Annotated in this window: 52 protein-coding genes and 2 tRNA genes (1 of these 54 cut by a window edge); 29 read left to right on the top strand and 25 right to left on the bottom strand. The window is 71.6% G+C overall.

Features of this window, described 5'->3' with window-relative positions; all coding sequences use genetic code 11:
* From trpS to ACWEEU_RS22665, 4 genes are all read right to left on the bottom strand, one after another.
* Positions 1-559, bottom strand: the 5' portion of a protein-coding gene (gene trpS, locus ACWEEU_RS22680) for a tryptophan--tRNA ligase (RefSeq protein ID WP_451734588.1). The gene continues 485 nt to the left of window position 1, outside the view; the window shows 559 of its 1,044 coding nt (coding positions 1-559); it begins with the start codon at positions 557-559; its stop codon lies off the left edge, out of view.
* A gap of 213 nt (positions 560-772) precedes the next feature.
* Positions 773-1,285, bottom strand: coding sequence for a hypothetical protein (locus ACWEEU_RS22675; protein WP_385749006.1), 513 nt, complete (start codon positions 1,283-1,285; stop codon positions 773-775).
* 77 nt (positions 1,286-1,362) lie between these two features.
* Entirely contained in the window at positions 1,363-2,001 is a 639-nt protein-coding gene (locus ACWEEU_RS22670; protein WP_385749027.1) for a LuxR C-terminal-related transcriptional regulator, read from the bottom strand.
* Positions 2,002-2,009: 8 nt separating this feature from the next.
* The gene (locus ACWEEU_RS22665) at positions 2,010-3,224 is read right to left on the bottom strand and encodes a sensor histidine kinase (RefSeq protein WP_451734586.1); all 1,215 of its coding nucleotides are present in this window, start codon (positions 3,222-3,224) and stop codon (positions 2,010-2,012) included.
* A gap of 176 nt (positions 3,225-3,400) precedes the next feature.
* Between ACWEEU_RS22665 and ACWEEU_RS22660 the strand changes: the two genes are divergently transcribed.
* Positions 3,401-3,829, top strand: a complete 429-nt coding sequence (locus ACWEEU_RS22660; protein WP_451734584.1) for a hypothetical protein — start codon at positions 3,401-3,403, stop codon at positions 3,827-3,829.
* Positions 3,830-3,863: 34 nt separating this feature from the next.
* Here the strand turns inward: ACWEEU_RS22660 and ACWEEU_RS22655 are convergent.
* A tRNA-Ser gene (locus ACWEEU_RS22655) sits at positions 3,864-3,950 on the bottom strand.
* A gap of 70 nt (positions 3,951-4,020) precedes the next feature.
* Positions 4,021-5,496 carry a S1C family serine protease gene (locus tag ACWEEU_RS22650; RefSeq protein WP_385748997.1) on the bottom strand — a complete coding sequence of 492 codons (1,476 nt, stop codon included), beginning with the start codon at positions 5,494-5,496 and terminating at the stop codon, positions 4,021-4,023.
* A 250-nt stretch (positions 5,497-5,746) separates the two neighbouring features.
* Here ACWEEU_RS22650 and ACWEEU_RS22645 point away from each other — a divergent pair, with 250 nt between their 5' ends.
* The 3 genes from ACWEEU_RS22645 to ACWEEU_RS22635 all read left to right on the top strand — a co-directional run bounded on the left by ACWEEU_RS22645 (position 5,747) and on the right by ACWEEU_RS22635 (position 8,548).
* A complete protein-coding gene (locus ACWEEU_RS22645; protein WP_451734582.1) occupies positions 5,747-6,580 on the top strand; it encodes a glycerophosphodiester phosphodiesterase in 834 nt (277 codons plus the stop codon).
* A 223-nt stretch (positions 6,581-6,803) separates the two neighbouring features.
* Complete coding sequence (locus ACWEEU_RS22640) at positions 6,804-7,445, top strand: ATP-binding protein (protein ID WP_385748991.1); 642 nt, start codon at positions 6,804-6,806, stop codon at positions 7,443-7,445.
* Between the two features lie 122 nt (positions 7,446-7,567).
* Complete coding sequence (locus tag ACWEEU_RS22635) at positions 7,568-8,548, top strand: DUF5926 family protein (protein ID WP_385748988.1); 981 nt, start codon at positions 7,568-7,570, stop codon at positions 8,546-8,548.
* 222 nt (positions 8,549-8,770) lie between these two features.
* On the opposite strand, the gene ACWEEU_RS22630 is transcribed toward ACWEEU_RS22635, so the two are convergent.
* Both ACWEEU_RS22630 and ACWEEU_RS22625 read right to left on the bottom strand, forming a co-directional pair.
* Positions 8,771-9,475 (bottom strand): hypothetical protein, encoded by a 705-nt coding sequence (locus tag ACWEEU_RS22630; protein WP_451734579.1) that lies wholly within the window; start codon positions 9,473-9,475, stop codon positions 8,771-8,773.
* Positions 9,476-9,530: 55 nt separating this feature from the next.
* Positions 9,531-10,196, bottom strand: coding sequence for a bifunctional DNA primase/polymerase (locus ACWEEU_RS22625; RefSeq protein WP_451734577.1), 666 nt, complete (start codon positions 10,194-10,196; stop codon positions 9,531-9,533).
* A gap of 507 nt (positions 10,197-10,703) precedes the next feature.
* Between ACWEEU_RS22625 and ACWEEU_RS22620 the strand changes: the two genes are divergently transcribed.
* Together ACWEEU_RS22620 and ACWEEU_RS22615 are read left to right on the top strand one after the other, a co-directional pair.
* Positions 10,704-12,236: a PP2C family protein-serine/threonine phosphatase gene (locus ACWEEU_RS22620; RefSeq protein ID WP_451734684.1), complete on the top strand. Its 1,533-nt coding sequence runs from the start codon at positions 10,704-10,706 to the stop codon at positions 12,234-12,236.
* Positions 12,237-12,394: 158 nt separating this feature from the next.
* Complete coding sequence (locus ACWEEU_RS22615) at positions 12,395-13,855, top strand: aminopeptidase P family protein (protein ID WP_385748979.1); 1,461 nt, start codon at positions 12,395-12,397, stop codon at positions 13,853-13,855.
* A gap of 94 nt (positions 13,856-13,949) precedes the next feature.
* On the opposite strand, the gene ACWEEU_RS22610 is transcribed toward ACWEEU_RS22615, so the two are convergent.
* Together ACWEEU_RS22610 and ACWEEU_RS22605 are read right to left on the bottom strand one after the other, a co-directional pair.
* Positions 13,950-14,525, bottom strand: coding sequence for a GNAT family N-acetyltransferase (locus ACWEEU_RS22610; protein ID WP_451734574.1), 576 nt, complete (start codon positions 14,523-14,525; stop codon positions 13,950-13,952).
* Between the two features lie 38 nt (positions 14,526-14,563).
* A complete protein-coding gene (locus tag ACWEEU_RS22605) occupies positions 14,564-15,010 on the bottom strand; it encodes an ATP-binding protein (protein WP_385751465.1) in 447 nt (148 codons plus the stop codon).
* 236 nt (positions 15,011-15,246) lie between these two features.
* Here ACWEEU_RS22605 and ACWEEU_RS22600 point away from each other — a divergent pair, with 236 nt between their 5' ends.
* The 9 genes from ACWEEU_RS22600 (at position 15,247) to ACWEEU_RS22560 (ending at position 25,152) form a co-directional block, all read left to right on the top strand.
* Positions 15,247-16,116 (top strand): hypothetical protein, encoded by an 870-nt coding sequence (locus ACWEEU_RS22600; RefSeq protein ID WP_451734572.1) that lies wholly within the window; start codon positions 15,247-15,249, stop codon positions 16,114-16,116.
* Positions 16,117-16,268: 152 nt separating this feature from the next.
* Positions 16,269-17,027 carry a YcnI family copper-binding membrane protein gene (locus tag ACWEEU_RS22595; protein ID WP_451734570.1) on the top strand — a complete coding sequence of 253 codons (759 nt, stop codon included), beginning with the start codon at positions 16,269-16,271 and terminating at the stop codon, positions 17,025-17,027.
* A gap of 90 nt (positions 17,028-17,117) precedes the next feature.
* On the top strand, positions 17,118-17,804 hold the full coding sequence (locus ACWEEU_RS22590) for an SCO family protein (protein WP_451734568.1): 687 nt from the start codon (positions 17,118-17,120) through the stop codon (positions 17,802-17,804).
* Positions 17,801-18,259 (top strand): copper chaperone PCu(A)C, encoded by a 459-nt coding sequence (locus ACWEEU_RS22585; RefSeq protein ID WP_451734566.1) that lies wholly within the window; start codon positions 17,801-17,803, stop codon positions 18,257-18,259. The genes ACWEEU_RS22590 and ACWEEU_RS22585 overlap by 4 nt, the downstream gene beginning before the upstream one ends.
* Positions 18,260-18,271: 12 nt before the next feature.
* Positions 18,272-20,251 carry a copper resistance CopC/CopD family protein gene (locus ACWEEU_RS22580; protein WP_451734565.1) on the top strand — a complete coding sequence of 660 codons (1,980 nt, stop codon included), beginning with the start codon at positions 18,272-18,274 and terminating at the stop codon, positions 20,249-20,251.
* Positions 20,252-20,259: 8 nt separating this feature from the next.
* Positions 20,260-21,540, top strand: a complete 1,281-nt coding sequence (gene efeB, locus ACWEEU_RS22575; RefSeq protein WP_451734563.1) for an iron uptake transporter deferrochelatase/peroxidase subunit — start codon at positions 20,260-20,262, stop codon at positions 21,538-21,540.
* Between the two features lie 142 nt (positions 21,541-21,682).
* Complete coding sequence (gene pheA, locus ACWEEU_RS22570; RefSeq protein WP_385750986.1) at positions 21,683-22,615, top strand: prephenate dehydratase; 933 nt, start codon at positions 21,683-21,685, stop codon at positions 22,613-22,615.
* A 450-nt stretch (positions 22,616-23,065) separates the two neighbouring features.
* The gene (gene serS / locus ACWEEU_RS22565) at positions 23,066-24,343 is read left to right on the top strand and encodes a serine--tRNA ligase (protein ID WP_385750984.1); all 1,278 of its coding nucleotides are present in this window, start codon (positions 23,066-23,068) and stop codon (positions 24,341-24,343) included.
* Positions 24,340-25,152, top strand: a complete 813-nt coding sequence (locus ACWEEU_RS22560; RefSeq protein ID WP_451734560.1) for an HAD family hydrolase — start codon at positions 24,340-24,342, stop codon at positions 25,150-25,152. Before serS ends, ACWEEU_RS22560 begins: the two co-directional genes overlap by 4 nt.
* 46 nt (positions 25,153-25,198) lie before the next feature.
* Here the strand turns inward: ACWEEU_RS22560 and ACWEEU_RS22555 are convergent.
* The 6 genes from ACWEEU_RS22555 to ACWEEU_RS22530 form a co-directional block, all read right to left on the bottom strand.
* Positions 25,199-25,285, bottom strand: a tRNA-Ser gene (locus ACWEEU_RS22555).
* A gap of 257 nt (positions 25,286-25,542) precedes the next feature.
* The gene (locus ACWEEU_RS22550; protein ID WP_385747683.1) at positions 25,543-25,785 is read right to left on the bottom strand and encodes an SGM_3592 family protein; all 243 of its coding nucleotides are present in this window, start codon (positions 25,783-25,785) and stop codon (positions 25,543-25,545) included.
* A gap of 87 nt (positions 25,786-25,872) precedes the next feature.
* Positions 25,873-26,592, bottom strand: coding sequence for an ABC transporter permease subunit (locus ACWEEU_RS22545; protein WP_451734558.1), 720 nt, complete (start codon positions 26,590-26,592; stop codon positions 25,873-25,875).
* Between the two features lie 10 nt (positions 26,593-26,602).
* Entirely contained in the window at positions 26,603-27,514 is a 912-nt protein-coding gene (locus ACWEEU_RS22540; protein ID WP_385747680.1) for an ABC transporter ATP-binding protein, read from the bottom strand.
* Between the two features lie 49 nt (positions 27,515-27,563).
* Positions 27,564-28,484, bottom strand: coding sequence for an ABC transporter permease (locus ACWEEU_RS22535; protein WP_385747678.1), 921 nt, complete (start codon positions 28,482-28,484; stop codon positions 27,564-27,566).
* Entirely contained in the window at positions 28,474-29,439 is a 966-nt protein-coding gene (locus ACWEEU_RS22530; protein ID WP_385747685.1) for an ABC transporter ATP-binding protein, read from the bottom strand. Before ACWEEU_RS22530 ends, ACWEEU_RS22535 begins: the two co-directional genes overlap by 11 nt.
* 276 nt (positions 29,440-29,715) lie before the next feature.
* Between ACWEEU_RS22530 and ACWEEU_RS22525 the strand changes: the two genes are divergently transcribed.
* From ACWEEU_RS22525 to ACWEEU_RS22505, 5 genes are all read left to right on the top strand, one after another.
* On the top strand, positions 29,716-30,555 hold the full coding sequence (locus ACWEEU_RS22525) for a M24 family metallopeptidase (RefSeq protein WP_451734556.1): 840 nt from the start codon (positions 29,716-29,718) through the stop codon (positions 30,553-30,555).
* Positions 30,555-32,120, top strand: a complete 1,566-nt coding sequence (locus ACWEEU_RS22520) for an SDR family oxidoreductase (protein ID WP_451734554.1) — start codon at positions 30,555-30,557, stop codon at positions 32,118-32,120. The genes ACWEEU_RS22525 and ACWEEU_RS22520 overlap by 1 nt, the downstream gene beginning before the upstream one ends.
* A 122-nt stretch (positions 32,121-32,242) precedes the next feature.
* A complete protein-coding gene (locus ACWEEU_RS22515; protein WP_451734553.1) occupies positions 32,243-32,791 on the top strand; it encodes an RNA 2'-phosphotransferase in 549 nt (182 codons plus the stop codon).
* A 63-nt stretch (positions 32,792-32,854) separates the two neighbouring features.
* Complete coding sequence (locus ACWEEU_RS22510) at positions 32,855-33,757, top strand: LLM class flavin-dependent oxidoreductase (protein WP_451734551.1); 903 nt, start codon at positions 32,855-32,857, stop codon at positions 33,755-33,757.
* A gap of 315 nt (positions 33,758-34,072) precedes the next feature.
* Positions 34,073-35,002, top strand: a complete 930-nt coding sequence (locus tag ACWEEU_RS22505; protein WP_451734549.1) for an HAD family hydrolase — start codon at positions 34,073-34,075, stop codon at positions 35,000-35,002.
* A gap of 27 nt (positions 35,003-35,029) precedes the next feature.
* Here the strand turns inward: ACWEEU_RS22505 and cydD are convergent, their stop codons facing one another.
* The 4 genes from cydD to hisC form a co-directional block, all read right to left on the bottom strand.
* Positions 35,030-38,578, bottom strand: a complete 3,549-nt coding sequence (gene cydD / locus ACWEEU_RS22500; protein WP_451734547.1) for a thiol reductant ABC exporter subunit CydD — start codon at positions 38,576-38,578, stop codon at positions 35,030-35,032.
* Between the two features lie 59 nt (positions 38,579-38,637).
* Positions 38,638-39,642 carry a cytochrome d ubiquinol oxidase subunit II gene (cydB, locus tag ACWEEU_RS22495; protein ID WP_451734545.1) on the bottom strand — a complete coding sequence of 335 codons (1,005 nt, stop codon included), beginning with the start codon at positions 39,640-39,642 and terminating at the stop codon, positions 38,638-38,640.
* A gap of 15 nt (positions 39,643-39,657) precedes the next feature.
* Positions 39,658-41,166: a cytochrome ubiquinol oxidase subunit I gene (locus ACWEEU_RS22490; RefSeq protein ID WP_451734543.1), complete on the bottom strand. Its 1,509-nt coding sequence runs from the start codon at positions 41,164-41,166 to the stop codon at positions 39,658-39,660.
* Positions 41,167-41,380: 214 nt separating this feature from the next.
* Positions 41,381-42,460 (bottom strand): histidinol-phosphate transaminase, encoded by a 1,080-nt coding sequence (gene hisC / locus ACWEEU_RS22485; RefSeq protein WP_451734542.1) that lies wholly within the window; start codon positions 42,458-42,460, stop codon positions 41,381-41,383.
* A 407-nt stretch (positions 42,461-42,867) separates the two neighbouring features.
* On the opposite strand from hisC, the gene ACWEEU_RS22480 reads away from it, so the two are divergent.
* The 3 genes from ACWEEU_RS22480 (at position 42,868) to ACWEEU_RS22470 (ending at position 46,329) form a co-directional block, all read left to right on the top strand.
* On the top strand, positions 42,868-43,980 hold the full coding sequence (locus tag ACWEEU_RS22480) for a LacI family DNA-binding transcriptional regulator (protein WP_385747659.1): 1,113 nt from the start codon (positions 42,868-42,870) through the stop codon (positions 43,978-43,980).
* 234 nt (positions 43,981-44,214) lie between these two features.
* A complete protein-coding gene (locus tag ACWEEU_RS22475; RefSeq protein WP_385747657.1) occupies positions 44,215-45,279 on the top strand; it encodes a metallophosphoesterase in 1,065 nt (354 codons plus the stop codon).
* 183 nt (positions 45,280-45,462) lie between these two features.
* Complete coding sequence (locus ACWEEU_RS22470) at positions 45,463-46,329, top strand: hypothetical protein (RefSeq protein WP_385747655.1); 867 nt, start codon at positions 45,463-45,465, stop codon at positions 46,327-46,329.
* Positions 46,330-46,359: 30 nt separating this feature from the next.
* Here the strand turns inward: ACWEEU_RS22470 and thiC are convergent, their stop codons facing one another.
* Positions 46,360-48,156, bottom strand: a complete 1,797-nt coding sequence (thiC, locus tag ACWEEU_RS22465; RefSeq protein WP_451734539.1) for a phosphomethylpyrimidine synthase ThiC — start codon at positions 48,154-48,156, stop codon at positions 46,360-46,362.
* Positions 48,157-48,392: 236 nt separating this feature from the next.
* Here thiC and ACWEEU_RS22460 point away from each other — a divergent pair, with 236 nt between their 5' ends.
* A complete protein-coding gene (locus tag ACWEEU_RS22460) occupies positions 48,393-49,889 on the top strand; it encodes a YibE/F family protein (protein ID WP_451734537.1) in 1,497 nt (498 codons plus the stop codon).
* A 142-nt stretch (positions 49,890-50,031) separates the two neighbouring features.
* On the opposite strand, the gene ACWEEU_RS22455 is transcribed toward ACWEEU_RS22460, so the two are convergent.
* From ACWEEU_RS22455 to ACWEEU_RS22440, 4 genes are all read right to left on the bottom strand, one after another.
* Complete coding sequence (locus ACWEEU_RS22455; RefSeq protein WP_199581642.1) at positions 50,032-50,469, bottom strand: SsgA family sporulation/cell division regulator; 438 nt, start codon at positions 50,467-50,469, stop codon at positions 50,032-50,034.
* Positions 50,470-50,567: 98 nt separating this feature from the next.
* A complete protein-coding gene (locus tag ACWEEU_RS22450; RefSeq protein ID WP_451734535.1) occupies positions 50,568-51,353 on the bottom strand; it encodes an IclR family transcriptional regulator in 786 nt (261 codons plus the stop codon).
* A 274-nt stretch (positions 51,354-51,627) separates the two neighbouring features.
* Positions 51,628-51,840: a DUF5326 family protein gene (locus tag ACWEEU_RS22445; RefSeq protein ID WP_199581640.1), complete on the bottom strand. Its 213-nt coding sequence runs from the start codon at positions 51,838-51,840 to the stop codon at positions 51,628-51,630.
* 130 nt (positions 51,841-51,970) lie between these two features.
* Positions 51,971-52,288, bottom strand: coding sequence for a cupin domain-containing protein (locus ACWEEU_RS22440; protein ID WP_385747647.1), 318 nt, complete (start codon positions 52,286-52,288; stop codon positions 51,971-51,973).
* A 59-nt stretch (positions 52,289-52,347) separates the two neighbouring features.
* Here ACWEEU_RS22440 and ACWEEU_RS22435 point away from each other — a divergent pair, with 59 nt between their 5' ends.
* From ACWEEU_RS22435 to ACWEEU_RS22415, 5 genes are all read left to right on the top strand, one after another.
* Positions 52,348-52,725, top strand: a complete 378-nt coding sequence (locus ACWEEU_RS22435; RefSeq protein WP_385747645.1) for a phage holin family protein — start codon at positions 52,348-52,350, stop codon at positions 52,723-52,725.
* Between the two features lie 7 nt (positions 52,726-52,732).
* Positions 52,733-53,224 carry a low molecular weight protein-tyrosine-phosphatase gene (locus ACWEEU_RS22430; RefSeq protein WP_451734532.1) on the top strand — a complete coding sequence of 164 codons (492 nt, stop codon included), beginning with the start codon at positions 52,733-52,735 and terminating at the stop codon, positions 53,222-53,224.
* The gene (locus ACWEEU_RS22425; RefSeq protein ID WP_451734530.1) at positions 53,221-54,369 is read left to right on the top strand and encodes a cystathionine gamma-lyase; all 1,149 of its coding nucleotides are present in this window, start codon (positions 53,221-53,223) and stop codon (positions 54,367-54,369) included. Before ACWEEU_RS22430 ends, ACWEEU_RS22425 begins: the two co-directional genes overlap by 4 nt.
* A gap of 195 nt (positions 54,370-54,564) precedes the next feature.
* A complete protein-coding gene (locus ACWEEU_RS22420; RefSeq protein ID WP_451734528.1) occupies positions 54,565-55,467 on the top strand; it encodes a LysR family transcriptional regulator in 903 nt (300 codons plus the stop codon).
* 88 nt (positions 55,468-55,555) lie between these two features.
* Positions 55,556-56,038, top strand: coding sequence for an NUDIX domain-containing protein (locus ACWEEU_RS22415; protein WP_385747639.1), 483 nt, complete (start codon positions 55,556-55,558; stop codon positions 56,036-56,038).
* Positions 56,039-56,137: the final 99 nt, after the last annotated feature.

Below are 56,137 nucleotides of genomic sequence, written 5' to 3'. Positions count from 1 at the left end.
GCTCGTTGAAGCGGCGCGCGACGGTCCGGGTCAGCTCCAGGTGCGGGAGCTGGTCCTGGCCGACCGGGACCAGGTTGGCCTTGCAGAAGAGGATGTCGGCCGCCTGGTGGACGGGGTACGTGAACATCAGACCGCTGACGGCCGCCTGCCGCGCGTGCGCGATCTCGTCCTTGACCGTGGGGTTCCGGCTCAGTTCGGCCACGGAGACCAGGCTGAGGAAGGGCAGCAGGAGCTGGTTCAGCGCGGGCACCGCGCTGTGCGTGAAGACGGTGCTCCGCGCCGGGTCCACGCCGACGGCGAGATGGTCGAGGACCAGTTCCTCGACGTGCCCGGTGAGATCGTCCGCCACGTCCCGGTCGGTCAGCACCTGGTAGTCCGCGATGATCACGAACGTCTCCACGCCGAGGTCCTGCAGCCGCACCCGGTTGTGCAGCGTGCCGAAGTAGTGCCCCAGGTGGAGCCGCCCGGTGGGCCGGTCGCCGGTGAGGATACGGAACCGCCCGGGGTCCTCGGCGATCCGCTCGTCCAGCGGGGTGGTGGTACGCGCGGTGGTGTCCACGGAGTCTCCTGGTCGTCGCTCGTGCCGTCGGGACGGCACGCACCCAGGTCCGGGAACACGAACAGGGGCCGTCCGTCCGAACGGCCCCTGCCATGTGGTCCTGCGTAAAAGGCGGCCGCTCCTACAAGGAGCGCCACCAGCTACGGCACGACGAAGAACGCATGGCCCCACGATAACGCCGCACCGCGCCACCGCCACCGGAAATACGGCCCGTCACAGCTTCCCGAAGACGACGCCCCGCCAGGTCCAGCCGGATCGCAGCACGGTCTCGCGCAGCGGGTCACGCATCTGGGCACTGTCGAAGTGGAAGGTCTCCGTCATCCCGAGCCGGCCGTCTTCCCCCCGGCCCACGGTCCACTGCCGGCTGACGGTGCGGCTAGGGCCGCGTTCGTACCTCGCCGTCATCTGAAGCCGCACCGGACTGCCGACCCGCTCGAGCTCCCACTGCTCCTCCAGGGCCCGCACCTCGTGCGCCTGCTGGTCGAAGCGCATCCGGATCTTGAGGGCATGGCTGATCTGGGACCGCACGAAGACCTGCTGCCACGCCGGCTCCGTCAGCCGCCACTCCGCCAGCACATCGCACCCCTCACCGCCGCCGTACCGCACGACGTACGGGACCTCGCCCTCGTTGAGCCCGAGCAACGCCGCCCGCAGTTCCTCCCGGGAGACCGGCGCCACCCCCTCTTCGGGGTGCCGGGTGCCGGTCAGTCTGTCGAAGAGTCCCATGGCGTCAACCTACGAAGGCGGCGACGGACGGCACAAGCCGCGCCAGCCCCGATACCCGCGTGGGGGCTTCGGCTCGTTCACGCCCCCACCCCCAGGAAGCGCAGTACCGCCAGCACCCGCCGGTGGTCCGCGTCCGCCCGGGGGAGGTCCAGCTTGGCCAGGATGTTGTTGATGTGCTTGGCCACCGCGCTCTCGCTGACGACGAGTTGGGACGCGATGCCCGCGTTGGAGCGGCCCTCCGCCATCAGGGCGAGGACGTCGCGCTCACGGGAGGTGAGACGGTCGAGGGGGTCGCTGCGGCGGCGGACGAGGAGCTGGGCGACGACCTGGGGGTCGAGCGCGGTGCCACCGTCCGCCACGCGCCGCAGCGCCTCGACGAACTCCTCCACGTCCGCGACCCGTTGCTTCAGGAGGTAGCCGACCCCGCTGGTGTGGGCGGCCAGCAGGTCGGCGGCGTAGCGCTCCTCGACGTACTGGGAGAGGAGCAGGACGGCGGTCGAGGGGTGGGAGCGGCGGATCGACAGGGCGGCGCGCACGCCCTCGTCTGCGAAGCCGGGCGGCATACGGACGTCCACCAGCGCCAGCGCGGGAGTGTGCTCCTCCACCGCGTCCAACAGCGCTTGCGCGTCACCCACTTCGGCCGCCACCTCGAAGCCGGCCATCTCCACGACCTTGACCAGCCCGATCCGCAGCAGCACGGAGTCCTCGGCGATCACGGCGCGTCTCAACTCGGGCACGGCAGCTCCACGTTCATCATCGTCGGTCCCCCCACGGGGCTGCTCATCCGGAACGTCCCGTCCACCGACCGCACGCGCTGGGCGAGCCCGGTGAGGCCGCTTCCCTTGACGGGATCGGCGCCGCCCGGGCCGTCGTCGGAGATCACCAGCCGCAGTATTCCGCCCAGCCGGGTGACCGTCACCTCCGCGCGGGTCGCCTCGCGAGCGTGCTTGGCGACGTTCGTGAGCGCCTCGGAGACGACGAAGTACGCGACCGCCTCGACCGCCGGGGGCTGCCGCCGGGGCAGATCCACCCGGAGTCGTACGGGCAGCGGGGCGCGAGCCGCGAGCCCCGACAGGGCTGCGTCCAGGCCGAGTTCGTCCAGCACGGCAGGGTGCAGCCCGCGGACGAGACCGCTCAGCTCCTCGATCGCCTCCTTCGCCTCCCGGTGCGCGGTGTCGATCACCTCCCGTGCCTCGGGCGGCAGTTCGGTCAGTGTGGCGCGGGCGATGCCGAGGTTCAGCGCGAGGGACACCAGGCGCTGCTGTGCGCCGTCGTGCAAGTCCCTTTCGATACGCCGTCGTTCCGCGTCGGCGGCGTCCACGGCACCGGCCCGGCTCTCGGTGAGGTCCTCGACGCGCCGCGCCAGGTCCTCCTCGCGGCTGCGGCCGAGCAGGGCGGGCACCACCTGGCTCTCCAGCCGTACGAGGGCGGCGGCCGCGCCGGGAACGGCGGCCAGCACGAGCAGCCCTGCCACGGAGACGTACACCGCCTGCACGGAGTAGCCGAGGTGCTCGATCCGCCACTCCCAGGGCAGCGCGTACACCCACGCCCAGGTCAGCGACGCGGTCAGGGAGGCCAACAGCACTCCCACCAGCAGCACTTCGAGACCGCCGAAGAGCGTTCCGGCGAGGCAGTGGTATCCGAACAGACGCCACGGCCGACGCCATCCGGAGCGGGGGATCTCGATCCCGAGGAAGCGGCGGAACCGCCCGCGCTGCGCGGCGGTCAGCACCGGCACGGCGCCCCCTGTCAGCAGCAGCGCGACCCCCAGGATCACCGGCGCGGTGCTGTCGCCTCCGGCGACGATCTCCCACGCCAGGCCGGAGACCGTGAACAGCATCAGCCCCGTGAAGAGGTGGAGCGGCGCCCCCACGGCGAGGAAGGACACGTCGCGGACCAGCCGGGTGAGGGCGCGCCGCGTGCGGGGCGGGATTCTCATGGCGCCACCGTAGGCGCCGGGCACTCGGATCGGACATCCAACTTCCGTCCGTATCAAGGGTGTAGCCAGTGCCACCCCAGGTCGGACAGCGGCGCTACCGACTCGGGCCGACGCGGCGCGGAGAGTGGATCACGAGCCCGACGGCCGGGTTCACGACACCGGAAGAGACCTCCGCCATGGCCCTGAACCACCCGTTGCGCCAGAGCGTTCGCTCCGGCGTCTCCCCCCACCCCCACCGCCGGCACGGCCGCGTCCTGGCAGGCGCGGGCCTGGTCCTCCTCCCCTGGCTCGGCTACCTCGCCGCCACGCTCCCGCCCGCCGAGGCCGCCGCCTGGGTCGCCCTCGACGCCTTGGAGGCCGCCGCCCTGCTCACCGCGGGCAGCCGCCTCCTCCACGGCGACCCCCGCCACCGCGTCCCCGCGGCCGTCGCAGCGGCCCTCCTCCTCGCGGACGCCTGCCTCGACCTCGCCACCGCCGCGCCGGGCGAGGAGCTGGCCACCGCCGCCGCCATGGCACTCTGCGCGGAACTCCCCCTCGCGGCCCTCTGCGCGACCCTGGCGGCCCGCCCCGCGTACCGGCAACCGAAAAGGGCGCCCCTCCCCTGAGGAACGCCCTTTTCCGGGTCTACTGCCGCTGCTGCGGAGGCGGTGGGATTTGAACCCACGGTGACATCGCTGCCACGACGGTTTTCAAGACCGTTCCCTTCGGCCGCTCGGGCACGCCTCCCCGCCTCGCCCACCTGGGGCGGAGCGGGGTACAGCGTACCGGGATCGAGGGGCGGAGGGGGCGGTGGGCGTCAGTTGTCGCCGACGCGGGAGCCGAGGGTGAGGTCGACCGTGTGGTCCTGGCCGCCGCGCTTGTAGGTGACCGTCACCTTGTCGCCGGGCTGGTGGGTCCAGATCTCGCCGATCAGGGTCGGGCCGCTGTCGATGACGGAGTCGTCGAGCTTGGTGATGACGTCGCCCGGCTTGAGGCCGGCCTTGTCGGCGGGACCGCCCGACTCGACCGCGGCCGCGCCGCCCGCGCCCTGGTCGGTGATCTTCGCGCCGTCGGTGGAGTCCTCCAGGGACACGGAGGCACCGATCTTGGCGTACACCGGCTTGCCGCTCTTGATGAGCTGCTGGGCGACGTACTTCGCCTGGTTGATCGGGATGGCGAAGCCGAGGCCGATCGAGCCGGACTGGCCGGAGCCGAGGCCGCCGCTGCTGCTCGACTGGATCGCGGAGTTGATGCCGATCACCGCGCCGGAGGCGCTCAGCAGCGGACCGCCGGAGTTGCCCGGGTTGATCGACGCGTCGGTCTGCAGGGCGCTCATGTACGACGCCTTGCTGCTGGCGCTGCCGTCGCTGGAGGCCACCGGACGGTTCTTGGCGCTGATGATGCCGGTGGTGACCGTGTTGGACAGTCCGAAGGGCGCGCCGATGGCGATCGTCTCGTCGCCCACGGCCACCTTGTCCGAGTCGCCCAGGGAGAGCGGCTTGAGGTCGGCGGGCGCGTTCTTGAGCTTGATGACGGCGACGTCGTAGCCCTGCGCGTGGCCGACGATCTCCGCGTTGTACTTGCGGCCGTCCGGGAAGGTGGCCGTCAGCTTGCCGCCGTCGACCGCGTCGGCGACCACGTGGTTGTTGGTGACGATGTGGCCCTGGGTGTCGAAGACGAACCCGGTGCCGGTGCCGCCCTCGCCGCTGCGGCTCTCCGCCTCGATGGTGACGGTGCTGGGCAGCGCCCGGGCGGCGACGCCCGCGATGGTGCCCGCCGAGCGCTTGACCTGCGAGGCGCTGCTGTCGGTGGCGGAGACGGTGGTGGAGCCCTGCCCGTCGTTGTCCTTGGCCAGGGTGTAGCCGATACCGCCACCGATGCCGCCCGCGACCAGCGCGGCCACCAGGACGGCGGCGATCAGCCCGCCGCGCCCGGAGCGCTTGGGGGCGGGCGGCTGGTACGACGCGCCCCAGCCACCGCCCGCGCCACCGGCGCCACCGGCGCCGCCCGCGTCGCCGTAGGCGGGCGGGGGCCAGGAGCCGTCGGGCGCGGGGGTGCCGTAGGGCTGGTGCGGGGCGGGGCCCTGGCCGTGGGCCTGGGGGCCCTCGGGGGATGCCGGTCCCGGAGCCTGCCCGACGGCGCCGGGCGGGCTCTGGGGCAGCGGCGGCAGCGGAGTCGTCGGTGCTCCGCCCTCGGATACGGCGCCCTGCGCGGAGGCCGTGGGAGCGTCCACCGGCACGGGAGGTGCGGACGGGGCCGGGGGTACCGCGTTGCCCTCGTTCTCGGTGCTCACAGCTCTTCTCCTCGATCCACGGCTGTCGTCGTCGGTCGCACTCGCTCGTGCCGTTCCCGTTTTTATGTATGCAGCTTTTCCCACGAGCCGTCAGAGCACCATAAGCGGGGGCTGTGGGTCCGGTGACAACCTTTACACGGGACATTTCCGGCAAGTGTTATATACGCATGAATTACGGTGCATCACCGCGTCCGTCGCGCGTACCGTGCACGCCTCCCGCCACACGTCCGGTCGGTGGCACGATGACGCCGTGACCCACGTATCACAGCACTCCATCCAGGTCGTCGCGCACCGGGGGGCCTCCGAGGACGCGCCCGAACACACCCTGGCCGCCTACCGCAAGGCGATCGAGGACGGCGCCGACGCCCTCGAATGCGACGTAAGACTCACCGCCGACGGCCATCTGGTCTGTGTGCACGACCGGCGGGTCAACCGCACCTCCAACGGCCGGGGAGCGGTCTCCGCCCTGGAGCTGGCCGACCTCGCGGCCCTGGACTTCGGTTCCTGGAAGGGGCGCGGCTCCGGGCGCGGCCGGGACGAGGAGCCCGACTGGGAGCACCGGCCCGAGGACCGCGAGGCGACCTCCGTCCTCACCCTGGAGCGGCTGCTCGAACTGGTCGCGGACGCGGGACGGCCGGTGCAGTTGGCCATCGAGACCAAGCACCCCACACGCTGGGCCGGCCAGGTCGAGGAACGGCTGCTGACGCTGCTGAAGCGGTTCGCGCTGGACGCGCCGGAGCACCCCGCCGACTCCCCGGTGCGCGTCATGAGCTTCTCCGCACGCTCCCTGCACCGGGTGCGCGCGGCCGCCCCGAACCTGCCGACCGTGTATCTCGCCCAGTTCGTCTCGCCCCGGCTGCGCGACGGACGACTGCCCGAGGGCGTGGGCATCGCCGGGCCCTCGATCCGCATCCTGCGCAGCCACCCGGCATATGTCGAACGGCTGAAAGACGCCGGATACCAGGTCCATGTGTGGACCGTGAACGAGCCCGAGGACGTGGATCTGTGCGTCCGGCTCGGGGTGGACGCCATCATCACCAACCGCCCGCGCGCGGTGCTCGGCAGGCTGGGCCGGCTGGACTGAGCACGGCTGGAGCACGGCTGGAGCACGGCTGGAGCAGCCTGAGGCACGGCTTGCGGACCGGTACGAGCCAAGAGTCCGGTAACGACCGGCACACGGCCCTTGACCCAAGAGCCGCGGTGAAGCATCCTCCGTTTCCCGGCCACACCACCGAAATCCGGCCACCCGGCCATAGGGAGCACAAGGGAGTGCTCCGGCGCGTTCGGTGCGTGTGCGGACGTTGCGAATGCGTCGCCGGAACAAGACTGACCGGTTTCCGGTACAGGCCAAAGGGGCATCCACACCGTGGCGTGGGGCGAAGGAGGTCTCGGGGGTGGCGTTGGTGGTGGCACAAGAGGTGCCCACGTGGTCGAGCATGGCCGTACCCCATGGCCCTGCGGGCGTGGGGAAGGCGAGACACCGGATGCGTGCGCAACTGCGCGGCGGCGGTGTGTCCGAATCGGTCATCGACGACGCCGTGCTGATTCTGTCCGAACTGCTCAGCAACGCGTACCGGCACGGCCGCCCACTGGGCGGAGCCCCGGCCGGGACCGGCTCGGTGCGGGCGGCCTGGCGGGTGGACGCGCGGGGGCGGCTCATCGTGGAGGTCACGGACGGCGGCGGCCCGACCCGCCCGGCTCCGGCGAGCCCCTCGGTCTCCGCGCACGGCGGCCGGGGACTGAGCATCATCGACGCGCTCGCCGACGACTGGGGCGTGCGCGACGGGATCCCCGGTGAGATGACGGTCTGGGTGGTCGTCCACGCCGACGTGCACGATCCCGACGCACGCTGCGGACACCACGCTTTCGCTACGCGCGTCACGGCGGTCCCCGCCCTCCCGGGGCTGGACGGACTGGACTTCGCGGACGTGTTCGACGCTCTGGACTGACGGCCCCGCCACGGCCCGGGACCCGGGGCCGCCGAGGGTTGTCCACAGGTCCGAGCCGCTGGTGGCGTGAACGGCTAGGCTCCCCGCGTACCAGACGGAGCCGTAACCGGGAGACACCCACGATGGCCAAGAAGCGACCCCAGACGAAGGCCAAGCGCCCGCAGCAGAGCGGGGCCCGCTCCGCCGACGGCCACATCCCGGTCGTCGGCGCCCGGGAGGACTGCCCCTGCGGCAGCGGCCGACGCTACAAGGCGTGCCACGGCCGGGCCGCCGCCCACGCGGCGACCGAGCTGGTGCACCGCCCCTTCGAGGGGCTGAACGGCGAGTGCGACTGGGTGGCCCTGCGCGAGCTGGTCCCGGCCGCCACCGCCGCGCTGCCCCTGAAGGACGGCCTGCCCGAGGGCGTCCCCTCCGTCACGCTGGCCACCGTGCTGCCGATGGCGTGGCCCGCCCTGCGCCGCGACGACGGCTCGGTGCTGCTCGGCCTGCAGAACGACACCGCCTCCGGCGACATCAGCCGCGACCTGGCCGACACCCTGCTGCGCGCCCTCGACGCGGAGCCCGGTACCCCGGTCGAGGCCAGCCGCGCCCCCGCCGACGGACCCCGGCTGCAGGACCTGCTGGACGAGTCCGCGCCGCTCGAACCGGTCGTGCACAGCGGGTTCGAGTTCTGGGTGCCGGACGCGGAGAACGCGAGCGCGGAGGTCACCGCCTCCCTGGAGCGCGCCAACGCGGCCGCGATCCCCACGGTGAAGCTGACCGGCGTCGAGGCCGCCTACTGGTGCGAGACCCCGGAGAAGAACCACCTGCGCTGGGTCATGCCGCACCCCGAGGAGCGCCTGCTCGACGCGCTGGCCCGGCTGCACGCGGCCGGACAGTCCACCCTCGGCGAGGGCACCCGCCTGGTCGGCTCCTTCCGCGCGCACGGTCTGACCGTGCCGGTGTGGGACCTGCCCACCGGGGTCGGCGCCGACGACATGGAGAAGCCGGCCGCCGAGTTCGCCGAGCGCCTCGCGGCCGCCCTCGCGGTCACCGAGCCGCTCACGCCGGAGGAGCGCCGGGCCCGCGGCGGCCTGACGAACCGGCAGGTCACGCTGAGCTGAGAACGGCGGGACGGCGGTGGCCACGGAGGGTGACGCCTGTCACAACTCCCGATTCCGACAAGGCAATCGGTGGCCGAATGGCCGAGCCGGAATTTGCGAACCGCCGATCTCTTGTTACCGTTCCAGTAGCCCGGTTGCTGGTGCATCCCCCGTCGCCAGCAACCGGGCCTTTCCATGCCCGCGTGACGGCCGCGCATCCTTGATGCGCCACCAACTCCCTTGTCAGTGAGGGAAGTTGCTGCCCACCCGAAGCATCAGAGGCGCGGCGTCGCCTCGCCCGGCGAACTCGGCGACGGCCGTGTAGGCGGCCGGGACACCCCGGACGCGCAGGCGCGGGGTGTCGCAGGTGGCGGGCTCGTCGTCACCGCCGGCCACGCAGCGCGTCAGCACGCTCCGTCCGCCCGGCCCCATGAGGCTCAGCAGGGCGTCGACCGTGTCACCGGTGGTGTTGCGGTAGTAGGCGCGGGCCCAGGTCTCGCCGCCCCGGGTCAGCACACAGGTCTGCGCCTCGACGCCGTCCGGCGCGGAGAGTTCGGGCCCGCAGCGCACGGCGGTGGCCTGCCCGAGCCCCAGGGAACCGGGGCGCTCACGCCCGGCTACGGCGACTTGCGGAGCGGACGGAACGGCAGCGGGCGTACGGGCGGCGGGCGCGGGGACGACGGGCACACCGGCAACGGTCGTACCGGCGGCGGGCGTGGCGGCGGCGGGCGTGGCGGCGGCAGCCGTACGGCCCGCGGTCGCGGCGCTCCCGGACGTGCCGCCGGCGGACGCGCCACCGGCGGAAGGGTCCGGTCCGCCCGCGTCCGTCTGTCCCGCCGACACCGCGCCGAGCGGCAGCAGCACCGCGACCGCCGCGAGGCCGGCGAAGGTGAGCAGACGCAGCCGGGCGGGGGCCCGGCAGCCGGGGCCCGCGGGGATTCGCAGCATGGGCGGAACATAACGAGCCCGGAAGGCGGTCCGGGCCCGCTCCCGCCCGACACCCCTACAACTCGGGCGCGCTCACACCCGTACGAGTGAGGGCCTCGACGACCGTGGGCACCACGGCCTCCACGTCGGGCACCCAGGGCCGCGCCGAACCGGGCAGCGGGGCGCGCTCCCAGCGGACTGTGCCCTGGCCGGTCTCGGAGGGCGGCAGGGCGAGATAGCCGCCGTCGCCGTGGAACCGGAGCGAGCCGGGCACATGGTCCTGCGCGTAGAGGAGTTCGCCGAGCTGCTCCATGGAGTACGGCCGCACCAGGATCGCCCAGCGGACCGGAGTGGCGATCACCGGGCCGAGCCGCATCCCGCGCCGGTCGAGCAGGGTGAGGGCGCGGGCGGCCGCGAGCGCGGGCAGGCTGATCGCGCAGGGGGCCTGGCCTCCGGTCGCCAGGACGATCGGCGCGGCCGGGCGCCTGGTCCACCACCAGCGCACCATGCGCGCGTCGGTGCTGGCCGCGAGCAGGCCGGGGTCGAAGGGGTGGGCGCCCGGCACCGTGCAGTCGGGGTCGGGGCAGGAGCAGCGGGCCGGGCCGCCGGAGTCCGGCGCCACGCCCGGGAGTACCGGCCACCGCCACTCGGTCGCGAAGGTCAGAGCCGCGCCGAGCCGATCCGGCCCGGACTCGTCCCGCCCGGGCGGCAGCCCGCGTCGCCTTCCGAGGATCTCGCGCATGAGCGCTCGTTCCTTTCCGTTGCACCGCTGGGCAACTCCGTTGCACCGCTGGCAACACCGTGGAATCACATCATGTGTCGATCACTTCACTGTGCGTACCTTGTGGCGCATCACGCCCCCGCGCGCGGCAGGAAGAGCCCCCCGGGGTCGAGCATCGGCCGCGTCGGTGGTGCGTCCAGCAGGAGTACGGCTGCGGCGCGGGGGTGGCGAAGCCTGGCGTTTTGCCGTCGCGCGTGTTTCTCTCCGCCTCCGCCACGGGAGGATGGGGCTCGGCCGTCGGTGGTTATGACGCCCGGGTCCGCCGCCAGGTTCCGGGCCGTTGCCCAACCGCCCCTGGCCTTCTCCGAGTACGTACCCATCACGACCGCTGTGACGCTCCGTGGAGCAGGGCCAGTCGACCGCAAAGAAGCGTTACCCGAGGCAGTTTCAAGCCAACTTGCCAGTAAGGCAAGGGCATCGAAGGAAAAGCACGTCAGACGCATGGACACCAGGAATACCGGCAGGACAATGCTGGACATCCCCTCACGAGTCCGTGTACATGTGGAGACACTGCCAGCGGCGCAGAATGACATGGGGGTTTGCGATGCTTTTCAGCACTACGCACCGGCCCGGAAGCCGAACGCCATGAACGCCCCGCACCCAGCGAAAGTGGCCGGAATCGATCCCACAGTTCCCACTCCCGCCCACACTGTCGCGCCCGCACCTCCCGCCCCGGACACCGCTCCCGTCCCGGACACCGCGCTCGCCGCACCCGCCGTGCCCGCTCCCCACCCGCCCGCCCCCGGCACCCTGCTGCAGGACCGCCTGGCCGGCTGGGTCTCGGACCTCACCACCCTCCACGAACTGACCGAGCGTCTGTGCCGCACGGCCACCCTCGACGCCGCCCTCCAGGAGCTGCTGCACGCCGGCGCCGCCCTGGTCGGTGCCCGCCGCGGCCTCGTGGCCCTCGACCCCGGCGACGGACCCGGACCGCGCACCAGCCTCGGGCTCGGCATCGGCCGCGCCGACATCGGCCAGCTGGAGACCGTCCCGCACGGCCCGCTCCATCCCGTCCCCGCCGGTGAGAGCGTCCGCGCCGACCTGTTCGCCGAGGACGGCCTCGACCCCCGCCACCGCGAGGTGGCCACCCGCCTCGGCTACGCCGCCTGCTACGCGCTCCCGCTCGTCTCCGAGTCGGCGGGCGGCATCGGCGGCGCCGTCTGGTTCTACGACGAACCGGCCGCGCCCGACGAGCACCACCGTCATCTGATCGGGCTCTACGTCCGGCACGCAGCCGAACACCTCGCCCTGCTCACGGAGGTGGAGCGCACCCGCGCGCGTGCGGCGACCATCACCGAGGAACTGCTGCCCTCACGGCTGCCCCGGGTGCCCGGCGTCCAGCTCGCCGTCCGGCACCGCACCGGTCCGTGCGGCGGCGGCGACTGGTACGACGCCCTGCCGCTGCCGGACGCCGCGCTCGGCCTCTCCGTCGGCTCCGTCACCGGCTCCGGGCCCGGCGCGGTCGCCGCCATGGGACGACTGCGCGCCTCGCTGCGGGCCTACGCCGTGATGGAGGGCGAGGACCCGGTCGCCGTCCTGTCCGACCTGGAACTGCTGCTGCGGCTGACCGAGCCCGCCCGCTCCGCCACCGCCCTCTTCGCCTACTGCGAGCCCGCCCTGCGCAAGATCACCCTGGCCGGGGCCGGACACAGCCCGCCGCTGATCGTCGGCGAGCGGCGCACCGAGTTCGCCGAGACCTCCCTCTCCGCGCCGCTCGGGATGCTCGCCTGCTGGGAGGCGCCCAGCCTGGAGTTCCACGCCGAGCCGGGCGAGACGCTCCTCCTCTACACCGACGGACTGCTGCACCGCACCGGCGAGGCCATGGACCGCGCCTTCGCCCGGCTGCACGCGGCCGCCGCGAACGTCCCGCGCGCCCTGCGCGGCGACCCCGGCGCCGTCGTGGACCACGTGCTGCGCACGCTCCTGCCGGAGGGCGCGGACCCGGCGGACGAGGCGGCGGACGCCGAAGACGTCGTCCTGCTGGCGGCGCGCTTCGACTGAGCCGGAGCCCACCGCGACCGTGTGCGCCCGCCCGCACACCGGTCCCGACGCCCCGGTCCGTCCCGGTACGACCGTACGATGAGGGTGGTTCCCAGCTCGGGCACGGTCGCGGACCTCGCGAGCCCGGGGAGACCACTTGCCGTACGGAGGAGGATCACGTGTCCGACGAGCTCAACCCGGAGACCCCGGAGTCCGAGGCCGAGGAGCCCATCAAGCAGCGGAAGAACGGCCTGTACCCGGGCGTCTCCGACGAGCTGGCCGAGAACATGCGCGGCGGCTGGGCCGACACCGAACTGCGGGACCTGAAGCCGGTCGCCCAGGCCGCCGAGACCCGGCGCCGCCGCGCCGCGCTGTCCGCCCGCTTCCCCGGAGAGCGCCTCGTGATCCCCGCGGGCAACCTCAAGACGCGGTCGAACGACACGGAGTACGCCTTCCGCGCCTCGACCGAGTACGCGTACCTCACCGGCAACCAGACCGAGGACGGCGTCCTCGTCCTGGAGCCCATCGCCGACGGCCACCGCGAGACGGTCTACCTGCTGCCTCGCTCCGACCGCGAGAACGGCGAGTTCTGGCTCTCCGGGCAGGGCGAGCTGTGGGTCGGCCGCCGCCACTCCCTCGCCGAGTCCGAGGCGCTGTACGGCATCCCCGCCGCCGACGTGCGCGAGCTGGCCGAGAAGCTGCGCGAAGCGACCGGTCCGGTCCGCGTCGTACGCGGCCACGACGCCGGGATCGAGGCGGCCCTGACCGACAAGGTCACCGCCGAGCGCGACGAGGAGCTGCGGGTCTTCCTGTCCGAGGCCCGCCTGGTCAAGGACGCGTTCGAGATCGGCGAGCTGCAGAAGGCCGTCGACTCCACCGTGCGCGGTTTCGAGGACGTGGTGAGGGTCCTCGACAAGGCCGAGGCCACCTCCGAGCGCTACATCGAGGGCACCTTCTTCCTCCGCGCGCGCGTCGAGGGCAACGACATCGGCTACGGCTCGATCTGCGCCTCCGGCCCGCACGCCTGCACCCTGCACTGGGTGCGCAACGACGGTCCCGTCCGCTCCGGCGACCTGCTCCTGCTGGACGCGGGCGTGGAGACCCACACCCTCTACACCGCCGACGTCACGCGCACCCTGCCGGTGAACGGCACGTACACCGACATCCAGCGCAAGATCTACGACGCGGTGTACGAGGCCCAGGAGGCCGGTATCGCCGCCGTGCAGCCCGGCGCCAAGTTCCGTGACTTCCACGACGCCGCGCAGCGGGTGCTCACCGCGAAGCTGGTCGAGTGGGGCCTGGTCGAGGGTCCGGTCGAGCGTGTCCTGGAGCTGGGTCTCCAGCGCCGCTGGACCCTGCACGGCACCGGTCACATGCTCGGCATGGACGTGCACGACTGCGCGGTCGCCCGCACCGAGACCTACGTCGACGGCACCCTGGAGCCCGGCATGGTCCTCACCGTCGAGCCCGGTCTGTACTTCCAGGCCGACGACCTGACGGTGCCGGAGGAGTACCGGGGCATCGGCGTGCGCATCGAGGACGACATCCTCGTGACCGAGGACGGCAACCGGAACCTCTCGGCGGGGCTGCCGCGCCGTTCCGACGAGGTCGAGGCGTGGATGGCTTCGCTCAAGGGCTGAGCGATCCCGTCCGGGACGGCTTTCCGACGGCGGCGGCCGGGCACCTCTCGGGGTGCCCGGCCGCCGGCGCGTTCCGGGGTGATCGTGTGCCTGGTCAGAGCGCCGCCGGGGCGTGGTCGTGCAGCACGCGCTGGAAGAGGCGGCAGTCCCGCCAGGCGCCGTTGATGTGCAGATAGCGCGGAGCGAGTCCGATCGGCGCGAACCCGCACTTCTCCAGGACCCGTTGCGAGCCGGTGTTGTCGGTCAGCGTGGACGCCTCGACGCGGTGCAGCCCGAGCCGGTCGCGGGCGAGGGCGCAGACCCGTTCCAGGGCGGCGCTGGCCAGCCCCCGGTTCTGCCGGTCGGCGGCCACCCAGTAGCCGACGCTCGCGCTGCAGAAGGGGCCCCGGGAGATGCCGGACAGGGTGATCGCCCCCGCGATCCGGCCGTCCGGGGTCTCGATGATCCACGGCGCCACGGTTCCGTCCGCACAGCTCCGCAGCAGCCCCTCGATCCGCTCGGCCTGGCCGCGCACGGTGAAGAAGGAGTCCGGCCTGACCGGCTCCCAGGGGGCGAGGTGGGCACGGTTGTCGGTATAGGCGTCGGCCAGCCCCGGGGCATCTCCGGGAGCGAGGGCGCGCAGGGTGAATCCACCCGGTATTTCCTGGTTTTGAATGAGTTCCGCAGACATGCGCGCACCCTAGCCGCGCGGGCGCCGCACGGAACCCCTCATGCCGTAAGCAGGGAAGGATCTTTCTTCCACTTGAGAACCTTGTCGAAGCTCACGACCGTGCCGCCGCGGCCCGCACCCGTCCCGATGTGGACATGATCGGCGAGCGCGCTGATCAGACACAGCCCCCGGCCACCCTCCGCGTCGGTCCGCGCCGGGCGGACGTCGGGCACGGACCCGAACCCGGGCCCCGAATCGGCCACTTCGATACGGCACTTCTCGCCGTCGAGGTAGGCGGTCACCCGGTACGCCTCCGAACCGCCGCCGCGCACGTCGTCGCCACCGTGCTCGACCGCGTTCGCGCAGGCCTCGCTCAGAGCCACCGACAGGTCGTAGGAGACGTCCGGGTCGACACCCGCCGTCTCCATCGTGCCGATCAGGAGCCTGCGGGCGAGCGGCACGCTCGCGGCCTCGCGTCGCAAGTGGACGGACCACCAGATGCTCATGCTCCAGCCTCCCGGCCGCGGCTCGACATACCGTTACCTATTGCCGCCGCTCCGCGTGCGTAAGCCCTTCCGGAGCGTGAGGTCGCCCATAGGGCCGATGCGCACGGGGACGAATCGGTGTATGGCCCCGTGCGCCCCACGCGTGTCCGGCCGGTCCCGCGCGGCCGCGCTCGGGCGACGGATCCGGCCACCTGGCGTACGGGGCGCGGGCGCGCAGTGCGATGATGAGCCCCGCCATGACTGCCCCCCAGCCGCGCACGACGCGCCCCGGACCCCGGGTCCGGATTCTGCGGGCCGCGGTGTTCGCCGCGGTCTGTGTCGTGCTGGCCGCGGCCGGGCACACCATGGCCTCCTGCGCGACCGTCCCGCTGTGGACGCTCGGTGCGGGGTTCGCGGGCTCGCTTCTGCTCATGGCCCCGCTCGCCGGACGGGCACGCTCGCTGCCCGCCATCGCCGGACTCCTCGCGCTCGGCCAGACCGCGCTGCACACGCTGTTCGGCCTGGGCCAGCACGCAGCCACGGCCGCGACGGGCTCGATGGGGTCCATGCGCATGAGCGGCATGGGCGCCATGGGATCCATGGGTGCCGCCGCCCCGAGCCGGGACGTGCTCGTCGAGCGGGCCACCCGGCTGCTGTGCGGCTCCACACCGTCGACGCTCAGCCCCGGCCGGGCCTATCAACTGCTGCTCGACGCGCATCTGATCGACCCGTCCGGCCACCTCCTGGGCACCCCGCCGGCCACCGCCCCGCACGCCCACGACCTGACCGGCTTCTCCGCCGCGTCGCTGCCCTCGCTGCCGATGCTGCTCGGGCACGTCCTGGCGGCCGTCGCCGTCGGCTGGCTGCTGCGCCGGGGCGACCTGGCCGTGCTGCGGCTGATCGAGCTCTCGGCCCACGGCGTCGCCGAGGCCGCGCTCGTACGGTCCCTGCGCGCGGCGTTCGCCCTCGCGGGTGCCCTGTGCACCGGGCTGCTGCCCGCCACCGGGCCCGACCCGCGCGCCCGCCGCGCCGACCGCGACGAGCCGCCCGCCCCGCGCACCACCGCACTCCAGCACTCCGTGATCCGGCGCGGCCCGCCGGCCGCCGCGTTCCGCCTCGCCGCCTGACACGACGCGACCACCGCTTCCCCGGCAACCGGATGCACCGGCACCGGACGGAGAGGGTCCGCCGTCACGCGGCGCGCGCGTGCGCGCGTCGGACCGACCGCACGCGCACCCCTCTCCGTCATCGGATCTCGCTCAGAGTGGAGTGCTCCGCCATGCAGGTTTCCCGTACCACCACCCGGATCGCCGCCGCCGGCGCCGTCGCCGCGACCGCCGTCCTCGCCCTGTCCGCCCCCGCCTTCGCGCACGTCACCGTGCAGCCCGAGGGCGCCGCCGCCAAGGGCGGCTACGCGGTCGTCGACTTCAAGGTCCCCAACGAGCGTGACAACGCCTCGACCACCAAGCTCGAGGTGAACCTCCCCGCCGACCACCCGATCGCCTCGGTCATGCCGCAGCCGGTGCCCGGCTGGAGCGTCAAGGTCACCAAGTCCAAGCTGGACAAGCCGCTCACCATGCACGGGGAGAAGATCGCCGAGGCCGTCACCAAGGTCACCTGGACCGCCGACGGCAAGGGCATCCAGCCCGGCTACTTCCAGAAGTTCCCGCTCTCGCTCGGCGCGCTGCCCGAGGACACCGACCAGCTCGTCTTCAAGGCGCTGCAGACGTACTCCGACAAGGACGTCGTCCGCTGGATCGAGGTGCCGCAGAAGGGCGAGGACGAGCCGGAGAACCCGGCCCCGACGCTGGAGCTGACCGCCGCCACGGACGACCACCACGGCACCCAGGCCGCCGCCTCCGGCACGGCCGGTGCCGCGTCCGACGACAAGGGCGACGACAAGACCGGGCAGATCGCCGCCTCCGACAAGAGCGGCGGCTCCGACACCACCGCCCGTGTCCTCGGCGTCGTCGGCATCGTCGTCGGCGCGGCCGGCATCGGTTACGGCGTCCTCGCGGGCCGTCGCCGCACCGCCTGACCCACCCGTCCGCGCACCGGGGCCGCGTGGCCCATGCGGCCCCGGTGCGCGCCGGATTCCTCACCTCCGGGAAGTTCTCCTATGCCTTACATGCCCGACCCGCGCCCCTCGGTCCTCCTCTCCTCGCGCAAGCGGACCCTCGCCGCGGCCGCCCTGCTCGCCGCCGCCGCGTTCGGCCTGACCGCCTGCGGTTCCGGCGACGACGCCAAGTCGCCCGTCTCGTCGGTCTCCTCGGAGACCGACTCCGGCAAGGCCGCCACGGTCCTCGACCAGCCCTTCGAGAAGCCGGACCTGGTCCTCACCGACACCCACGGCAAGAAGTACGACCTGCGCGCCGAGACCAAGGGTCATCCGACCCTCGTCTACTTCGGCTACACCCACTGCCCCGACGTGTGCCCCACGACGATGAGCAACATCGCCGTCGCCATGAAGGCGCTGCCCAAGGCCGAACAGGACAAGCTCCGCGTCGTCTTCGTCACCACCGACCCCGGCCGCGACACCCCGGCCGAACTCGGCAAGTGGCTCAAGGGGATCGACCCCCGCTTCATCGGCCTCACCGGCGACTTCCCCACCATCCAGGCGGGCGCCCGCACCCTCGGTATCTCCGTGGAGCCGACGACCAAGGACAAGCACGGCAAGACCGTCTCGGTGCACGGCACCCAGGTCATCGCCTTCTCCCCCAAGACGAACGGGGGTTACGTCCTCTACGGCGAGGACGCCTCGGTCGACGACTACACCAAGGACCTGCCCAAGCTGGTGCGGGGAGCGAAGCCGTGAGGCGTTCCCTGCTGCCCGCCACCCTCGCCGCGCTCGCCGGGGCGCTCGCCCTCACCGGCTGCGGCGCGGACTCCGGCGGTCGTCCCGAACTGTCCGCCGGTGCCGCCTACATGCCCCAGCCGGTCTCGGCCGACATGGCCGCCGGGTTCCTCACCGTCACCAACAAGGGCGGCGGCGCCGACGAGCTGACCTCGGTCAGCAGCGACATCGCCGGTGAGGTCACCATGCACAGCACCAGCGGGGGCGCCATGACGGAGAAGACCTCCTTCACCGTCCCGGCCCACGGCCGCCTGGTGTTCAAGAGCGGGGCGAACCACCTCATGTTCGAAGGGCTCAAGCACAAGCCGCGCGAGGGCCAGACGGTCACGGTGAAGCTGGGCTTCGCCCACTCCAAGCCGCTCACCGTCGAGATGCCGGTGCGGTCCGCCACGTACACACCGTCGACCGGCAACTAGGGAGGGACCACCTTGACGCGGACCATCACCCCTCGGCTGCGCCCCCTGGTGCTGCTGCTTCTCGCCGTCACCGCCGTGCTGTTCGCGGGCGCCGCGCCCGCCTCCGCGCACGCCGCGCTGACCGGCAGCGACCCCGCCCAGGGCGTGGTGGTCGACAAGGCGCCCACCCAGGTGTCACTCACCTTCTCCGAGCAGGTCGCGATGGGCGACGACTCCCTGCGGGTCCTCGACCCCAGGGGCAAGCCCGTCCAGCGGGGCAAGCCCGCCAACGTCAGCGGGACCACCTACGCGGTCCAGCTCAAGAGCGGCCTGGCCAAGGGCACCTACACGGTGACCTACCAGGTCGTCTCGGCCGACAGCCACCCCGTCGCAGGCGCCTACACCTTCTCCATCGGGGCGCCCTCCCGGACCGTGGTCTCCGGCACCACCACGGCCGGCGGCGGCGTGGTCGGCACTCTGTACGCGATCGGGCGTTACGTGTCCTACGCCGGGTACATCGTGCTGGTCGGCGGGGCCGCCTTCGTGCTGGCCTGCTGGCGGCGCGGCGCGGGCGTGCGGGCGCTGCAGCGGCTGGTGGTCGGCGGCTGGCTGGCGCTCACCGGCGCCACGCTGTGGCTGCTGCTCCTGCGCGGCTCGTACACCTCCTCGGGCACCTTCGGGGACGTCTTCGACCTGGCCCTGCTCGGGCAGGTGCTCCAGACCAAGGCCGGGGCCGCGCTCGTCTCCCGGCTGTTGCTGCTCGCCGCCGCCGCGCTCTTCGTGGCCGTGCTCTTCGGGGCGTACGCCAGGAGGGACGAGGAGGAGGGCGACTCGGCCGGCGAGGAGCGCGCCACCGGCGAGGAGGCCGAGGAGAAGCGGGACCTCGGCTTCGGGCTCGCCATCGGCGGCGTGGTCGTCGCGGCCGGGCTCGCGGCGAGCTGGGCCATGGCCGAGCACGCCTCCACCGGGCTCCAGCCGGGCATCGCCATACCGGTCGACATCGTCCACCTCCTGGCCGTCGCCGCCTGGCTCGGCGGCCTCACCTCCCTGCTGGTCGCCCTCTACCGGGCCCCGGCAGGCTCCCCCCTCGAAGCGTCCGCCGTGCGCCGCTTCTCCCGGCTCGCCTTCGGCTCGGTGCTCGCCCTGGTCGCCACCGGCGTCTACCAGTCCTGGCGGCAGCTCGGTTCCTGGTCCGCCTTCACCGAGACCCGGTACGGGCAGTTGCTGCTGGTGAAGATCGGCCTGGTGGCCGTCATGGTCGCCCTCGCGGGAATCTCCCGGCGTTGGACAGGACGGCTGGCCGAGCACCCGGCGACCGGGGCGGAGGACGAGCCGGAGGCGGAGACGGCTTCCGTGCCCGCCACCGCTGCCGCCGCCGTGCAGAGCAAGGACGCCGTCGAAGGCGCCGCGTCCACCGCCGCAGGCGGCGCCGAGCGCGCCGCCCAGCTCGCCCGGCAGCGCAGTGCCGTCGAGGACGCCCGCCGCAAGCGACTGCGGGACGCCGACCCCAACCGGTCCGGACTGCGCCGCTCGGTGCTCACGGAGGCGGCCGTCGCCGTCGTCCTGCTCGCCGTCACCACCGCGCTGACCCAGACCGAGCCGGGCCGCACCGAACAGGAGGCGCAGGCTGCGGGCGCGTCCACCAGCAGCTCCCCGGCCTCCGACACCTCCGGCGCGCTGACGCTCGACATGGCCTTCGACACCGGCGGCACGAACGGCAAGGGTCTGGTCCGCATCGACTTCGATCCCGCACGGGTCGGCGGCAACGAGATGCACGTCTACGTCCAGCGCCCCGACGGCCGCCCCTACGACGTCCCCGAGGTGAAGGTCGCCCTCACCCAGGAGGCCAAGAAGATCGGCCCCCTTACCGTGAAGGCGGAGCACATCACGCGCGGCCACTGGGCCGCCACCGGAGTGCAGATCCCCGTGGCCGGTGACTGGAAGGTCGCCGTGACCGTGCGCACCTCCGACATCGACCAGGTCACCGTCTCCAAGAACGCGCAGATCGGCTGAACCGCACCATGCCCGACCCGTCCGTCCCCCAGACCCGTAAGGCCCCCGAGACCCCGGCACCGGAGCAGTCCGGCGCCCCGGGCGTCTCCCGGCGCACCCTGCTCGGCACCGCCGGGGCCACCGGCATCGTCCTCGGCGCGGCGGGTGCCTCCGTCGGGTACGCCGCCGCGCCCGCTCCCGCGGCTCCCCTCACCTCCCTCGGCTCGGACCGGGCGATGTTCCACGTGAAACATCAGCCCGGAATCACCGACGGGCTCCAGGCACGCGGCCATCTCATCGCCTTCGACCTGGCGCCCGGCGCCGGCCGCAAGGAGGCCGCCGCCCTGCTGCGCCGCTGGTCGACGACGGCGGAGCGGCTGATGGCGGGCGAGCCCGCCCCGCACGACGACACCGACGTGGCCCGCGACGCCGGACCCTCCTCGCTGACCGTCACCTTCGGCCTCGGGCACTCCTTCTTCGCCCGCACCGGCCTGGAGAAGCAGCGCCCTGCCGCACTGGACCCGCTGCCCGCCTTCTCCTCAGACCACCTCGACAAGTCCCGCAGCGACGGCGACCTGTGGGTCCAGATCGGCGCGAACGACTCCCTGGTCGCCTTTCACGCCCTGCGTGCCCTCCAGAAGGAGGCGGGCGGCGCGGCCCGGATCCGCTGGCAGATGAACGGCTTCAACCGTTCGCCCGGCGCCACCGCCCACCCCATGACGGCCCGCAATCTCATGGGCCAGATCGACGGCACCCGCAACCCCAAGCCCGCCGAGCCCGACTTCGAGCAGCGGATCTTCGTCCCCGCCTCGGGGGAGCCCGCCTGGATGGCCAACGGCTCCTACGCGGTCGTCCGGCGCATCCGGATGCTGCTGGACGACTGGGAGAAGCTGTCGCTCACGGCCCAGGAAGCGGTCGTCGGGCGCCGCAAGTCCAACGGTGCCCCGCTGTCCGGCGGCGACGAGACCACGCCGATGGACCTGGAGAAGACCGACGCCCACGGCGAGTACCTGGTGCCGCTCAACGCGCACGCCAGGATCACCCGGCCCGACCGCAACGGCGGCGCGGCCATGCTGCGGCGGCCCTTCTCCTTCCACGACGGCTACGACGCGGACGGCACGCCCGACGCCGGGCTGCTCTTCATCTGCTGGCAGGCGGACCCGCTGCGCGGCTTCGTCCCGGTGCAGCGCAAGCTCGACCGGGGGGACGCGCTCTCCACCTATCTGCGGCACGAGTCGAGCGGCCTGTTCGCGGTGCCGGGCGGGGCGGAGAAGGGCGAGTACGTGGGGCAGCGGCTGCTGGAGGGCTGAGGCCGTGGAGTGGCCGCCGGTGACAGCGGTAGCGGTGATGGCCGGTGACACACAGGTGGTCCCGGGCGATCGAAAACACCCGTGCGAGTGGCCGTCGTGAGACGCCCGAGCCTGCTTCCCGCGCGGCCATTAGGGTGAGGTCATGCCAGCGAGCTATGCGTATCTCGGTCCCGAAGGCACCTTCACCGAAGTCGCCCTGCGCACGCTTCCGGAGGCGGCCACCCGTGAGCTGATCCCCTATGTGTCGGTGCAGTCCGCGCTGGACGCGGTGCGCACCGGCGAGGCGGAGGCGGCCTTCGTGCCGATCGAGAACTCCGTCGAGGGCGGCATCACCACCACTCTGGACGAGCTGGTCGCCGGCCGCCCGCTGATGATCTACCGCGAGGTGCTGCTGTCGATCACCTTCGCGCTGCTGGTCCGCCCCGGCACGAAGCTGGCCGACATCAAGACGGTCACCGCCCACCCGGCCGCCCAGCCGCAGGTCCGCAACTGGCTGCGCACCCACCTCCCGGACGCCCTCTGGGAGTCCGCCGCCTCGAACGCGGACGGCGCCCGGCTGGTCCAGGAGGGCCGGTACGACGCGGCCTTCGCGGGCGAGTTCGCCGCCGCCCGGTACGGCCTGGTCCCGCTGGAGACCGGCATCCACGACGCGGAGAACGCGCAGACCAGGTTCGTGCTGGTCGGCCGCCCCGCCCGGCCCGCCGCGCCGACCGGCGCCGACAAGACCTCGGTGGTGCTCTGGCAGCGGGACGACCACCCGGGTGCGCTGCGCGACCTTCTGGGTGAGTTCGCGGGGCGCGGGATCAACCTGATGCTGCTCCAGTCGCGTCCGACCGGGGCGGGTATCGGGAATTACTGTTTTTGCATCGACGCCGAGGGGCACATCTCGGACCGTCGCATGGCCGAGGCTCTGATGGGCCTGAAGCGGATCTGCCTCCAGGTGCGTTTCCTCGGCTCCTATCCGCGCGCGGACATCAGGCCCGGGGAGGCCAAGCCGACCCCGCCGGGCATGTCGGACCAGGAGTTCCTGGCGGCGGCCGACTGGGTGGCGGGCTGCCAGGACGGCCGGTTCTAGCCGCCTCGGCGTTGTCCACAGAAGTTATCCACAGGTCAGCTTCTCGACCTGGGGACAAGTCGACAACAACAGGTCCTACGGTCGACATATCGCCCTAGCCGACCCAAGATCAGCCATCCGTATGCCTATCGGCTTTGGTCCACCTGATTCCTTCGATTCACCATTTAGGGCGACCTATCTACGCCCGAAAGTGGGTGTCATGCGCGTTTGAGCCGGTAATTCCTCGAACTCGTGCCGACTTCCGGAGTGATCAATTCCGAAATCCACAGCCCTTTCGCACAGCCTGTGGATAACTTTTCCCCGGGTGTGGATTCCTGTGGACAAGGCGCCCGCCAAGTGCCGCCCACCGCAAGGGAGTCCGGGCAAGCCGGGGTACTCCGGACGATCTTTGCAGAGCGGAACCGGGAAGTGATTCCCGGCCCGTCCCCCCGCACCGGTAGCCTTGGCTCCGTGATTGACCTTCGCCTGCTTCGTGAGGACCCCGACCGTGTGCGCGCGTCCCAGCGCGCCCGTGGAGAGGATGTCGCGCTCGTCGACTCCCTCCTCTCTGCCGACGAGCGGCGCAGGTCCTCCGGCGTCCGCTTCGACGAGCTGCGCGCCGAGCAGAAGCAGCTCGGCAAGCTGATCCCCAAGGCCGCTCCCGAGGAGAAGGCCGAACTGCTCAAGCGCGCCGAGCAGCTCAAGGCGGACGTGAAGGCCGCCGACGCCGAGCGCGACGCGGCCGACGCCGAGACCCAGGAGCTGCTGCTCCGGCTCGGCAACCTCGTCCACCCCGGCGTGCCCGTCGGCGGCGAGGAGGACTTCGTCACGCTGGAGACGCACGGCACGATCCGTGACTTCGACGCCGAGGGCTTCGCGCCCAAGGACCACCTGGAGCTCGGCCAGCTCCTCGGCGCGATCGACACCGAGCGCGGCGCCAAGGTCTCCGGCTCCCGCTTCTACTTCCTCACCGGCGTCGGCGCCCTCCTGGAGCTGGCTCTGGTGAACGCGGCCATGGCACAGGCCACCGCCGCGGGCTTCACCCCGATGCTCACCCCGGCCCTGGTGCGCCCCCAGTCCATGGCGGGCACCGGCTTCCTCGGCCAGGCCGCGCAGGACGTGTACCACCTGGACAAGGACGACCTCTACCTGGTCGGCACCTCCGAGGTGGCGCTCGCCGCGTACCACATGGACGAGATCATCGACGCCGACAAGCTGCCGCTGAGGTACGCGGGCTTCTCCCCGTGCTTCCGTCGCGAGGCCGGCTCGCACGGCAAGGACACCCGCGGCATCTTCCGCGTCCACCAGTTCGACAAGGTGGAGATGTTCTCGTACGTCGACCCGGCGGACTCCGAGGCCGAGCACCAGCGCCTGCTGGAGTGGGAGAAGCAGTGGCTGACCTCCCTCGAGCTGCCGTTCCGCGTGATCGACGTCGCCACCGGTGACCTCGGCGCCTCCGCGGCCCGCAAGTTCGACTGCGAGGCGTGGATCCCGACCCAGGGCAAGTACCGCGAGCTGACCTCGACCTCGGACTGCACCGAGTTCCAGTCCCGCCGCCTGTCGATCCGTATGCGCGACGGCAAGCAGGTCAAGCCGCTGGCCACGCTCAACGGCACGCTGTGCGCCGTACCGCGCACCATCGTGGCGATCCTGGAGAACCACCAGCAGGCCGACGGCTCGGTCCGCGTCCCCGAGGTGCTGCGCCCGTACCTCGGCGGCCGTGAGGTGCTGGAGCCGACCGCCAAGTGAGCGACGGACTCCCGTACCGGCTGATCGCCACCGACCTCGACGGCACGCTGCTGCGCGGCGACGGCACCATCTCGCCGCGCACCCGCGCGACGCTGGCCGCCGCCGCGGAGGCGGGCGCCGCGCACATCGTCGTCACCGGCCGCGCCGTCCCCTGGACCCGGCACATACTGGACGACCTCGGCTACGAGGGCCTGGCGGTCTGCGGCCAGGGCGCCCAGGTCTACGACGCGGGGCAGCGACGCCTGCTCACCTCGGTCACCCTGGACCGCAAGCTGGCAGGGGTGGCGCTGGCGAAGATCGAGGCGGAGGTCGGTCCGCTGTACATCGCCGCCAGCCGGGACGGACTGGACGGCGACGTGCTGGTCGGCCCCGGCTACGCGGTCACCGGCACCCTGCCGAGCACGCCGTTCACCGACGTGTCCGACCTGTGGGCCGCGCCGCTGAACAAGCTCTACATCCAGCACCCCCGGCTGAACAGCGACGAGCTGGCCGAGGCCGCGCAGGGCGCCGCGGGCGGCTTCGTCACCGTCGTCATGGCCGGCGAGGGCATCGTGGAGCTGCTGCCGCTCGGCCTGTCCAAGGCCACCGGCCTCTCCCTGGCGGCCCGCCGCCTGGGCATGAAGGCGTCCGACACGATCGCCTTCGGCGACATGCCGAACGACATCCCGATGTTCTCCTGGGCCGCCCACGGCGTCGCGATGGACAACGCGCACGAGGACCTGCGCGCGGTCGCCGACGAGATGACGGCCTCCAACGAGGAGGACGGCATCGCGGTGGTCCTGGAGCGGCTGCTCTCCGAGCGAGCCTGAACGCCCGACGGGCGGGACCGGAACGGTCCCGCCCGACAAGGTCATGCGGAGGATGCACGGATCGAACGTGCGCGGGCTGTCACACCCGACCGCGGTTCAGCGAACCGGTGCCTTGCCACTCGGCCAATCCTCCGGGTGGGCGGCCCACGCGAGAGCGACTTCGCGTGCTCGAAGCGGCCGCCCCGGGTGGCTCCCTGTGCGGAGCGGGCTCGACGGTGGGAACTACACCGGAGTCCGCCTCGGGCCACCCTGTCGGGAGTCGGACGTACTGCCGTGCAGAGGCATCGTCCTCACTCCTCTCCCGGTTCGGGTGCGCCGGGGGGTTCCCGGCGGATGGGGCACCCCTACTGTGCCCCGGCGCCGCGCGGGGGCGCCACCGAATTACCGGCGCTAACGGCGGCGCCACCTGCGCCGACGGGCCCGGCTGAAGAACCAGCCGGCGGGCGGTTCGTCCGAACGCCACGGCTGCGGCTCGGGCCGTTCCGCGCGCCAGCGGGCGGCGAGCATCCGGGCGCGGGCGGAGGGCTCGACGGTCTCGGCGTCCCGTATGAACTCCTCGTCGAGGACCACGTCGTCCCAGGCGTCGAGGCCGTCCCGTCCCGGCTCGTCGTCCTGCGGTGTCCGCTCGCTCATCCGCGCACCTCCGCGCCATGTCCCAACGTGTTTCCAGTGTGCCGAGCCGGGAGTGAAGGCCCCGTCAAAGCGCCCGGGGCCCCGCACCTACTCCTCGCCCGCCAGCGTCAGCGACCGCAGCTTCCACCCCGCGAACCAGGTGGCCGCGACGGTCACCGCGACCAGCAGCACGGTGGCCGTCGTCAGCCCCACGTCGGAGGTGACCAGGTCGCCGCCCGCGAGTTTGTGGGCGACCGCGAGCGACCACTGCTGGACGCTCAGGGTGCGCGCACCGGCCACCAGGGAGCCGAACAGCGCCTCCCAGACCAGCGCGTAGACGAGCCCGAAGACCACGGCGTGGCGCGAGACCGTGCCGAGCAGCAGGAACAGCGCCGAGTAGGCGATGGACGAGACGAGCGCGGCGACCGTGTAGGCGACGGCGATGTTCTGGCCGTTGCCGTTGAGGATCAGACCCGCGATCAGGGTCGGGACGGCGGAGAACACCATGGTGACCGCGATGGCGACGATCAGCTTGGTGAAGATGATCGCCGGCCGCTTGAGCGGCTTGGACAGCAGATAGACCACGGAGCCGTCGTCGATCTCCGGTCCGATGGCGCCGGTGCCCGCGATGACGCCGATGATGGGCACCATGGTGGCGAGCGCGAACCCGCCGAGGACGTCGGCGGCCACTTGGTCGTCGGCGCCGGTCAGACCGCGGACGATCGCGGAGATGACGATCAGCAGCAGCGGCAGCACGCCGAGCACGAGGGCCCGGCGGCGGCCGAGCAGGGCTCGGTAGGTGAGCCGGGCGACGGTGGGGTCGTACATCTTCGGCCTCCTACGCCGCGACCAGATACGAGAAGACGGACTCCAGGGACTCGTCCGACGGCGAGACCGTGTGCAGCCGGATGCCCAGGTCGCGGGCGACCTTCGGCAGCAGCGTGGTGAAGCGGCCGAAGTCGACGGCCTGGACGAGCAGCGCGCCCTCGGAGGAGTCCACCTCGATGCCGGCCGTGGACGCGTCCGCGATCAGCGCGGCCGCGAGCGCCCGGTCGTCGCTGGAGCGCACCAGGTAGCGGTGCGGCCGGTCGGTCATCAGGCGGCGGATCTTGCGGAAGTCGCCGCTGGCCGCGTGCCGTCCGGCGACGACGACCTCGATGTGCCGGGCGAGCTGTTCGACCTCCTCCAGGATGTGCGAGGAGAACAGCACGGTGCGGCCTTCGTCGCCCATGGTGCGCAGCAGGTCCATCAGCTGCATGCGCTGGCGCGGGTCCATGCCGTTGAACGGCTCGTCGAGCAGCAGCAGCGAGGGGTCGTGGACGAGCGCGGAGGCCATCTTCACGCGCTGCCGCATACCTTTGGAGTACGTGGAGATCTTCCGGTCCTGCGCGTACTCCATCTCGACCGTGGCGAGGGCGCGCTGCGCCTCCCGGTCGCCGAGCCCGTGCAGCTCGGCGTTGGCGACCACGAACTCGCGCCCGGTGAGGAAGTCGTACATCGCCTCCCGCTCGGGTACGACGCCGATGTCCCGGTAGACGGACTCGTTGCGCCACACCGGGCGGCCGTCCAGGGTGATCGTGCCGGTGGAGGGGGCGAGGAAGCCGCCCATCATGTTGATGAGGGTGGACTTCCCGGCACCGTTGGGACCGAGCAGACCGGTGACGCCGGGGCCGATCGTCATGGTGATGTCGTTGACGGCGACCACGTTGCCGAACCAGCGGGAGACGTGGTCGATGGAGAGTGTGCTCATGGGCGCAGCCCATTCCTTGGAAGGGTGGTGGCGGGCGACGGGCGGGCGGTCACAGGCTCACCTTCTTGTAGCGGCGCAGCAGCAGGCCGTAGCAGGCGGCGATGACCCCGAGGACGACGATCAGGTAGACGAAGCCCTCGCCGGTGGACGGGCCGACGCCGCTGGGGAACGACGACGCGCCGCCGAGCAGTGCCGACTGGATGCCGTCGATCAGGGTGACCGGGGAGAACAGCCCGATCCACGGCACCGCGCCGCTGTTGCCCTGGACGTCGGCGATGGCCTGGAGCGTGGAGACCGCGCCGTAGGAGATCGTCATGACGGCGATGACGGCGGCGATGCCGAAGCCGCGGCGCGGGGTGATGGAGGCGATGACCAGACCGATCCCGGCGAACAGCAGGGAGAGCAGGGCCACCGAGACCACGCCCTGGCCGAACTTCTCGCTCTGGTGGGCCACTCCCATCTTGGCGAGCAGCGCGCCCACGTAGAGCACGAGCAGCGGTCCGCCGGTGAGGACGAACAGGGCCGAGGCGAGCGCCGCGAACTTCGCGAGCACGTAGTCGGCGGTCTCGATCGGCCGCGAGAAGTACAGCGGCACGGTCTTGAAGCGCAGGTCGCGCGAGACCGACTGGGGCGCCTGCGAGGCCACGTACAGGCTGATGACGGCCTGCATGATGATCGCGTACCGGCTGTAGGGGACCGGCAGTTCGTGCGCCTTGGTGGTCACCGCGACGGCGACCATGATGGCCGCGGGCACGCACATCACCGCGAACAGCAGCATCGGCAGCACCTTGGACTTGGCCGAGCGGCCGAGGCCGTAGGCGCCGCGCAGGGACTGCGAGTAGAGCGAGCGGCGGGCGTAGGCGCGGCCGAGGCGGGGACCGTCGTAGCCGCGGTAGCCGATGTCGTGGATGCGGGACTGGTCGCCGGAGGGCGAACCCGCCGACTCGGTGATGGGGTGCTCAACCGCCATGGCCGGCGGCCTCCTTCCGCTGCTCGTCGGCGGTGGTGAACACCTCGGAGATGCGGTGCCTGCGCTGCTCCATGCGCACCAGGCCGAGTCCGAGGTCCGCGACGACGTCGCGCACCAGGTCGTAGGTCTCGTCGCCGCTCGCGGTCACCAGGACGATGTGTCCGGCGCCGGGCAGGCCGCCGCCCTCGTCCTCGGTGTCGAGGCCGCGGGCGCCGAGCGCCTCGCGCAGGGCGCGGGTGCCGTCGGGGTGGGTGTCGCTGTCGGTGACCTCGATCGCGAGGGTCGTCGTGGTCTGGGTGAAGTCGGTGGTGGAGCTGGACCGCAGCAGCTTGCCGCCGTCCACGACGACCACGTGGTCGCAGGTGCGCTCCAGCTCGCCGAGCAGGTGCGAGGTGACCAGGACGGAGATGCCGAAGTCGGTGTGGACGCGGCGGATCAGGCCGAGCATCTCGTCGCGGCCGACCGGGTCGAGGCCGTTGGTCGGCTCGTCCAGGAAGACCAGGCGGGGGTCGTGCACCAGCGCCTGGGCGAGCTTGACCCGCTGCTTCATGCCGGTCGAGTAGCCGCCGATGGGGCGGTACCGCTCCTCGTAGAGGCCGACATGACGCAGGGTGTCCGCGGTGCGCTCGCGCGCGGCGGCGGCCGGCAGTCCGGACATGCGGGCCATGTGCACGACGAACTCGGTGGCCGAGACGTCGGGCGGCAGGCAGTCGTGCTCCGGCATGTACCCGACCCGCTCCCGGATGGCGGCGCCCTCGGTCGCCACGTCGAGGCCGAGCACGGTGGCACGGCCCTCGGAGGCGGGGGACAGACCCAGGAGGATCTTGATCAGGGTGGACTTGCCGGCGCCGTTGGCACCGACGAGTCCGGTCACACCGGGTCCGATGTCCACGGACAGCCGGTCGAGAGCGGTCACCCGTGGGTACCGCTTGCTCAGGCTCTCGGTCGCGATCACAGTCACGTCCCCGACGGTAGTGACGCGGACCACGCCGGTCGTCAGACCTCAGAGCCGTCTTGGAGTCAGACTCCGGTAGTACGTGGCCCTAGGGGGCGTACGCGCGACGGGCCCGGGGGCCGGGTTCCGGGGAACGGGGGCCCGCGTTCCCGGGGACGGGGGTCGCGGGACCTCTGGGGGTCACCCCGGTGATCTCCCCTATTGACGCCGCCTCTAACAACTGCGAGATTCAGCGGGGTCGGGTGACGAGGACGTGGCATCGACGGGACGGGCGGCATGACGAGCGCAGTGAGTGAACTCTCCGCCGAATTGCGGGGCTTCCAGCGGGTGCAGCGGCTCGCTTACGAGTGCGCGGAGGCGGTCGCGGCCCGTCTGGAGCCGGGCGTCACCGAGCGGGAGGCGGCCCGGATGCAGCGGCGGTGGCTGTACGAGCACGGGGTGCGGGACTGGTTCCACCTGCCGTTCGCCTGGTTCGGTGACCGGACGGCGTTCACCGGTTTCCGGATACCGCTCCAGTTCTTCCCCACCGACCGCGCCCTGGAGCCCGGGATGCCGTTCATCCTGGACCTGGCCCCGGTGTACGAGGGGTACACGGCCGACATCGGCTACTCGGGCGCCCTCGGCGGCAACCCGCTGCAACGGCGTCTCATGGCCGACCTGGAGGCGCACCGCGCGCTGATCCTGCGCGAGGTGCGCGAGCGGCGCCCGCTGCGCGAGATCTACACGGACGTGGAGCGGCTCATGACCCGCCAGGGGTACGCCAACCGGCACCGCGCCTACCCCTTCGGCGTGATCGCCCACAAGGTCGACCGCGTGCGTCAACGCCGTTTCGCGCCCCATGTGTTCGGCTTCGGCACCCAGTCCCTCAAGGGCCTGCTGAGCGACGCGGTGCACGGCCACCGCGAGGGCTGGTCGCCCCTGTGGTCGCCGTACCGCTTCTCCGACCACCCGCCGCACCCGGGCCTGTGGGCGGTCGAGCCCCACCTCGGATTCCGGAGCACGGGAGCCAAGTTCGAGGAGATCCTGGTGGTCACGGATTCGCGCGACCCCGACGAGAGCGCCTTCTGGCTGGACGACGATCTGCCGCACGTGCGGCGCTGGGCGGAGGAGAAGTGATGCTGGAGGGTGCGCGCGAGCGCCGGATCAGGACCGGCGGGATCGAACTGTGTGTGGCCGAACTCGGCGACACCGCACGGCCGACGGTGGTGCTGGTGCACGGCTACCCGGACAGCAAGGAGGTCTGGTCGGAGGTCGCCGTCCGGCTCGCCCGCGACTTCCACGTGGTGCTGTACGACGTCCGGGGCCACGGCCGTTCGACCGCGCCCAAGCCGCTGCGCGGGGGCTTCACGCTCGCCAAGCTGACGGACGACTTCCTGGCCGTCGTGGACGCGGTGAGCCCGGACCGGCCGGTCCATCTCGTGGGCCACGACTGGGGATCGGTGCAGTCCTGGGAGTTCGTCACGGTCGCCCGCACCCGGGGCCGCGTGGCCTCCTTCACCTCCGTGTCGGGTCCGTCCCTCGACCACTTCGGGCACTGGATCAACGCGCGCGTGAAGCGCCCGACGCCCCGCAGGATCGGCCAACTCCTCGGCCAGGGCGCCAAGTCCTGGTACGTCTATCTGCTGCACACCCCCGTGCTGCCCGAACTCGCCTGGCGCGGACCGCTCGGCAAGCGCTGGCCCGCCCTCCTCCAGCGGTCGGAGAAGGTCCCGGCCGACGGCTACCCGACCGCCTCCCTGCCCTCGGACGCGGCCCACGGCGCCTGGCTCTACCGGGACAACGTCCGCACCCGGCTGCGCAGACCGCGCCCGGACGCCCACGCCCACGTGCCGGTGCAGCTCGTCACGCCCGAGGGGGACGCGTTCCTCTCCCCGCGGCTCTACGACGACCTGGAGCAGTGGGTGCCCCGGCTGGTCCGGCGCGTGCTTCCGGCCAGGCACTGGATTCCCCGTACCCGGCCGGATCAACTGGCGCTGTGGATCACCGAATTCGCGGAGTCGGTCGAGAAGGGCGCGCCCGCCGCCGAACCCGAGGGGCGCCATGGTGACCGTTTCGCCGGACAGTTGGTGCTGATCACGGGTGCGGGTGACGGCATCGGCCGGGCGACGGCGTTCGCCTTCGCTGAGGCGGGCGCGCGCGTGGTGGCCGTGGACCGCGACCCGGCGGCGGCTGCGCGCACGGCCGAACTCGCCCGCCTGCTGGGCGCGTCGGGGTCCTGGGCGGAGTCGGTGGACGTCTCCGACGAGCAGGCCGTGGAGAAGCTGGCCTCGCGGGTGCACGGCGAACACGGTGTGGTGGACGTCCTGGTGAACGGCGCGGGCGTCGACCTCCCGGACTCCCTCCTCACCGCCCCCGCCGACGACTGGCGGGCGGCACTGGAGGCCAACGTCTTCGGTGCGCTGCACAGTTGCCGCCTTTTCGGGGCGCACATGGTGTCGCGGGGGCAGGGCGGTCACATCGTCAATATCGGGTCCACTGTGACGGATCTTTCGGATCGTCTGCGCGCCGAACTGTCCATGCGGGACATTGGAGTTACCGTCGTCGCCGCGGCGCCCGGCGCCAACTGGCCGCCGGAGAAGGCCGCCAACACGATTCTGGACGCCGTGGCACAGAACAGGCCAACTGTCCTGAAGCGGGCGTCAGTTGTCCACAGAATCGCCAACTTCTTTGTGGATAACTGAACTTGGCTGTGGATCAAACCTTCTGGCGAAAATCGAGTGCGTGACCTACGTCTCTTCATGTACATCATGAAATCGAGAAAGCAGGTAAAAGACGAAACAGAAAAGAGGGAACGTAAGGAAATATGGATGACAGACGTACCGTAAAGCTGTCGAAGTATCTCTCGAAGCACCTGCGCCACCAGCCCGAACGCATCGGACTCACGCTGGACGCGGGCGGCTGGGTCGAGATCGACGCCCTGATGACGGCGGCCGCCGCCCACGGATTCCCGTTCACGCGCGCGGAACTCGACCATGTCGTCGCCGTCAACGACAAGAAGCGCTACGCGGTCGAGGGCACCCGCATCCGCGCCAGCCAGGGCCACACCGTGCGGGTCGACCTGGGGCTGGCCCCGGCGACCCCGCCGCCGTACCTCTACCACGGCACCGTCGCCCGCTCCCTGGACGCGATCCGCGCGGAGGGGCTGCGACCCATGAGCCGCCACGACGTCCACCTCTCGGCCGACCGCGAGACGGCCACCCGGGTCGGCTCCCGGCGCGGCCGCCCGGTCGTCCTCGCGGTGGACGCGGCGGCCATGCACCGCGACGGCCATGTCTTCCGCGTCAGCGCGAACGGCGTCTGGCTGACGGACTCCGTACCGGCGCGGTATCTGCGGTTCACCGAGGGCCGGTGACGGGGCCGCGGGCGCTTTCGCGGGCGTCCGGGCCCTCCTCACCGGCCACGTAGGCTCGACGCCATGAGTCTGCGTCTGAGCACCCTGATCCTTCCCGTCGACCGCTGGCACGAGGGCGGCCGCGCCAAGTGGCAGCGCGCGGAGGACCTGGGCTTCCACGCCGCGTACACCTACGACCACCTGTCCTGGCGCAGCTTCCGCGACGGCCCCTGGTTCGGCGCGGTGCCCACGCTGGCGGCGGCGGCCGCCACGACCTCGCGGCTGCGCCTGGGCACACTCGTCACCTCCCCCAACTTCCGGCACCCGGTGACCCTCGCCAAGGAGCTGATCTCCCTGGACGACGTCTCCGACGGCCGGATCACCCTCGGCGTCGGCGCGGGCGGCATCGGCTTCGACGCGACCGCGCTCGGCCAGGAGCCGTGGACCCCGCGTGAGCGCGCCGACCGGTTCGCGGAGTTCGTGGCCCTGCTCGACCGACTGCTCACCGAGGGCGCGGTCACCGAGGAGGGCCGGTTCTACTCGGCCGTCGAGGCGCGCAACATCCCCGGCTGCGTGCAGCGCCCCCGGCTGCCCTTCGCGGTGGCGGCCACCGGCCCGCGCGGGCTGCGCCTGGCCGCCCGGTACGGCCAGGCGTGGGTGACCACGGGCGACCCGAAGCTGTACGAGAACGGCACCCCCGAGCAGTCGGTCGAGGCGCTGCGCGGCCAGATGGCCAAGCTCGGCGAGGCGTGCGCGGAGGCCGGCCGGGACGTGGCCGAGCTGGACAAGATCCTGCTCACCGGCTTCACCCCCGACCGCACCGGGCCGCTCCAGTCGCTGGACGCGTTCGTCGACTTCGCGGGGCGCCACCGGGAGCTGGGCTTCGACGAGATCGTGGTCCACTGGCCGATCCCGGACTCCGACTTCGCCGCCGACCAGAAGGTCTTCGAGCGGATCGCGATGGAGGCGGCGGCACAGCTCGGCTGACGGCGGGGGCGGGGGGCGGCGGGCCTGCGGCCTCGGACGGCGGACCGACGGCCCGAGGCGGCGGGCCTGCCGGGCCTGGGCCGACGGGCTCCATGGCCTGGGTCGGCGGGCACGACCGGTCTCGGTCGGCGGGCACGACCGGTCTCGGTCGGCGGGCACGGTGGGCGTGGGCCGGCAGGGCATGACGTGCCTCGGGCGGCGCCTGGCCGATCTCCGTTGGCGGACCCGAAGCACCTCGGCCCGTGGCCGGATGTGACCCGTTCTGACCCCAACCGGTCCTCATATGTGCGGAGTCCCGCACGACCGTGCGCGCATATGCGCGAGAATGACCGGGTGACCTCAGCGACCAGACAGCCGGGGACGCCCCCGGTATCCCCCGCGTTCTCGGCCCCGCCAGGAGAAGGAGGCGCCGTAGGCCCGCCGCCCCGGCTGATCGCCACCGACCTCGACGGCACCCTGCTGCGCGACGACAAGACGGTCTCCGCGCGGACCGTCGCCGCGCTCGCCGCGGCCGAGGAGGCGGGGGTGGAGGTCTTCTTCGTCACCGGCCGCCCGGCCCGCTGGATGGACGTGGTCGCCGACCACGTCCACGGCCACGGGCTCGCGATCTGCGGCAACGGCGCCGCCGTGGTCGACCTGCACGGCGGCCCCGGCGCCCACCGGTTCGTCACCGTGCGCGAGCTGACCCGGCAGAGCGCGCTCGCCGCGGTGGGGCTGCTGCGCGAGGCGGCCCCGGGCACGGTGTTCGCCGTCGAGCAGACCTACGGCTTCCACCAGGAGCCCGCGTATCCCAAGCTGCACATGGAGATACCGGACAACCTGCTGCCCGCCGAGAAACTGCTCGCGCCGAACGGACCGGACGCCGACCAGCCCGTCCTCAAGATCCTCGCCTACCACCCCGAGCTGGACCCGGACGCGTTCCTCACCACGGCCCGCGTCGCGATCGGCGGCCACGCCAACGTCACCCGCTCCAGCCCCAGCGCCCTCCTCGAACTGAGCGGCGCCGGGGTCTCCAAGGCCAGCACGCTGGCGCTGTGCTGCGCCGAGCGCGGCATCTCGCCCGAGGAGGTCGTCGCCTTCGGCGACATGCCCAACGACCTGGAGATGCTGACTTGGGCCGGCCGCTCCTACGCGATGGGCAACGCCCACCCCGACGTGCTCGCCGCGGCCACCGGTCGTACGGCCGCCAACACCGAGGACGGGGTGGCGGTCGTGATCGAGCGGCTGCTCGCCGACCGCCTCTGACCGCTGGTACGGCCTGCCGGGCAGGCCCTACCGCGCCACCACCAGCGTCTCCGCCTCGGCCTCGCGCCGCGCCATCGCGCGCAGCGGGCCGTCGGCGGAGACCAGCTCCGCGTAGGGGCCGCGCTGTACGACGCGGCCCGCGTCCAGCACGAGGACCTCGTCCACGGCGGCGAGACCGGCCAGCCGGTGCGTGATCAGCAGCGTGGTCCGGCCCTCGGTCGCGGCCAGCAGGTCCGCCGTGAGCGCGTCGGCGGTGGGCAGGTCCAGGTGCTCGGCGGGCTCGTCGAGGACCAGCACCGGGAAGTCCGCGAGCAGGGCCCGCGCCAGCGCGAGCCGCTGCCGCTGGCCTCCGGAGAGCCGGGCGCCGTGCTCGCCGACCAGCGTGTCCAGGCCCTCGGGCAGCTCGTCCACCCAGTCCAGGAGGCGGGCCCGCAACAGCACGTCGCGCAGATCGGCGTCGCTCGCGTCCTTGCGCGCAAGCAGCAGGTTCTCCCGCACGGTGCTGTCGAAGAGATGGGCGTCCTGAGCGCACAGCCCGACGAGCCTGCGCACGTCGTCGCCGTCCAGCTCGTCCGCCGCGACACCGGCCAGCGTGTAGCTGCCCGCGCGCGGGTCGAGGAAGCGCAGCAGCACCTGGGCGAGCGTGGTCTTGCCCGAGCCGGAAGGACCGACCACGGCGATCCGGCGGCCCTGCTCCAGCGTGAGGTCGAGTCCGGCGAGCGCGTCGCCGTGCTGTCCCTCGTACCGGGCGCTGAGGTCGCGCACCACGACCGGGAACGGCGAGGCGGGCGCCTGGCGGGGCTCCTCCGGCTCGTGCACGGGAACGGGAGCGTCCAGGACCTCGTACACACGCTCCGCGCTGCGCCGCACCCGCTGCCGGTAGCGCGCCGCCAGCGGCAGCCCCAGGACGGCCTCGAAGGCGGCAAGCGGAGTGAGCACGACGACGGCCATCGCGACGCCGTGCAGACGGCCCGAGGCGACTCCTTCGGCACCGACCAGCGCGGCGGCGGCGACGGTGAGCCCGCAGATCAGCGTGGTGAGTCCGTCACCGAGAGCGGTGATCCCCGCCGCGCGCGAGGCGATCTTCGTGAGCGTGCCGTCCGCCTGCCGCGCCGCGTCCGTGCGGGCGGGCAGCGCACCGGCCACGGTCAGCTCCGCGGTGCCGGTGAGCACATCGGTCACGCGGGTCGACAGCTCGCCCCGCGCCGGAGCGAGCCGGCGCTCGGTGCGCCGGGCGACCGACGCGGTGATCAGGGGGACGCCGACGCCGGCGAGCAGCAGGCCCGCCGCCAGAACCGCACCGGCCTCGGGCAGCAGCCACGCGGTGAAACCGACCGAGGCGGCGGAGACGACGACCGCGACACCGGTGGGCATCAGCCAGCGCAGCCAGTAGTCCTGGAAGGCGTCCACGTCGCTGACCAGTCGGCTGAGGAGATCGCCGCGCCGGGTGGTGCGCAGTCCGGCGGGCGCCAGCCGCTCCAGGCGCCGGTAGACGGCGACCCGGGTGTCGGCGAGCATCCGCAGCACGGCGTCGTGCGAGACCAGCCGCTCGGTGTAGCGGAAGACGGCCCGCCCGATGCCGAAGAACCGGGTCGCGGTCACGGCCACCAACAGATAGAGCACCGGCGGTTCCTGCGAGGCCCGCGAGATCAGCCAGCCGGAGGTGGCCATCAGGCCGACCGCGCAGCCGAGCGCCAGGCTGCCGAGGAGCAGGGCGAAGAGGAGGCGTCCGTAGCGGGGCGCGGCCAGTGCGCGGACCCGGGCCAGGACGTTTCGCGGGCGGCTGCCGTCCGCCGTGGCGGGCGGGACCGGGATGCCGTCCGCGTCGAGCGGGCCGCTGTCGGGCAGGTCCGCGAGGGTGGTGGCGGGCGCGGTGGGCTCGGGCAGCTGGGCGTCGAGCGCGGTGGCGGCCGGCTCGGGCGGGACGGGAGCGGAGTCGGTGGCGACCGGTGCTTCCAGGCGGACCACCCGGTCGGCCGCCTCCAGGAGCGCGGGCCGGTGCACGACGAGGAGGACCGTGCGGCCCACCGCGAGCCGCCGGACCGCCGCCACCACGTCCGCCTCCGTGGCGCCGTCGAGCGCGGCCGTGGGCTCGTCCAGGAGCAGGACGGGCCGGTCCGCGAGGAAGGCACGGGCGAGCGCGAGCCGCTGACGCTGACCGGCGGACAGTCCCGCCCCGTCCTCGCCCAGCACGGTGTCGGCGCCCCCGGGGAGGGCGTCCACGAACTCCAGGGCGCCCGCGTCCGCGAGGGCCTGGCGTACGGCCGCGTCGTCGGCGTCGGGCCGCGCCAGCCGGACGTTCTCGGTGATGGTGCCCGCGTAGACGTGCGGTCGCTGCGGCACCCAGGCGATCCGGGAGCGCCACTGCTCCAGGTCGAGGTCCGCGAGATCCGCGCCGCCGACCCGGACCTGGCCCGCGGTGGGGCGGACGAAGCCGAGCAGGACGTTGAGCAGAGTGGTCTTGCCGGCGCCGCTGGGGCCGACGAGCGCGACGGTCGTCCCGGGTTCGACGGCGAAGGACACGTTGGCCACGGCGTCCGTCGAGCGGCCGGGGTAGCGGACGGTCACGGAGTCGAAGGAGAGCGCGCCCTCGGGCACCCGGCCGGTGCCGGACGCGGGGACCGGGGTCTCCAGCACGGCGAAGATCTCCTCCGCCGCCGCAAGACCCTCCGCCGCCGCGTGGTACTGGGCACCGACCTGGCGCAGCGGCAGATACGCCTCGGGCGCCAGCACCAGGATGACCAGGCCGATGTACAGGTCCATGCTGCCGTGCACCAGGCGCATACCGATGGTCACCGCGACCAGGGCGACCGAGAGCGTGGCCAGCAGTTCCAGGGCGAAGGACGAGATGAAGGCGATCCGCAGGGTCCGCATGGTGGCCTGGCGGTACGCACCGGTGATCTTGCGGATGGACTCGGCCTGCGCCTTGGCCCGGTTGAAGACCTTCAGCGTGGGCAGCCCCGCCACCACGTCCAGGAAGTGACCGGAGAGCCGGGACAGCAGTCCCCACTGCCGGTCCATCCGGTGCTGAGTGGCCCAGCCGATCAGCATCATGAAGATCGGGATGAGCGGGAGGGTGCCGACGATGATCGCCGCCGACACCCAGTCCTCGGTGACGATCCGCGCCAGCACGGCCACGGGGACGACCACCGCGAGCCCGAGCTGCGGGAGGTAGCGCGAGAAGTAGTCGTCGAGGGCGTCGACCCCGCGCGTGGCCAGCGTGACCAGCGAACCGGTGCGCTGGCCGCTGAGCCACCCGGGACCGAGCGTGGCGGCACGCTCGACCAGCCGTTCCCGCAGCTCCGACTTCACCGCCGCGCTGGCCCGGTGAGCCGCCAGCTCGGTGAGCCAGGAGACCAGCGCCCGGCCGCAGGCGACGGCGACCAGCAGTCCCAGGGGTGTGACCAGCTCAGAGGCGGTCTTGCCCTGCTGGAAGGCGCCCACCACGACGTCGGCGATGAGCATCGCCTGGGCAATGACCAGCCCGGCGCCGAGTCCGCCCAGGACGACGACCGCCACCAGGAAGAGACGCGTGGCGCCCGCATAGCGCAGGAGGCGGGGATCGATCGGTTTCACGTGAAACGTGTCCTTCAGTCCCGAGAGTGTGTTTCACGTGAAACATACCCTTGGGACGCTCAGTGCGCGGTGTCGGCGATGTGCTGCGTACCGATGCGCTGACGGAACACCCAGTAGGTCCAGCCCTGGTAGAGCAGCACGAGCGGCGTGGCGATCGCGGCACACCAGGTCATGATCCTCAGGGTGTACGGACTCGACGAGGCGTTGGTGACGGTGAGGCTCCAGTCGCTGTTGAGCGTGGACGGCATGACGTTCGGGAAGAGCGACAGGAACAGCATCGCGACGACCGCCACGATGGTCACGCCGGACAGCGCGAACGCCCACCCTTCCCGTCCCGCACCGGTGGTCACGAGGGCAGCCGTCAGTGCGGCGACCGTGACGATCAGTGCCAGGAGGCTGGCGACGTCACCGCTGTGGGCCTGCGTCCACACCAGGAAACCGAGCGCCGGGACGGCGGTGACGAGCCCGGCCCGCAAGGCCAGTCGGCGCGCTCGTACCCGGATGTCCCCCACCGTCTTGAGCGCCGCGAAGACCGCGCCGTGGAAGGTGAACAGCGTGAGCGTCACCACACCGCCGAGCAGCGCGTAGGGGTGGAAGAGGTTTCCGAGACCGCCGACGTACTCGAAGTGCCGGTCGATCTTCACCCCGTACGCGATGTTGCCGAAGACCACGCCCCAGAGGAACGCCGGAAGCAGCGAAGCCCAGAAGATCGCCCACTCCCAGTTGCGTTGCCAGTTCTCCTCGGGCCGCTTGACCCGGTACTCGAAGGCGACACCCCGGACGATCAGGCAGACCAGGATCAGCAGCAGGGGCAGATAGAAGCCGGAGAAGAGGGTGGCGTACCACTCCGGGAAGGCGGCGAAGGTCGCGCCGCCCGCCGTGAGCAGCCACACCTCGTTGCCGTCCCAGACGGGGCCGATGGTGTTGATCAGCACCCGGCGCTCGGCGCGGTCCCGGGCGAGGAGCCGGGTGAGGACGCCGATTCCGAAGTCGAACCCCTCCAGGAAGAAGTAGCCGGTCCACAGGACGGCGATGAGGACGAACCAGATGTCGTGAAGATGCATGGCGGTTCCCCCGGCCTAGTACGAGAAGGCCATCGGCTTGTCGGCGTCACGGAGATCGCCGCCGATCCTGGTGGGCGGGTTGAGGTCGGCCTCGGTCAGCTCGGGCGGTCCCGCCTTGGCGTACTTGGCGAGCAGCCGGACCTCGATGACGGCGAGGATCGCGTAGAGCGCGGTGAAGACGGCCATCGAGATGGCGACCTCGGCCTGGGAGACGCCGGGGGAGACCGAGTGGCGGGTCTGCAGGACGCCGTAGACGGCCCAGGGCTGACGGCCCGTCTCGGTGAAGATCCAGCCCCAGGAGTTGGCGATCAACGGGAAAGCCAGCGTCCAGACGGCGATGCGCCAGAACCAGGTGCCGAGCTTCGGGCCGAGCGCCTTGTGGGGGAGGAGGACCAGATGCGACACCTCGTCCTCGCCGACCCGTAGGTGCTGGGGGAGCAGGAACTTCTTACGGGTGAGCCAGAGTCCGGCGATACCGAGGGTGAAGGAGGCCATGCCGAAGCCGATCATCCAGCGGAAGCCCCAGAAGGCCACCGGGATGTTGGGCCGGTAGTCGCCGGGCCCGAACTGCTTCTGCTCGGCCTTGTTCACGTCGTTGATGCCGGGCACGTAGGACGAGAAGTCGTCGTTGGCGAGGAAGGACAGCAGGCCCGGGATCTCGATGGCGACGGTGTTGTGGCCCTTCTGCACGTCGCCGTAGGCGAAGATCGAGAAGGGGGCGGGCTTCTGACCGTCCCACAGGGCCTCGGCTGCGGCCATCTTCATGGGCTGCTGCTTGAACATGACCTTGCCGAGCACGTCTCCGCTGACCGCGGTGAGCAGCCCGGCGACGACCACGGTGACCAGGCCGAGACGCAGCGAGGTCTTCATCACGCGGATGTGCCTGCGGCGGGCCAGATGGTAGGCGGCGATGCCCACCATGAAGGCGCCGCCGGTCAGGAAGGCCGCGGCCAGGGTGTGGAACGCCTGGCTGAGCGCGGTGTTCTGGAAGAGCACGGCCCCGAAGTCGGTCAGCTCCGCACGGCCCTTGGCCTTGTCGATCCGATAGCCCACCGGGTGCTGCATCCAGGAGTTGGCCGCGAGGATGAAGTACGCCGACAGGATCGTGCCGAGCGAGACCATCCATATGCAGGCCAGATGGATCTTCTTGGGGAGCTTGTCCCAACCGAAGATCCAGAGTCCGATGAAGGTGGACTCGAAGAAGAAGGCGATCAGGGCCTCGAAGGCGAGCGGGGCGCCGAAGATGTCACCGACGAAGCGCGAGTAGGCCGACCAGTTCATGCCGAACTGGAACTCCTGCACGATGCCGGTGACGACGCCCATGGCTATGTTGATCAGGAAGAGCTTGCCCCAGAACTTCGTCGCCCTGAGGTACACCTCCTTGCCCGTGCGCACCCAGGCTGTCTGGAGGCCGGCCGTGAGAGCCGCCAGGGAGATCGTCAGCGGAACGAAGAGGAAGTGGTAGACGGTGGTGATGCCGAACTGCCAGCGCGCCAGGGTTTCCGGCGCCAGAGCCAGTTCCACGTCGTCACTCTCCTAACTCCACCGCCAGAGACGGCGGGGTTTGCCCCTTTTGTCGCAGACATACGGGGCGATTGGGACCGAGCTTGTGAAAGCGTTCACATTCACAAGCCATTATGGCCTACGCGCCTTCCAGATCCGATAGGGGGTCATGGGTGAGGCCCCGCACATGGCGGGGCCTCACACCGACGCTCCGGTACTGCTTACGGAGATCCGCTCAGTTCTTCTCGCGGAACGTCTCCGTCACCTTCAGGAAGATGTCGTTCGCCTCGGTCTCGCCGACCGTCACCCGGACGCCCTCGCCCGCGAACGGCCGCACCACCACACCGTGCCGCCCGCATGCCTCGGCGAACTCCGCGGTGCGCTCCCCCAGCCGCAGCCACACGAAGTTCGCCTGGCTCTCCGGCACGGTCCAGCCCTGCGCGCGCAGCCCGTCCGCCACCCGCTGCCGCTCGCACACCAGCGAGCCGACCCGGCCCAGCAGTTCGTCCTCCGCCTCCAGCGAGGCGATCGCCGCCTCCTGCGCGATGTGGCTGACCCCGAACGGCACCGCCGTCTTGCGCAACGCTGCCGCCACCGGCTCGTGGGCGATCGCGAAGCCGACCCGCAGCCCGGCGAGACCGTACGCCTTGGAGAAGGTGCGCAGCACGCAGACGTTCGGCCGTTCCCGGTACAGCTCGACCCCGTCGGGCACCTCGGGGTCGCGGATGAACTCGCGGTACGCCTCGTCGAGGACCACCAGCACGTCGCTGGGCACCCGGTCGAGGAACCGTTCCAGCTCGGCGCGGCGGACCACGGTGCCGGTCGGGTTGTTGGGGTTGCACACGAAGATCAGCCGCGTGCGGTCGGTGATCGCGTCGGCCATCGCGTCCAGGTCGTGCACGTCGCCGTCCGTCAGTGGCACCTGGACCGACCGCGCACCGCTGATCTGCGTGATGATCGGGTACGCCTCGAAGGAGCGCCAGGCGTAGATCACCTCGTCGCCCGGCCCGCTGGTCGCCTGCACCAACTGCTGCGCCACGCCCACCGACCCGGTGCCCGTCGCGATGTGGGACAGCGGGACCCCGAAACGCTCGGCCAGCTCGCTCATCAGCGCGGTGCAGGCCATGTCCGGGTAACGGTTGAACTCGGCGACGGCGGCGGTGACGCGCTCCATGACGCCGGGCAGCGGGGGATAGGGGTTCTCGTTGGAGGACAGCTTGTAGGCGGCCTGACCGCCGGCCGCTGCGGGCTTGCCCGGCTTGTAGGTGGGGATACCCTCCAGCTCGGCGCGCAGCTTGGGGCTCGTCTCGCTCACCGCAGTCCTCCTCGCGACCACCGGCGGACCGTCGACACCGCCGGCTTCCAATACTCCTCACCTTATGAGGATTCAGCGCGGTTGCGTACCTTCGTGAAGCGGACTCCCTCGGCCGCGCGGGGCATCCGGACCGGGACCCTCCCTGGGGGGCGCATCGTCCGTTCGTTCGTGCGCCGGTGGCTCGCGCCGTGGCGCGCATCCCCCGTGCAGGTGAGTTGAGACCTCTTCGAAACATCGGGCAGTTGGCAGGTCCACACGCGTGGATACGCCACGTCTCGCCATCGAGTCGGTCAACTGACTTTTTTTCTAATGCAGTTCAGTGCTGACGACCATGCAGAAACGTGCCTGTCAACGCGTGCATATGCGTCCGCACTACCCCACCGCCTGAGCCCTACTATCGGCACGCCATGACAGCAGCAGGGAAGCACCAGGTGAGCCGCGCGGAAACCTCACGACGAGGCAGCCGGCCGGGCCGGGCGGGCATCAGAGACGTGGCCGCCGCCGCCGGGGTCTCCATCACGACCGTCTCCGACGCCCTCAACGGCAAGGGGCGGCTCCCGGATGCCACCCGGCGCCATGTCCGCGAGGTGGCCGACCGGCTGGGCTACCGCCCGTCGGCCGCCGCCCGCACCCTCCGCACGGGCAAGTCCGGCCTCATCGGCCTGACCGTGACCACGTACGGGGATGAACCTTTCACCTTCACCGAGTTCGCGTACTTCGCCGAGATGGCCCGCGCGGCCACCTCCGCCGCGCTCGCCCGCGGTTACGCGCTCGTCATCCTCCCGGCCACCTCGCGCCACGACGTGTGGTCCAACGTGGCACTCGACGGCACGGTCGTCATCGACCCCTCCGACCAGGATCCGGTCGTCAGCGAGCTGGTCCGCCAGGGCTTACCCGTCGTCTCCGACGGCCGCCCGGCGGGCGCGCTCCCGGTCACCGCCTGGGTCGACAACGACCACGAGGCCGCCGTCCTCGGCATCCTCGACCACCTCGCCGCCGCGGGCGCCCGCCGGATCGGCCTGCTCACCGGCACCTCGACGGACACGTACACCCATCTGTCCACCACCGCCTATCTGCGCTGGTGCGAGCGCGTCGGCCAGGACCCGGTGTACGAGGCATACCCGGCGCACGACCCGTGCGCGGGCGCCGTCGCCGCCGACCGGCTCCTCGCCCGCCCCGACCGCCCGGACGCCGTCTACGGCCTCTTCGACCCCAACGGCACCGACCTCCTGGCCGCCGCCCGCCGCTACGGCCTGCGCGTCCCGGACGATCTGCTGCTGGTGTGCTGCAGCGAGTCCACGGTGTACGCGACCACCGAGCCCCCCATCACCACTCTCTCCCTCAAGCCCCGCCGCATCGGCACGGCCGTGGTCCAGCTCCTCATCGACGCCATCGAGGGAGTCGACTCCGACCACCCGGTCGAGCAGGTGATACCGACCGAACTGATCGTGCGCACGTCGTCGCAGCGGCGCCCGCCGCGTACTACGGTGAGCCCGCCCCGGACGCCGGAGAAGGATTAGCGCGGGTGATCGGCCGGGCGGAACGGGCCGCCCGGCGGGCCACGCCGACAACCAGTCGAACTCATGCCCAATCGGTGCGAAAGCCACGATGAACCGGCGTCTTGCTCGGATTCACCACCCCTGGGTCATCACATGGCGCGACGCGCATTCCTATGATGGGCGCACGACACCGCGGGCCGCTGCGACCAGGCAGTCCGAAGCGGTGCAGCTTCGGCGCGATGGTGGAGGGGTCTGATGACTCAGGGGGCCGGTCAGGGGACCGAGGTGGAGCGGACGGAGACGTTGCGCGACTTCCGGGTGCCCGCGTACGTCCATGAGACCGGTCCGTACCCGCACCCCGGCGACGTGGTCCCCGCCGACGAGGACTTTCCCGACGGCTACACGCCCACCCAGCGCGACCTGCCCGTCATCCAGCGCGGCGACACCATTCAGCTCCCCGTCGACCCGGACGCCGCACACGCGCCCCGGGAGAACGCGGGCCCCGGACCGCTGTACGTCGTCGGCGACGTCCACGGCTATCTGGACGAGCTGCTCGCCGCCCTGCGCGAACAGGGCCTGATCGACGAGGCGGGCCAGTGGTGCGCGGGCACCGCCCGGCTCTGGTTCCTCGGCGACTTCACCGACCGGGGCCCGGACGGCATCGGCGTGATCGACCTGGTGATGCGGCTGTCCGCCGAGGCGGCCGCCGCCGGCGGCTACTGCAAGGCCCTCATGGGCAACCACGAACTGCTGCTCCTGGGCGCCAAGCGGTTCGGTGACACCCCGGTCCACTCCGGCGCGGGCACGGCCACCTTCCAGGCCGCCTGGCTGCTCAACGGCGGCCAGAAGACCGACATGGACCGCCTCCAGGACCACCATCTCCAGTGGATGGCGCGCCTCGACGCCGTCGAGTCGGCCGACGGCTATCTGCTGCTCCACTCGGACACCACCGCCTATCTCGACTACGGCGACTCCATCGAGGCCGTCAACGACACGGTCCGCGAGACCCTGACGCGCAACAGCGTGGACGAGGTCTGGGAACTGTTCCGCAAGTTCACCAAGCGCTTCTCCTTCCGCGACGAGGGCGGCGCCGACGCCGCGCGCTCCCTTCTCGATACGTACGGCGGCACCCGGGTCGTTCACGGCCACAGCCCCATTCCCTATCTGCTCGGCCACGTCGGCTCCGAGGACGACGAGGAGGACCGCGACCCGCACGTCGAGGGTCCGCACGTCTACGCCGAGGGTCTCGCCATCGCGATGGACGGCGGCGTGACCATGGCCGGAAAGCTGCTGGTCCGGCAACTCCCCCTGGACGCCTGAGGGTTCGGCCGACTAAACCGGTCCGGGTCGGCCGGACACCGGACCGGGCCTCAATTTCCGACAACCCCCTGTCACCTTGAGCCTTGACGGCTCTACCATCGGTTTATCCGTAGCAGGCTCCCCTCCGTTTCTGCCCGACGGCTCGCCGCCATGCGAGCCCCCAGCCCTACGGAGCATCGGGGGATGCACATGAACAGCGTTCCGCAGCACCTGCTGAACGAGGACCGCCAGGAATTCGAGCGGCTCCTCGATGAGGCGCTGCGTTCCGCGCCACACCGCCCGGAACTGTCCGCCGTGGGTCAGCGGCTCAACCCCGAGCAGCTGCGAACCATGGCTCTCAACGCCATCGTGCTCATCACGGCCGCCGCGGCCACCGAGTACCAGCACTACGTGAAGGTCCGCGAGGAACTGCGCCACCCGGCGCCGTCCCCGGAGGCCCAGGCCGAGACCGGGACCGCCGCCGAGCCCGGGCCCGGCACGCTGGGCCTGGCCGCGACGGGCCTCGGTGAGGTCGCCGAGACCGCCGGCGCGGGGGCGATCGCGGTGATAGCCGTGCTCGCGCCCGTCCTCGCCGGGACCGCGGCCGCCATATTCCTGCTCGTCGGTTACCTCCTGAAGATGCTGGTCCCCGGTCAGGGCTTCGCCCGGACCCTGATCGCGGCGGGCTGGGTCTTCAGCGCCGTGACCGCCGCCGCGATCCTGGTCGCCGCCGTCGGACTGCTGCTCACCGCCCTGCGCAACAAGGCCACCGCCGAGGCGGGTGCCTATGACGAGGCGGGCCGGGCGGTGGCCGAGGCCAGAGACGCCTGGCGGGACGCCCTGCTGGAGCGCGGCATCCTGCCCTTCCTCGGAGAGGCACTGAACCGGCCGGGGCCGGCGACCCCGTACCCGGTCCAGCCCGCCTCCCCGACCGGAAGGATGCCGCGCCTGGGCTACGGCCGCCCCGGCTTCAGCAGCCCGCACGACGGGGCAGTCTCCGACCGGCCGCGCTTCTCCAGCCCGGACTACTCGAGCCCCGACTTCGGCGGCCCCGAGCACCAGCCGGAGTAGGCGCCGGCCGGCCCCGGTGTCACCCGACTGTCACTCGGCAATGGGCAGATAGACCCGGTTGCCCGCGGCTGCGAACTCCTCGGACTTGCGGGCCATGCCCTCCTCGATCTCGTCCTTGGTACCGCCGTGTTCGCGCCGGATGTCCTGCGAGATCTTCATGCTGCAGAACTTCGGCCCGCACATGGAGCAGAAGTGGGCCGTCTTGGCGGGCTCGGCGGGCAGCGTCTCGTCGTGGAACTCCCGTGCCGTGTCCGGGTCGAGAGCCAGGTTGAACTGGTCCTCCCACCGGAACTCGAAGCGGGCGTCGGAGAGCGCGTCGTCCCACTCCTGCGCGCCGGGGTGTCCCTTGGCGAGATCGGCCGCGTGGGCGGCGATCTTGTAGGTGATGACGCCGGTCTTCACGTCGTCCCGGTTGGGCAGCCCCAGGTGCTCCTTGGGCGTGACGTAGCAGAGCATCGCCGTCCCCCACCAGGCGATCATCGCCGCGCCGATGCCGGACGTGATGTGGTCGTACGCCGGGGCGATGTCGGTGGTCAGCGGGCCGAGCGTATAGAACGGAGCTTCATCGCAGATCTCCTGCTGAAGGTCGATGTTCTCTTTGATCTTGTGCATCGGGACGTGACCGGGGCCCTCGATCATCGTCTGTACGTGGAAACGCCTGGCGATCCCGTTGAGTTCCCCGAGCGTGCGCAATTCCGCGAACTGCGCCTCGTCGTTGGCGTCCGCGATGGAACCGGGTCGCAGACCGTCGCCCAGCGAGTAGGTGACGTCGTAGGCGGCGAGGATCTCGCAGAGCTCCTCGAAGTTCTCGTACAGGAACGACTCCTTGTGGTGCGCCAGGCACCAGGCCGCCATGATCGAGCCGCCGCGCGAGACGATGCCGGTCTTGCGGTTCGCCGTCAGCGGGACGTACGGCAGCCGTACGCCGGCGTGAACCGTCATGTAGTCCACGCCCTGCTCGGCCTGTTCGATCACGGTGTCCTTGTAGATCTCCCAGGTCAGTTCCTCGGCCCTGCCGTCCACCTTCTCCAGCGCCTGATAGAGCGGCACCGTGCCGATGGGCACAGGGGAGTTGCGGAGCACCCACTCGCGGGTGGTGTGGATGTTGCGGCCGGTCGAGAGGTCCATGACCGTGTCGGCGCCCCAGCGGGTCGCCCAGGTCATCTTCTCCACCTCCTCCTCGATGGAGGACGTGACGGCGGAGTTGCCGATGTTGGCGTTGACCTTCACCAGGAACCGCTTGCCGATGACCATCGGCTCGATCTCGGGGTGGTTGACGTTGGCGGGCAGCACCGCGCGACCGGCGGCGATCTCCTCGCGGACCACCTCGGGAGCAACGTTCTCGCGGAGGGCCACGAACTCCATCTCGGGCGTGATCTCGCCCCGCGCCGCGTACGCGAGCTGCGTGACCGCGCCGCCCTCACGGCTCCGGCGCGGCAGCCGCGGGCGTCCGGGGAAGACCGCGTCCAGGTTCCGTAGCCCGCCGCGCGGCGAGGTGTGCTTGATGCCGTCGTCCTCGGGGCGCACGGGGCGCCCGGCGTACTCCTCGGTGTCGCCCCGGGCGACGATCCAGTTCTCCCGGAGCGGGGTCAGCCCCCGGCGGACATCGGTGGGGACGGCGGGGTCGGTGTACGGACCCGAGGTGTCGTAGAGCGTGACCGACCGTCCGTTGGTCAGGTGCACCTGACGGACCGGCACCTGTACGTCGGGGCGCGAGCCCGCGAGGTACGCCTTGTGCCAGCCGTTGGACTTCCCGGCCTCGGCGTCCGGCGACCCGTTCGTCGCGTTCTGCGTGGAGGCAGGCGTGCGTGCGTCCTTGTTGGTCATGAGACCTACTCCCTACGCCGGCATTACCCGGTAACAGGTTCGGCGGTCGACGCAGCGATTTCCGTCCGCAGATGGTCCGGTGGAAGCAGGTTCCACGTGAAACATCGCGAAGACGGAGGTCAGCGCCCTCTCAGCCCGGTGCTCCGAGCTCCCGCGTGTGCAAAGGTGCCTCCACGCTAGCGCCCCTTCTGTCCGGAAGAACAGTGGGCGTCCCTCGTTCTTGCAATGATCGGGCGGTGACCACGACACATCAGCCTCCCTATCCACCGCCCGGGCCGCCCCGCCGGCAGGGCTCCGGACAGGGTGGCGGCCCCGGCCAAGGGGGCGGACAGGGCTCCGGCGGTGGCCCCGGAGACGCGCACGGGCACCGCTCCGCCTCCGGTGACGACCAGGAGCCGGATCACGGTCACGGCTCGCAGGGTCCCGGCCACCACGGTCACGGCCACTCACACAGCCATGGCCCCGCGGCTCCCGTGTCGCGGCATCTGCGCAAGGTCATCGCGGCGATCCTCGTCCCGTTCACGGCCGCCGTCGTGGTGGGGCTCGTGGTGCTGTGGCCCGGCGGCGCCCCGCCGCACCAGCGCTCCGGGGTCGGCTTCGACCGACAGACCCAGCAGGCCACGGTCACCCGCGTCCTTTCGGTGAGCTGCAAGTCGGTGAACGCCTCGGGTGGTTCGTCCCTCGGCGACACCGCCTCCTCCGGAGCGGGTCCGGCGGCCCAGAAGGAGAAGGAGACCTGCAAGAAGGCGACGGTCCGGGTCGACTCCGGAAAGGACCGGGGCCGCACCTTCACCGAGATCGTCCAGCCCGACCAGACACGGCAGCTGCACCAGGGCGAGCAGGTCGTGGTCGCCTACGAGCCCTCGGCGCCCAAGGATCTGCAGTACTCGGTCACCGATGTGAACCGGCAGTTCCCGATGGCGCTGCTCGCCGGGATCTTCGCGGTCGCCGTCGTGGTGGTGGGACGGCTGCGCGGTGTCATGGCGCTGGTCGCGCTGGCGGTCAGCTTCCTGGTGCTGACCCTGTTCATCCTGCCCGCGATACTCCAGGGTTCGAATCCCCTGCTGGTGGCCGTGGTCGGATCGAGCGCCATCATGCTGATCGCCCTGTACATGTGCCACGGGCTGTCCGCCCGCACGTCGGTGGCGGTGCTCGGCACGCTGGTCTCGCTGATGCTGATCGGCTTCCTCGGCTCGCAGTTCATCGGCTGGGCCGCGCTCACCGGCAACACGGACGACAGCACAGGACTGATCCACGGGCTCTACCCCTCGATCGACATGAGCGGACTCCTGCTGGCCGGCGTCATCATCGGTTCGCTCGGCGTGCTGGACGACGTGACGGTGACGCAGACCTCGGCCGTCTGGGAACTGCACGAGGCCAACCCCTCGATGGGCTGGCGGGGTCTGTACCGGGCGGGCATCCGCATCGGCCGCGACCACATCGCCTCCGTGGTCAACACCCTCGTCCTCGCCTACGCGGGCGCCGCGCTCCCTCTGCTGCTGCTGTTCTCGATCGCGCAGAGCAGCGTGAGCACCGTGGCCACCAGCGAGCTGGTGGCGGAGGAGATCGTGCGCACCCTGGTCGGCTCCATCGGGCTGGTCGCCTCGGTGCCGGTCACCACGGCCCTGGCCGCCCTGGTGGTCTCGGCCGACCGCCCCCCACCGGGCAGCCCGGCCCCGGCCGCCGGGGCGGCAGCGGCGCGTGGCGGCCGTGGGCGGCGCCGGAGGCGGTGAGAGGGCGCGTCGCGCGGCGGGACGACCGCCTCGGGCGCGTCTGGGACCAGGAACCGGCAGAGGGCCGCACAAGCCCCGCAGAAGCGTTTCTGCAAAGTTCGTACGGACCGGCCGGACGAACGGCCCACCGTCCCCTGCTCCTTCAGCCTGCGCTCTGTTCCTCGGCCAGGATGCGGTCCAGTGCCTCGTCGAGATGAGCGTCGAAATCGGCCAGCGCGCCCTCCTGGCCGAGCGGGACCAGCTTGTCCGTGCGGTCCAGGAACGCCACCAGCGGCGGCGCGGAGGAGCGGAACAGCGCCTGGTCGCTGCCGACCTGAAGGCGGATCAGCACCTCGCCCAGCACCTCGGCGTCGACGGGGGCGATGTGCACGTCCCCCTCACCGCACGGCCTGCCGACCCCGTCGATCATCAGCTCCCGTCCGAAGGCCCAGGTCACCGGGGCATCGCCGGGCAGATGAAAGGTCAGCCGCACCGCGTAGGGATCGCTCGTCTCGTAGCGCAACTCCACCGGAATGCGGAAGGAGAGCTCCTCCGAGACGAGAAAGCTCATCATGACCTCTGCCTGTACGGACTCGCGCATCGCCTACCCCGTCGTATGACTTCGACTGGCTGGGATTAATCCCCGGACCATGCCCAAATCTAGCTGAAAGTACACAACAGATCACAAGGAGTGAGTTTTCAGATACTGATAGAGAGCGCGAACGCCCCGAGATGACGGCCGATCTCGGCCTGCAGCCGCTGTGCCGCGGGCATCAGCCGGTCGGCCTGGTGGGCGGGCAGTGAGATCGCGATCGTAGCCGCCGTGGTGCCCATCGTGAGGGGAATCGCCGCGCAAACCGCCCCCAGGGCGTATTCCTGACGCTCCACCACCGGTTCCATGCGCCCGACCCGGGCCAGCCTCCGCAGGAGGGCGCCGTTGTCCCGCACGGTGTTCGGCGTGATCGACCGCACCGGGTACCGGGCCAGATGGTCCCGCCGGGTCTCCTCGTCCACCTGCGAGAGCAGGCACTGTCCGATGGCGTGCGCGTGCGCCGTCTCGCGGAAGTCGGCCCACTCCTCGACCGCCGGCGCCTCGCGCGACTCGGCGACGCACTGCACCTCGACCTCGCCGTCCCGGTACATCGCGTAGTACACGGGCACACCGATGGAATCGCGCCATTGCGCGAGTGTGCCCGCGACCGTGCTGCGACGTTTCTGCTGTGCCGCGCTCGCGCTCAGCCTGTCGGCCGCCTCCCCGAGGAAGAACAGCCCCTTCTCCCGGCGCAGATAGCCCTCGTGCACCAGGGTGCGCAGCAGGTGGTACGCCGTGGGCAGCGCGATGCCGGTCTCGCGGGCGAGCTGCTTGGCCGGGGCTCCGTACTCGTGGGCCGCGGCGATCTCCAGCAGCCGCATCGCACGCTGGACGGACCCGATGAGGGTCGCGGAGTGCTTGTCCCGGGCGGCCGGGCCGTTCGGCCGCTGCATCGGGGTAGTGCGGGACCGGGGCGATGCGGGCGGTGCGTGGGGTCCTGCCGGGGCGGTGTCGACCGTGGCCAAGGGGTGGCTCCCGAAGCGCGAGGATGGGGGCGGCCCGTGCTCGGTGGGCACGGGCGAGGAGGCGTGCCGCCCGTGGGGGACGGGCCCCACGAGATTTCCGGACTTTAGCCGTCCACCACCGCGCGTGAACGGTACGCCGGGAAACTTCCCTCCCCCGAGGGAACCGGTGATCCGTGTTACCGGCCACCGGCTCCCACGTCGGTCACCAGTCGCTGCGCGACGAGGAGCCGGCCATGAACTTCCGCACGATGTAGATCAGTCCGCCGACCAGCGCGACGAAGAGCAGGACCTTGAACAGCAGACCGATCAGGAAGCCCACGACGGTCGCTATCAGGCCGCCGAAGACGACCAGCGCGATGACGGGCACCGCGACCCACTTCACCCACCACGGCAGTCCCGCGAAGATCTCTCGCATGCCCTCGTCCTTTGCGTCAGCAGTAATCGATGTCCTGCCCTCGATGCTAGGGCCGCGAGAGGCACCGGCGGGGGCCGCGCACCCCTTGTCCTCCCCTGAACCATCCCCTAGGGAACCCCGAGACGGACCCTCACGCCTCAGGTGGAGAGAACACCACCAGAACCCTCAGATCCTCGCTGATGTGGTGGAACTTGTGGGCCACTCCGGCCGGTACGTAGACCACGCTGCCCCGCGCGACCTCGGTGGTCTCCAGCCCCACCGTGATCGACGCCCGGCCGCTGACGACGAAGTACACCTCGTCCTGGCCGTGCGGTCTCTGCGGGTCGTGGGCGCCCGCGTCGAGGCCGTACAACCCCACGGACATGTTCCGCTCGCGCAGGAACTGGAGGTAGGCACCGTCGTTCGCGGCCCGCTCCGCCTCCAGGTCGTCCAGCCGGAACGCCTTCATCACTGCCCCCGTCCTCGCCCCACTGCTCACCGTCGACCCCGTCTGCCACGATCAGACACATGAAGAATTTCGTAGTCAAGACGCTCGCCAACGCGGCCGCCCTCGCGGTCGCCGTGTGGCTGCTCGACAAGATCACCCTCACGGGTGACAACACGGGCAAGAAGATCGGCACCCTGATCGTGGTCGCGCTGATCTTCGGCCTGGTCAACTTCCTGGTGAAGCCGATCGTGAAGGTCCTCACCTTCCCGCTGTTCATCCTGACGCTCGGCCTGATCACCCTGATCGTCAACGCGCTGATGCTGCTGCTCACCTCCTGGGTGTGCGGGCAGCTCGACCTGAGCTTCCACGTGGACGGCTTCTGGACGGCCGTGCTCGGCGGTCTGATCATCTCCGTCGTCTCCTGGGCCCTGAACCTCGTCCTGCCCGACGAGGACTGAGCACGCCATGACCTACCGCGTCTGTTTCGTGTGCACCGGCAACATCTGCCGCTCCCCGATGGCCGCGTCGGTCCTCCGCGCGCGTGTCGCGGAGGCCGGGCTCGAGGACCTGATCGAGGTGGACAGCGCCGGCACCGGCGGCTGGCACGAGGGCGACGACGCCGACCCGCGCGCCGTGTCGGTCCTCGACGAGCACGGCTACGGCACCGTGCACACCGCCCGGCAGTTCGAGCCGTCGTGGTTCGCCCGGATCGACCTCGTGATCGCCCTCGACACCGGCCATCTCAAGGCCCTGCGCCGCCTCGCGCCGACGGAGGCGGACGCGCGCAAGGTGCGCCTGCTGCGCTCCTACGACCCGGCCGCGGGTGACGACCTCGACGTGCCCGACCCGTACTACGGGGGCCGCGACGGATTCGAGGAGTGCCTTGAGATGGTGGAACGGGCGAGCGACGGACTGCTCGCCGCCGTTCGCGCACACCTGGAGGAACGCCCCGCATGAGCGATGCCACCGCACACCCGGACCGCGCCGGCGACGGCACCCGCGCGGTGCGGGCCGGACTGCCCGAGCCGGTCAAGCACGAACCCACCCTGCCCGGACCGGTGTTCGCCGCGCACTTCCATCTGCCGGGCGAGGTCACGGGACCGTACACGTACGGCCGTGACGACAATCCGACCTGGACGCACCTCGAGCGTGCCATCGGCGAGCTGGAGGCTCCCGGACAGGACGGCGTGGAGACACTCGTCTTCGCCTCCGGCATGGCCGCGATCTCCGCGGTGCTCTTCTCCCAGCTGCGCTCCGGCGACGTGGTGGTGCTGCCCTCCGACGGCTACCAGGTGTTCCCCCTGGTCCGCGGTCAACTGGAGGCGTACGGCATCGAGGTGCGCACCGCGCCCACCGGCGGGGACGCCCAACTGGAGGTGCTGGACGGCGCGCGGCTGCTGTGGATCGAGTCGCCCTCCAACCCCGGTCTCGACGTCTGCGACATCCGGCGGCTCGTGGCCGCGGCCCACGAGCGCGGCGCCCTGGTGGCCGTCGACAACACCCTGGCCACGCCGGTCGGGCAGCGTCCGCTGGAGCTGGGCGCCGACTTCTCGGTGGCCAGCGGCACCAAGCAGCTCACCGGTCACGGGGACGTCCTGCTGGGCTACGTGGCCGGGCGGGACGGCGAGGCGATGGCCGCCGTGCGCCGCTGGCGCAAGATCGTCGGTGCGATCGCCGGCCCCATGGAGGCGTGGCTCGCGCACCGCTCGATCGCCACGCTGGCGCTGCGCGCCGACCGCCAGAACGCCACCGCGCTCCTGCTGGCCGAGGCGCTGCGGAAGCACCCGGACGTCGCGGGGCTGCGTTACCCCGGTCTGCCCGACGACCCGGCGCACCCGATCGCCTCCCGGCAGATGCGCCGCTACGGCTGCGTGGTCTCCTTCACGCTGCCCACGCGCGAGCGCGCCGAGCGTTTCCTCGGCGCGCTCCGTCTGGTCGAGGACGCGACGAGCTTCGGCGGGGTGCGCTCCACCGCCGAGCGGCGCGGGCGCTGGGGCGGGGACGCGGTCCCGGAGGGCTTCGTCCGGATGTCCGTCGGCGCCGAGGATCCCGAGGACCTGGTGGCGGACGTGCTGCGCGCGCTGGACGAGTCCGCGGAGTAGGACCGGTGTGGTCGCGGTCCGAGCCTCCCCCCTCGTGGCTCGGACCGCGTCGGTTCCGCGCGTGAAGAACCGTGCGGACAAGGCTAGTTGACTCTACGTCAGTGTCCAATCACGGTAACGACAGAGACCTATCGACTTATTTATAGTTGGGGCCTGCCCGGGGGCCTGAGACGGCAGGGAAGGGAAGGACCCGCCATGGATCTGGCCTTGCTGCGTACCTTCGTCACCGTGCACCGGGCCGGTTCTTTCACCCGTGCCGCCGCACTCCTCGGCCTGTCCCAGCCGGCCGTGACCTCCCAGATCCGCACGCTGGAACGCCAGCTCGGACGGCCGCTCTTCCTGCGGCAGGCGCGTGGGGTGACGCCCACGACCATCGGCGACGAACTCGCGCACAAGGCGGCACCGCACCTCGACGCCCTGGTGGAGATCGCCGAGAGCGGCCTGGACGAGGAGTCCGCGCTGCGAACCCTGCACCTGGCCGGGCCTCCGGAGTTCACCGCCGAGCGCGCGCTGCCCGCCCTCACCGAACTCGCCGCCCGCGACGGCCAGGGCTTCGCGCTCCGCGCCTCCTTCGGCACGGCCGAGGAAGCCCTGGAGGGCCTGGCCGCGGGCCACCACGACCTGGCCATCAGCTCGGCCCGGCCGCGCGGCGCCCTGCTGACCGCGAGCCCGTTGTGCGATGAGGAGCATGTGCTGGTCGCCTCACCGCGCTGGGCCGAGCGCATCGGAGCGCTGCCGCTCGACGGTGGTGCGCCCGCCCTGGAGAACCTGCCGGTCGTGGAGGTGCACGAGTCGCTTCCCTTCGTCTCGCGCTACTGGGCCTCCGTCTTCGACGCGTGCCCGGCGGTCGCCGGCACGGTGATCGTCCCCGATCTGCGGGCGGTGCTGGCCTGCGCAAGCGCCGGAGCCGGGCTGGCCGTGCTTCCCCGCTATCTGTGCGGGCCGGCGCTGGAGCGCGAGGAGATCGTCCTGCTGCACGATCCGCTGGTCCCGCCGCTGCGCACCTACTTCCTGGTGGTGCGCACCGGCTCGCTCGCCCTGCCGCATGTGGCGCGGGCGCACGAGTGGCTTCAGCAGGCGGCCACGCGCTGGTGTTGAGCCCGCGTGCGACAGGGGTCACACCATGTGCCTCGGTAGTGGCTCCTCGCGATGTTTCACGTGGAACAACCCGGGCCACATTTCTCCCATGACCGTCCGACCCGTGGTCAAGCGCACCGCCCGAGCCGTTCTCCTGGACGGTGACGACCTGATCCTGATCAAGCGCACCAAGCCGGGAGTCGATCCGTACTGGGTCACCCCAGGCGGCGGGGTCGAGCCCGCCGACCCGACCGTCGTGGACGCCCTGCACCGCGAGGTGTACGAGGAACTCGGCGCCAAGGTCACCGACGTGGTCCCCTGCTTCGTGGACACCGTGGAACACATCGGTGAGGACGGTGGCGCGACCGGAGTGAAGGTGCAGCACTTCTTCGTCTGCCGCCTCGAATCCATGGACACCTCACTCCGCCATGGCCCCGAAGTCGACCAGCCTGCCGGTGAGTACGAGATCGTCCGCATCCCGTTCACCCGGGTCGGGATCGCCTCCGTCCACCTGGTCCCGCTGTCCCTGCGCCACTATCTCGACGGCAACATCGAGGGCGTCCGCGCCATGCACGCGCCCGACCTCGGCTAGGGCTTGTCTGACCATTCCCGTCGTCGCCCGGAGGGCGGCCGCGCGGCGTCAGGTGCGTGCTCTCGGCGTGTCGGCCCCAGGCCCCCGTACTGGACGTAC

The sequence above is a fragment of the Streptomyces sp. NPDC005004 genome (genome assembly GCF_053600675.1).
This window is presented reverse-complemented; position numbering and strand designations above follow the sequence as displayed.

Excerpts from the sequence above, each read along its gene's own strand:
- ACWEEU_RS22605 (WP_385751465.1), bottom strand. The coding sequence starts at position 15,010 with ATGAGCATCTGGTGGTCCGTCCACTTGCGACGCGAGGCCGCGAGCGTG.
- pheA (WP_385750986.1), top strand. The coding sequence starts at position 21,683 with ATGCCAGCGAGCTATGCGTATCTCGGTCCCGAAGGCACCTTCACCGAA.
- ACWEEU_RS22535 (WP_385747678.1), bottom strand. The coding sequence starts at position 28,484 with ATGGCGGTTGAGCACCCCATCACCGAGTCGGCGGGTTCGCCCTCCGGC.
- thiC (WP_451734539.1), bottom strand. The coding sequence starts at position 48,156 with ATGACCAACAAGGACGCACGCACGCCTGCCTCCACGCAGAACGCGACG.
- ACWEEU_RS22430 (WP_451734532.1), top strand. The coding sequence starts at position 52,733 with ATGACCTACCGCGTCTGTTTCGTGTGCACCGGCAACATCTGCCGCTCC.
- ACWEEU_RS22505 (WP_451734549.1), top strand. The coding sequence starts at position 34,073 with ATGCGCGAGAATGACCGGGTGACCTCAGCGACCAGACAGCCGGGGACG.
- ACWEEU_RS22480 (WP_385747659.1), top strand. The coding sequence starts at position 42,868 with ATGACAGCAGCAGGGAAGCACCAGGTGAGCCGCGCGGAAACCTCACGA.
- ACWEEU_RS22620 (WP_451734684.1), top strand. The coding sequence starts at position 10,704 with ATGCTGGACATCCCCTCACGAGTCCGTGTACATGTGGAGACACTGCCA.
- ACWEEU_RS22625 (WP_451734577.1), bottom strand. The coding sequence starts at position 10,196 with ATGCGCGAGATCCTCGGAAGGCGACGCGGGCTGCCGCCCGGGCGGGAC.
- ACWEEU_RS22425 (WP_451734530.1), top strand. The coding sequence starts at position 53,221 with ATGAGCGATGCCACCGCACACCCGGACCGCGCCGGCGACGGCACCCGC.
- cydB (WP_451734545.1), bottom strand. The coding sequence starts at position 39,642 with ATGCATCTTCACGACATCTGGTTCGTCCTCATCGCCGTCCTGTGGACC.
- ACWEEU_RS22610 (WP_451734574.1), bottom strand. The coding sequence starts at position 14,525 with ATGTCTGCGGAACTCATTCAAAACCAGGAAATACCGGGTGGATTCACC.
- ACWEEU_RS22445 (WP_199581640.1), bottom strand. The coding sequence starts at position 51,840 with ATGCGAGAGATCTTCGCGGGACTGCCGTGGTGGGTGAAGTGGGTCGCG.
- ACWEEU_RS22440 (WP_385747647.1), bottom strand. The coding sequence starts at position 52,288 with ATGAAGGCGTTCCGGCTGGACGACCTGGAGGCGGAGCGGGCCGCGAAC.
- ACWEEU_RS22420 (WP_451734528.1), top strand. The coding sequence starts at position 54,565 with ATGGATCTGGCCTTGCTGCGTACCTTCGTCACCGTGCACCGGGCCGGT.
- ACWEEU_RS22510 (WP_451734551.1), top strand. The coding sequence starts at position 32,855 with ATGAGTCTGCGTCTGAGCACCCTGATCCTTCCCGTCGACCGCTGGCAC.
- ACWEEU_RS22475 (WP_385747657.1), top strand. The coding sequence starts at position 44,215 with ATGACTCAGGGGGCCGGTCAGGGGACCGAGGTGGAGCGGACGGAGACG.
- ACWEEU_RS22630 (WP_451734579.1), bottom strand. The coding sequence starts at position 9,475 with ATGCTGCGAATCCCCGCGGGCCCCGGCTGCCGGGCCCCCGCCCGGCTG.
- ACWEEU_RS22590 (WP_451734568.1), top strand. The coding sequence starts at position 17,118 with ATGCCCGACCCGCGCCCCTCGGTCCTCCTCTCCTCGCGCAAGCGGACC.
- ACWEEU_RS22450 (WP_451734535.1), bottom strand. The coding sequence starts at position 51,353 with ATGCAGCGGCCGAACGGCCCGGCCGCCCGGGACAAGCACTCCGCGACC.
- ACWEEU_RS22415 (WP_385747639.1), top strand. The coding sequence starts at position 55,556 with ATGACCGTCCGACCCGTGGTCAAGCGCACCGCCCGAGCCGTTCTCCTG.
- ACWEEU_RS22470 (WP_385747655.1), top strand. The coding sequence starts at position 45,463 with ATGCACATGAACAGCGTTCCGCAGCACCTGCTGAACGAGGACCGCCAG.
- ACWEEU_RS22545 (WP_451734558.1), bottom strand. The coding sequence starts at position 26,592 with ATGTACGACCCCACCGTCGCCCGGCTCACCTACCGAGCCCTGCTCGGC.
- efeB (WP_451734563.1), top strand. The coding sequence starts at position 20,260 with ATGCCCGACCCGTCCGTCCCCCAGACCCGTAAGGCCCCCGAGACCCCG.
- ACWEEU_RS22540 (WP_385747680.1), bottom strand. The coding sequence starts at position 27,514 with ATGAGCACACTCTCCATCGACCACGTCTCCCGCTGGTTCGGCAACGTG.
- ACWEEU_RS22665 (WP_451734586.1), bottom strand. The coding sequence starts at position 3,224 with ATGAGAATCCCGCCCCGCACGCGGCGCGCCCTCACCCGGCTGGTCCGC.
- ACWEEU_RS22600 (WP_451734572.1), top strand. The coding sequence starts at position 15,247 with ATGACTGCCCCCCAGCCGCGCACGACGCGCCCCGGACCCCGGGTCCGG.
- ACWEEU_RS22660 (WP_451734584.1), top strand. The coding sequence starts at position 3,401 with ATGGCCCTGAACCACCCGTTGCGCCAGAGCGTTCGCTCCGGCGTCTCC.
- ACWEEU_RS22550 (WP_385747683.1), bottom strand. The coding sequence starts at position 25,785 with ATGAGCGAGCGGACACCGCAGGACGACGAGCCGGGACGGGACGGCCTC.
- ACWEEU_RS22520 (WP_451734554.1), top strand. The coding sequence starts at position 30,555 with ATGCTGGAGGGTGCGCGCGAGCGCCGGATCAGGACCGGCGGGATCGAA.
- ACWEEU_RS22525 (WP_451734556.1), top strand. The coding sequence starts at position 29,716 with ATGACGAGCGCAGTGAGTGAACTCTCCGCCGAATTGCGGGGCTTCCAG.
- ACWEEU_RS22435 (WP_385747645.1), top strand. The coding sequence starts at position 52,348 with ATGAAGAATTTCGTAGTCAAGACGCTCGCCAACGCGGCCGCCCTCGCG.
- ACWEEU_RS22640 (WP_385748991.1), top strand. The coding sequence starts at position 6,804 with ATGCGTCGCCGGAACAAGACTGACCGGTTTCCGGTACAGGCCAAAGGG.
- ACWEEU_RS22635 (WP_385748988.1), top strand. The coding sequence starts at position 7,568 with ATGGCCAAGAAGCGACCCCAGACGAAGGCCAAGCGCCCGCAGCAGAGC.
- ACWEEU_RS22595 (WP_451734570.1), top strand. The coding sequence starts at position 16,269 with ATGCAGGTTTCCCGTACCACCACCCGGATCGCCGCCGCCGGCGCCGTC.
- ACWEEU_RS22675 (WP_385749006.1), bottom strand. The coding sequence starts at position 1,285 with ATGGGACTCTTCGACAGACTGACCGGCACCCGGCACCCCGAAGAGGGG.
- ACWEEU_RS22455 (WP_199581642.1), bottom strand. The coding sequence starts at position 50,469 with ATGCGCGAGTCCGTACAGGCAGAGGTCATGATGAGCTTTCTCGTCTCG.
- ACWEEU_RS22515 (WP_451734553.1), top strand. The coding sequence starts at position 32,243 with ATGGATGACAGACGTACCGTAAAGCTGTCGAAGTATCTCTCGAAGCAC.